The sequence below is a fragment of the Xanthobacter sp. 91 genome, assembly GCF_000702385.1.
GTDB classification, from domain to species: domain Bacteria; phylum Pseudomonadota; class Alphaproteobacteria; order Rhizobiales; family Xanthobacteraceae; genus Xanthobacter; species Xanthobacter aminoxidans.
The window spans coordinates 555,815-613,485 of the sequence record NZ_JNIB01000001.1 but is presented as its reverse complement, the minus strand read 5'-3'; the positions used below and the strand labels follow the sequence as shown (position 1 = coordinate 613,485).

At 66.8% G+C, this 57,671-nt stretch carries 43 protein-coding genes and 1 tRNA gene (2 of these 44 running past the window's edge); 25 read left to right on the top strand and 19 right to left on the bottom strand.

The window, feature by feature from the left end; translation table 11 throughout:
- Together ppdK and A37E_RS26295 are read right to left on the bottom strand one after the other, a co-directional pair.
- Nucleotides 1-342: the beginning of a pyruvate, phosphate dikinase gene (gene ppdK / locus A37E_RS0103035; RefSeq protein ID WP_029555266.1), read on the bottom strand. Its footprint begins 2,316 nt before the window's first position; the window shows 342 of its 2,658 coding nt (coding positions 1-342); the start codon lies at nt 340-342; the stop codon falls past the left edge of the window.
- A 121-nt stretch (nt 343-463) separates the two neighbouring features.
- On the bottom strand, nt 464-604 hold the full coding sequence (locus A37E_RS26295; protein WP_081762717.1) for a DUF3096 domain-containing protein: 141 nt from the start codon (nt 602-604) through the stop codon (nt 464-466).
- Nucleotides 605-890: 286 nt separating this feature from the next.
- Between A37E_RS26295 and A37E_RS0103025 the strand changes: the two genes are divergently transcribed.
- On the top strand, nt 891-1,760 hold the full coding sequence (locus A37E_RS0103025; protein WP_197022921.1) for an MBL fold metallo-hydrolase: 870 nt from the start codon (nt 891-893) through the stop codon (nt 1,758-1,760).
- 261 nt (nt 1,761-2,021) lie between these two features.
- Here the strand turns inward: A37E_RS0103025 and A37E_RS0103020 are convergent, their stop codons facing one another.
- From A37E_RS0103020 to A37E_RS0103010, 3 genes are all read right to left on the bottom strand, one after another.
- On the bottom strand, nt 2,022-2,960 hold the full coding sequence (locus A37E_RS0103020; RefSeq protein WP_029555264.1) for a TorF family putative porin: 939 nt from the start codon (nt 2,958-2,960) through the stop codon (nt 2,022-2,024).
- Nucleotides 2,961-3,337: 377 nt separating this feature from the next.
- Nucleotides 3,338-4,135 carry a protease inhibitor Inh/omp19 family protein gene (locus tag A37E_RS0103015; protein ID WP_051678745.1) on the bottom strand — a complete coding sequence of 266 codons (798 nt, stop codon included), beginning with the start codon at nt 4,133-4,135 and terminating at the stop codon, nt 3,338-3,340.
- 138 nt (nt 4,136-4,273) lie between these two features.
- Entirely contained in the window at nt 4,274-5,245 is a 972-nt protein-coding gene (locus A37E_RS0103010) for a 2-hydroxyacid dehydrogenase (protein WP_197022920.1), read from the bottom strand.
- A gap of 357 nt (nt 5,246-5,602) precedes the next feature.
- Between A37E_RS0103010 and ugpC the strand changes: the two genes are divergently transcribed.
- The 5 genes from ugpC to A37E_RS0102985 all read left to right on the top strand — a co-directional run bounded on the left by ugpC (nt 5,603) and on the right by A37E_RS0102985 (nt 10,903).
- A complete protein-coding gene (ugpC, locus tag A37E_RS0103005; RefSeq protein WP_029555261.1) occupies nt 5,603-6,676 on the top strand; it encodes a sn-glycerol-3-phosphate ABC transporter ATP-binding protein UgpC in 1,074 nt (357 codons plus the stop codon).
- 112 nt (nt 6,677-6,788) lie between these two features.
- Nucleotides 6,789-8,102, top strand: a complete 1,314-nt coding sequence (locus tag A37E_RS0103000) for an ABC transporter substrate-binding protein (RefSeq protein ID WP_029555260.1) — start codon at nt 6,789-6,791, stop codon at nt 8,100-8,102.
- A 292-nt stretch (nt 8,103-8,394) separates the two neighbouring features.
- Nucleotides 8,395-9,336, top strand: a complete 942-nt coding sequence (locus A37E_RS0102995; RefSeq protein ID WP_024280324.1) for a sugar ABC transporter permease — start codon at nt 8,395-8,397, stop codon at nt 9,334-9,336.
- Between the two features lie 49 nt (nt 9,337-9,385).
- Complete coding sequence (locus A37E_RS0102990; RefSeq protein ID WP_029555259.1) at nt 9,386-10,276, top strand: carbohydrate ABC transporter permease; 891 nt, start codon at nt 9,386-9,388, stop codon at nt 10,274-10,276.
- 123 nt (nt 10,277-10,399) lie between these two features.
- Nucleotides 10,400-10,903, top strand: a complete 504-nt coding sequence (locus A37E_RS0102985; protein ID WP_197022919.1) for a TIGR00645 family protein — start codon at nt 10,400-10,402, stop codon at nt 10,901-10,903.
- 65 nt (nt 10,904-10,968) lie between these two features.
- On the opposite strand, the gene A37E_RS0102980 is transcribed toward A37E_RS0102985, so the two are convergent.
- From A37E_RS0102980 to A37E_RS0102970, 3 genes are read right to left on the bottom strand one after another with little or no spacing between them, the layout of a single operon-like run.
- Nucleotides 10,969-12,447 carry a mannitol dehydrogenase family protein gene (locus A37E_RS0102980; RefSeq protein ID WP_029555257.1) on the bottom strand — a complete coding sequence of 493 codons (1,479 nt, stop codon included), beginning with the start codon at nt 12,445-12,447 and terminating at the stop codon, nt 10,969-10,971.
- Nucleotides 12,444-13,856, bottom strand: a complete 1,413-nt coding sequence (gene uxaC, locus A37E_RS0102975) for a glucuronate isomerase (protein WP_029555256.1) — start codon at nt 13,854-13,856, stop codon at nt 12,444-12,446. Before uxaC ends, A37E_RS0102980 begins: the two co-directional genes overlap by 4 nt.
- 5 nt (nt 13,857-13,861) lie before the next feature.
- Complete coding sequence (locus tag A37E_RS0102970; protein ID WP_280938439.1) at nt 13,862-14,626, bottom strand: GntR family transcriptional regulator; 765 nt, start codon at nt 14,624-14,626, stop codon at nt 13,862-13,864.
- Nucleotides 14,627-14,778: 152 nt separating this feature from the next.
- Between A37E_RS0102970 and A37E_RS0102965 the strand changes: the two genes are divergently transcribed.
- From A37E_RS0102965 to A37E_RS0102935, 7 genes are all read left to right on the top strand, one after another.
- Nucleotides 14,779-16,293 carry an altronate dehydratase family protein gene (locus tag A37E_RS0102965; protein WP_156026226.1) on the top strand — a complete coding sequence of 505 codons (1,515 nt, stop codon included), beginning with the start codon at nt 14,779-14,781 and terminating at the stop codon, nt 16,291-16,293.
- 80 nt (nt 16,294-16,373) lie between these two features.
- Nucleotides 16,374-17,363: a TRAP transporter substrate-binding protein gene (locus A37E_RS0102960; RefSeq protein ID WP_029555253.1), complete on the top strand. Its 990-nt coding sequence runs from the start codon at nt 16,374-16,376 to the stop codon at nt 17,361-17,363.
- A 55-nt stretch (nt 17,364-17,418) separates the two neighbouring features.
- Nucleotides 17,419-17,994, top strand: a complete 576-nt coding sequence (locus A37E_RS0102955) for a TRAP transporter small permease (RefSeq protein WP_051678744.1) — start codon at nt 17,419-17,421, stop codon at nt 17,992-17,994.
- A 15-nt stretch (nt 17,995-18,009) separates the two neighbouring features.
- Complete coding sequence (locus A37E_RS0102950) at nt 18,010-19,290, top strand: TRAP transporter large permease (RefSeq protein ID WP_024280315.1); 1,281 nt, start codon at nt 18,010-18,012, stop codon at nt 19,288-19,290.
- Nucleotides 19,291-19,349: 59 nt separating this feature from the next.
- Nucleotides 19,350-20,189, top strand: coding sequence for a 5-dehydro-4-deoxy-D-glucuronate isomerase (kduI, locus tag A37E_RS0102945; RefSeq protein WP_029555251.1), 840 nt, complete (start codon nt 19,350-19,352; stop codon nt 20,187-20,189).
- A complete protein-coding gene (gene kduD, locus A37E_RS0102940; protein WP_029555250.1) occupies nt 20,186-20,947 on the top strand; it encodes a 2-dehydro-3-deoxy-D-gluconate 5-dehydrogenase KduD in 762 nt (253 codons plus the stop codon). Before kduI ends, kduD begins: the two co-directional genes overlap by 4 nt.
- A 12-nt stretch (nt 20,948-20,959) precedes the next feature.
- On the top strand, nt 20,960-21,310 hold the full coding sequence (locus A37E_RS0102935; protein WP_024280312.1) for a cupin domain-containing protein: 351 nt from the start codon (nt 20,960-20,962) through the stop codon (nt 21,308-21,310).
- Nucleotides 21,311-21,313: 3 nt separating this feature from the next.
- Here the strand turns inward: A37E_RS0102935 and A37E_RS0102930 are convergent, their stop codons facing one another.
- The 3 genes from A37E_RS0102930 to A37E_RS0102920 form a co-directional block, all read right to left on the bottom strand.
- Entirely contained in the window at nt 21,314-21,637 is a 324-nt protein-coding gene (locus A37E_RS0102930) for a DUF167 family protein (RefSeq protein WP_245279257.1), read from the bottom strand.
- Nucleotides 21,638-21,647: 10 nt separating this feature from the next.
- Complete coding sequence (locus A37E_RS0102925; RefSeq protein WP_024280310.1) at nt 21,648-21,938, bottom strand: YggT family protein; 291 nt, start codon at nt 21,936-21,938, stop codon at nt 21,648-21,650.
- 97 nt (nt 21,939-22,035) lie between these two features.
- The gene (locus tag A37E_RS0102920) at nt 22,036-22,242 is read right to left on the bottom strand and encodes a hypothetical protein (RefSeq protein WP_051678743.1); all 207 of its coding nucleotides are present in this window, start codon (nt 22,240-22,242) and stop codon (nt 22,036-22,038) included.
- Nucleotides 22,243-22,453: 211 nt separating this feature from the next.
- On the opposite strand from A37E_RS0102920, the gene A37E_RS0102915 reads away from it, so the two are divergent.
- From A37E_RS0102915 to A37E_RS0102900, 4 genes are all read left to right on the top strand, one after another.
- The gene (locus A37E_RS0102915) at nt 22,454-23,407 is read left to right on the top strand and encodes an acetyl-CoA carboxylase carboxyltransferase subunit alpha (protein WP_024280308.1); all 954 of its coding nucleotides are present in this window, start codon (nt 22,454-22,456) and stop codon (nt 23,405-23,407) included.
- Between the two features lie 229 nt (nt 23,408-23,636).
- Nucleotides 23,637-24,833 (top strand): murein L,D-transpeptidase family protein, encoded by a 1,197-nt coding sequence (locus tag A37E_RS0102910; RefSeq protein WP_197022918.1) that lies wholly within the window; start codon nt 23,637-23,639, stop codon nt 24,831-24,833.
- Between the two features lie 16 nt (nt 24,834-24,849).
- Nucleotides 24,850-25,707 (top strand): FkbM family methyltransferase, encoded by an 858-nt coding sequence (locus tag A37E_RS0102905; RefSeq protein ID WP_051678742.1) that lies wholly within the window; start codon nt 24,850-24,852, stop codon nt 25,705-25,707.
- A gap of 89 nt (nt 25,708-25,796) precedes the next feature.
- Nucleotides 25,797-26,426: a Pr6Pr family membrane protein gene (locus tag A37E_RS0102900; protein ID WP_029555245.1), complete on the top strand. Its 630-nt coding sequence runs from the start codon at nt 25,797-25,799 to the stop codon at nt 26,424-26,426.
- A gap of 51 nt (nt 26,427-26,477) precedes the next feature.
- Here A37E_RS0102900 and secA read toward each other — a convergent pair whose 3' ends face one another.
- Nucleotides 26,478-29,258, bottom strand: coding sequence for a preprotein translocase subunit SecA (gene secA / locus A37E_RS0102895; RefSeq protein WP_029555244.1), 2,781 nt, complete (start codon nt 29,256-29,258; stop codon nt 26,478-26,480).
- Nucleotides 29,259-29,646: 388 nt separating this feature from the next.
- On the opposite strand from secA, the gene A37E_RS0102890 reads away from it, so the two are divergent.
- The 5 genes from A37E_RS0102890 to A37E_RS0102870 all read left to right on the top strand — a co-directional run bounded on the left by A37E_RS0102890 (nt 29,647) and on the right by A37E_RS0102870 (nt 41,457).
- A complete protein-coding gene (locus tag A37E_RS0102890; protein ID WP_051678740.1) occupies nt 29,647-30,963 on the top strand; it encodes an efflux RND transporter periplasmic adaptor subunit in 1,317 nt (438 codons plus the stop codon).
- A 27-nt stretch (nt 30,964-30,990) separates the two neighbouring features.
- Nucleotides 30,991-34,212 (top strand): efflux RND transporter permease subunit, encoded by a 3,222-nt coding sequence (locus tag A37E_RS0102885; protein ID WP_029555242.1) that lies wholly within the window; start codon nt 30,991-30,993, stop codon nt 34,210-34,212.
- Nucleotides 34,213-34,406: 194 nt separating this feature from the next.
- The gene (locus tag A37E_RS0102880; RefSeq protein ID WP_029555241.1) at nt 34,407-37,832 is read left to right on the top strand and encodes a transglutaminase family protein; all 3,426 of its coding nucleotides are present in this window, start codon (nt 34,407-34,409) and stop codon (nt 37,830-37,832) included.
- A gap of 170 nt (nt 37,833-38,002) precedes the next feature.
- Nucleotides 38,003-40,510: a circularly permuted type 2 ATP-grasp protein gene (locus A37E_RS0102875; protein ID WP_029555240.1), complete on the top strand. Its 2,508-nt coding sequence runs from the start codon at nt 38,003-38,005 to the stop codon at nt 40,508-40,510.
- A gap of 59 nt (nt 40,511-40,569) precedes the next feature.
- A complete protein-coding gene (locus A37E_RS0102870; RefSeq protein ID WP_024280300.1) occupies nt 40,570-41,457 on the top strand; it encodes a transglutaminase family protein in 888 nt (295 codons plus the stop codon).
- 7 nt (nt 41,458-41,464) lie between these two features.
- Here the strand turns inward: A37E_RS0102870 and A37E_RS0102865 are convergent, their stop codons facing one another.
- The 5 genes from A37E_RS0102865 to A37E_RS0102845 all read right to left on the bottom strand — a co-directional run bounded on the left by A37E_RS0102865 (nt 41,465) and on the right by A37E_RS0102845 (nt 47,589).
- Nucleotides 41,465-42,817, bottom strand: a complete 1,353-nt coding sequence (locus A37E_RS0102865; protein ID WP_029555239.1) for a TRAP transporter large permease — start codon at nt 42,815-42,817, stop codon at nt 41,465-41,467.
- Nucleotides 42,814-43,374: a TRAP transporter small permease gene (locus A37E_RS0102860; protein WP_024280298.1), complete on the bottom strand. Its 561-nt coding sequence runs from the start codon at nt 43,372-43,374 to the stop codon at nt 42,814-42,816. Before A37E_RS0102860 ends, A37E_RS0102865 begins: the two co-directional genes overlap by 4 nt.
- On the bottom strand, nt 43,371-44,420 hold the full coding sequence (gene dctP / locus A37E_RS0102855) for a TRAP transporter substrate-binding protein DctP (RefSeq protein ID WP_029555238.1): 1,050 nt from the start codon (nt 44,418-44,420) through the stop codon (nt 43,371-43,373). Before dctP ends, A37E_RS0102860 begins: the two co-directional genes overlap by 4 nt.
- Nucleotides 44,421-44,596: 176 nt before the next feature.
- Nucleotides 44,597-46,126, bottom strand: a complete 1,530-nt coding sequence (locus A37E_RS0102850) for a malonyl-CoA synthase (RefSeq protein ID WP_029555237.1) — start codon at nt 46,124-46,126, stop codon at nt 44,597-44,599.
- 92 nt (nt 46,127-46,218) lie between these two features.
- A complete protein-coding gene (locus A37E_RS0102845; RefSeq protein WP_029555236.1) occupies nt 46,219-47,589 on the bottom strand; it encodes a malonyl-CoA decarboxylase in 1,371 nt (456 codons plus the stop codon).
- A 304-nt stretch (nt 47,590-47,893) separates the two neighbouring features.
- Here A37E_RS0102845 and A37E_RS0102840 point away from each other — a divergent pair, with 304 nt between their 5' ends.
- Nucleotides 47,894-48,568: a GntR family transcriptional regulator gene (locus tag A37E_RS0102840; RefSeq protein ID WP_029555235.1), complete on the top strand. Its 675-nt coding sequence runs from the start codon at nt 47,894-47,896 to the stop codon at nt 48,566-48,568.
- A 355-nt stretch (nt 48,569-48,923) separates the two neighbouring features.
- A tRNA-Arg gene (locus A37E_RS0102835) sits at nt 48,924-49,000 on the top strand.
- Nucleotides 49,001-49,707: 707 nt separating this feature from the next.
- On the opposite strand, the gene A37E_RS0102830 is transcribed toward A37E_RS0102835, so the two are convergent.
- Entirely contained in the window at nt 49,708-53,226 is a 3,519-nt protein-coding gene (locus A37E_RS0102830; RefSeq protein WP_156026224.1) for an NACHT domain-containing protein, read from the bottom strand.
- A 355-nt stretch (nt 53,227-53,581) separates the two neighbouring features.
- Between A37E_RS0102830 and A37E_RS0102820 the strand changes: the two genes are divergently transcribed.
- Entirely contained in the window at nt 53,582-55,948 is a 2,367-nt protein-coding gene (locus A37E_RS0102820) for a type I restriction enzyme HsdR N-terminal domain-containing protein (RefSeq protein ID WP_197022917.1), read from the top strand.
- Between the two features lie 384 nt (nt 55,949-56,332).
- Here the strand turns inward: A37E_RS0102820 and A37E_RS0102815 are convergent, their stop codons facing one another.
- Nucleotides 56,333-57,671 carry the final stretch of an AAA family ATPase gene (locus tag A37E_RS0102815; protein ID WP_029555232.1) on the bottom strand. The gene runs 2,579 nt beyond the window's last position, so only the last 1,339 of its 3,918 coding nucleotides appear in the window; its start codon lies off the right edge, out of view; it ends in the stop codon at nt 56,333-56,335.

Here is a 57,671-nt window from a genome sequence, read left to right as displayed (position 1 = left end):
GCCGAGGTTCAGCACCGTGTCCATCATGCCGGGCATGGAGGCGCGGGCGCCCGAGCGCACCGAGACGAGCAGCGGGTTCGACGCATCGCCGAACGACTTGCCGGTGAGCTGGCCCACCTGGGCGAGCGCGGCTTCCACCTCGCCCTTCAGCTCGGCCGGATAGGTCTGGCCATGGGCGTAATAATAGGTGCACACCTCGGTGGTGATGGTGAAGCCGGGAGGGACGGGCAGGCCGAGGTTCGACATCTCGGCGAGGTTCGCGCCCTTGCCGCCGAGAAGGTTCTTCATGTCGGCTTTGCCCTCGGCCTTGCCGTCGCCGAAGGTGTAGACCCATTTCGTCATGTGGGTTGGCCCCGTTTGGGATTATGCAGAGTGGCGGGATGCTTTAACGTGCAGCGCACAAAGCATCAACTGGGCAATCGGACGGCCGTTCCTGCGCGGCCCCTTCTGAAGCCGTCGCGGATCAGTGCCCCATGAGGCCGGTGACACCCACGATGATGAGGTAAATGGCGACCAGCACGTTCAGAAGTCGCGGGAAGGCGAGGATCAGGACGCCTGCAATCAGCGCGACCGCCGGCTGAACGATGACCATGTTGAAAGACATTGTGAAGCCTCCCCTTTCGTCCGGGCGGCCCGAACAGCCTCCGTCGCCGCCGCGGCGCACGATTGCCGATCCGGGGCGCAAGGTCCATGGGGGGCGTCGCGCGGGGTGATCGCATGGCCGGCGCGGGGCTGGCAGGGCGGCTCACGCTGGCGTTACGTGCGACGACATTGCGCGGGCGGCGCAACACGGCACAATCGTGTCATCCGCATTTCGCCGGAACATCCGAGCACCCCTCGCCGCCGCCCATGCCCGCGGAGCGGGGCGGGCGCGACCGATGGGAGCCGCCATGTCGTCCCCTGCCTTCGCCGCAATGCCGAATGCCGTGGCTGCCAACTGCCGCAGGGGAAGTCTGCGCGCGCTCCTCGCCGCGTCTGCCTTCGGGGTGCTGGCGCTGTCGGCAGGGACCGCGCTGGCGCAGCCGGAAAAGTGCCCGCGCATGGTGGCCGAGCGGCCCAAGGTGCGGCTTGCGGCGCTGGATGCGGCCATGCTGCGGCTCGCGGAGGCCACGGGGCCGGTGCACCTGACCTTCATCGGCCATGCGAGCTTCCTCATCGAGAGCCCGGCCGGGGTCAGCATCGTCACCGATTACAACGATTATGTGCGGGCGAATCTGGTGCCGCGCATCGTCACCATGAACCATGCCCACGACACCCACTACACGGACGCGCCCGACCCCGGCATCGAATATGTGCTGAAGGGCTGGGGGCGGGACGGGGCGCCGGCGCACCATGAGGTGACGGTAGAGGACGTGTGGATCCGCAACGTCCCCACCAACATCCGCCGTGGGGCGGGGACGGAATATGACGGCAATTCCATGTTCGTGTTCGAGGTGGCGGGCGTGTGCATCGCCCATCTCGGCCACCTGCACCACCTTCTGACCAAGGACCACCTGGAGGCGCTGGGCCGCATCGACGTGGTGCTCGCGCCGGTGGACGGCTCCTACACGCTCGATCTCGAAGGCATGGTGGAGGTGCTGAAATCCATCAACGCGCCGCTGGTCATCCCCATGCACTACTTCAGCCAGTACGGGCTGGAGCGCTTCCTCGCGCGGCTGGGGCAGGAATGGACGGTTCAGCGCTCCGCCGAGCCGTTCGTGCTGCTCAGTCGTGAGACCCTGCCCAAGACCCGCACCGTGCTGGTGCTGCCGGGGCGGTAGGGGCGGCGAGGGCAGGGGAGCGCCGGGAGGATATTCGGGACCGTCATCGCCCGCCTCGTGTGGGCGATCCACGGCGCGGCCGGGCTGCCACGTCGAGACCCGGCACCGCCCTTGCGGGCCGGTGGATGCCCCGGACGCGCCGGGGCATGACGGCGTGTGGCTGCAGAGCCCATCTTGAGCCCTTGTGCCAAAAGAAAAAGGCGTCGCGCAGAGCGCGACGCCTTTTTCTGTCTCGACCCGGGTCAGGCGACCCGGCCGACCTCACTTAAGGGCGAGGAAGGATGTGTCGAAGGAGAGGCTGGCCACGTAGCGGTCGCCGCAGACGTTCTTCAGGCCCGAGATCACGCCGCAGGTGCCCATGGAGGCGAAGCCGACGCCGGACACGTAGGACGGGCTGGAGGTGAGGGTGCTGCCGTAGTAGCGCAGGTCGAGGGTGGCGGCCTTGTAGGTGAAGGCGGCGCCCACGTTCCAGGTGGTGTAGGAGGGCAGCTCGTAGTTGGCGACGAAGATGTTGCCGAGGTCGGTCTGACCGAGCCACTGATAGCCGAGCTCACCCGAGATGTAGAAGCCCACGTCCTTGACCGGGCTCCACTTGGTGAAGTCGATCTTGGCAGTGCCCGACAGGTAGGTGCCGGTGGAGCCGGAGCCCGCGTAGCTGTTGGTGTAGTAGAGGTTGGCGCCGACGGTGAACACGTCGTTGAAGACGTAGGTCGGCTTGAAGTAGACTTCCCAGTAGTCGATGTTGACCGACGGAATGCCCGCGCCGAGCGAGTTCACGGCGATCTCGCCGGGATAGTAGTAGTAGACGAAGCCGACGTCAGCGGTGAAGGCGCCCCAGGTGTGGCGCAGGCCGCCGTACAGGTCGATCTCAGCCGAGGCGTCGGTCAGGCCGGTGAAGCCGCCGAACTGGTTGATCGGGGGGAAGTCCACGTTCGAGGCGAAGATGCCGGCGTAGACCCAGTCGAACAGGCGCAGCTCGGCATAACCCTGAACGGTGGGGTTGCCGTCGGTCTGCGAGATGCCGCGGAACACGTAGTCGGTGCCGAGCTTCACGCCGAACGCCACGTCCCACAGGGGGGTCTCAGGCGCCGGAGCGGCCTTCACGGGCATGGGAGAGCTCAGGTCCGCGGCGCCGGCGGCACCCACGGAAGCGGCTCCGGCCAGGAGCATGGAAGCGGCCACGACTGCAATCTTGTTCATAACGGTTTTCCCCGCAGCGATCTGGAATGATAAAAATCAGGTCGCGGCTTCAAGTCCAATGCGAAATTTGAGGCAGCGATTGCATCCGCTTTAGGCAAACCGTTGCAGTTGCTGGATTCTGCTGTTGCATGGTTGCAACGCACTGTCCCGAAACGGTACGGCGGCCCGTTCCTGCCAGGAAAATGATGTGCCGGGAAAGGGGTCGGGCGCCTCAAAAAGGCGATGGAAATGGTATTATGATCCGGCGAGGTGACGCTTTCCGATCACAGGGCCCGTCACACGGGTGACTCATGGGCGTGACTCGGAGCACGCGCGGGCCGACGCGGGGCCGACCGCGGAGGCTGCCCCGGCGCGAGGTCGGGGCCGATGCCCGAGTGTCAGGGGCGCGTCATCAGCAGCGGGCGTCCGCGTTCCGGCGTGCGGGCCCAGCCGCCGTCTTCCTGCCGGGCGAAGCGGATGACCGAGGCGCCGCCCTCGCCGCGCACGAGGATGTTGCCGCCCTCGATGTCCCACGCGGTGGGGCCGAAGCGCAGCAGGGCCGCATCGCAGCCGCTAGCGATGCTCAGGCGGAAACCGCCGTTCTTGGCCGGCGAATCGAGGAGCGTCACCCGGCACACGGGCGTTCCCGCCTGTCGGGCGAGGTCCCAGTCGCCGACCACCTCCTCGGGTTTCAGCTCGGTGCCCTCGGCCACGGCGGGGTTGGCGAGGAAATAGACACCGTCGCCTTCGCGCAGCGCCTCGTAGCTGCCTTCGGTGCCCTCGGTGAACTCGGCGACGGTGCGGCCCTGCGCATTGAGAAGGCGGATGGAGCCGGAGGGATCGGGCAGCCAGGCGACGACCTGCGCGGAAAAGCCGATGTCGGCGCAGGCGGGCCGGTCGAACTCCACCGCGAGGCCCGGGCCGGCGGCGTCGGGTTTCAGGGCGAAGGCGCAGCCGCGTGCGCCGTCGGCGCTGGAGAGCCGGAGCGGCGCGGCCATGCGGGCCGCCGCCTCACGCACGGCGGGATCGAGCTTCGGCGCAGCGGTGGCGGAGGCCGGCGGCTTTGCGGCCGGATCGGCCTTCTGGGCGAAAGCAGGCGCGATGGCGATCAGGCCGGCAAGAAGCGGGGCAGCAACCACACGGCACAGCGCGCCGCGGCGCGTTTGAATCCGCGGAAAATCGTTCAGATGCGCCATGCTGCCCTCCACGACGACCCGCGCCCCGGTCGCCCCGCCGCGTCGCGTTGCGAGTTTAGCACCGCGCGGGCAGGGGATCATCAGGTACGCGCGCCGGCGCGAGGGCCGGCGCGTCGCAGCCCGGGGGGCGTCCGTGGATCAGCCCCGCGGCCAGGGCGTCTCGGCGACGGGGGTCAGCGGCCCCTTGCCGTCGAAGAAGGAGAGGATGTTGTCCACCACCAATTGTCCCATGGCGGCGCGGGTGAAGTGGGTGGCGGAGCCCACGTGCGGCAGCAGCACCACGTTGTCGAGGGCGAAGAAGGCCTCCGGCACGTTGGGCTCGTCCTCGAACACGTCGAGGCCGGCGGCGAGGATGGTCTTCGACTGGAGCGCCGAGAGCAGCGCCGCCTCGTCCACCACGGTGCCGCGCGCCACGTTGATGAGGATACCGTTGGCGCCCAGCGCCGCCAGCACCTCGGCATTGATGATGTGGCGCGTGGCCGGCCCGCCGGGAAGAATCGCCACCAGCACGTCCACCGTCCGCGCCATCTCCACGAGGTCCGGATAATGGCGATAGGCCACGTCCGCCTGCGGACGGCGGCTGTGATAGACGACGGGCACGGAGAAGGCCTCAAGCCGCTTGGCGATGGCCTTGCCGATGCGGCCCATGCCGAGGATGCCCACGGTGCGGTCGCGCAGGGTGGGGCCGAGGGGAAAGGCGCTCTTGGTCCACTGTCCCGAGCGCACGAAGCGGTCGCCCTGGGGGATCTGCCGCACGGTGGCGAGCAGCAGGCCGAGGGTGAGGTCGGCCACCTCCTCGTTCAGCACGTCCGGCGTGTTGGTGACGATGACGCCGCGCTTCGCCGCCGCCGCGGCATCCACGGTGTCGTAGCCGACGCCGAAATTGCCGACGATCTTCAGGTTGGGCAGGCGCGCCATGAGCGCGTCGTCCACCTTCACCTTGCCGCGGGTGGCGATGGCTTCGACCGCGCCGGCATTGCTGTCGTTCAGGGCGTCCAGCGGCACGAGGGTGAAGCGGCCGGAAAGCTGGCGCTCGACGACCTCCTCCATCACGGAGCCGGTGAGGAGAAGGGCCGGGCGGGCGGCATCGGTCATGGCAGATCCGGTCATCGCAAGTCTCCGCTATGGCGGCTGGGCAGGAAAAACGGATGGAAATGTCACCGGCGGGCCGGCGGGAGCGCCGCCCCCCGAACCCGCGCCGGAGCCCGCAGAGCACGGCCGGAAGCGGCCATCCCCTCGGCGGGAGGGGTATCTCTAGCCCCATATCAGACCTTCGTCCAATGGAGCTTCAATCGTTTTAAATTTCCACTTGATCCCGTTCTCGCCTCGCACCATGATCGCGCCGCGTTCCGGAAGGGGCGCCCGGCCGGAGGTCTGTTCCGGCCCAAGAATGGTGCGGCTGCATCGGGCAAGGTCCTCAAGGGCCCCCGCGCGGCACGAGGAAACGGCGAGGGGAGAGGACGCTGCATGGCGACCGTGGACATTCGCGGTGTGAAGAAGGCCTATGGGTCGACGCAGGTCATCCATGGCGTGGACGTGGACATCCGCGACGGTGAGTTCGTGGTTCTGGTCGGCCCCTCGGGCTGCGGCAAGTCCACGCTGCTGCGCATGATCGCCGGCCTCGAAAACATCTCCGGTGGCGAAATCCTGATCGGCAATCGCGTCATCAACGAGATGCCGCCGAAGGAACGGGACATCGCCATGGTGTTCCAGAACTACGCGCTCTATCCGCACATGACTGTCGCGGACAACATGGGCTTCTCGCTGAAGCTGCGCAAAGCCCCGAAGCCCGAGATCGAAAGCCGGGTCCAGCGGGCCGCCGAGATCCTCAACCTCACCAAGCTGCTCGACCGCTATCCCCGCCAGCTCTCCGGCGGCCAGCGCCAGCGCGTCGCCATGGGCCGCGCCATCGTGCGTGATCCGCAGGTGTTCCTGTTCGACGAGCCGCTCTCCAATCTCGACGCCCAGCTGCGCGTGCAGATGCGCACCGAGATCAAGGAACTGCACCAGCGGCTGAAGACCACCACGGTCTACGTCACCCACGACCAGATCGAGGCCATGACCATGGCCGACAAGATCGTGGTGATGCACGACGGCATCGTGGAGCAGATCGGCGCCCCGCTCGACCTTTACGACCGGCCCGCCAACCAGTTCGTCGCCGGCTTCATCGGCTCGCCCTCCATGAACTTCGTCAAGGGCAAGGTGCGGCTCGGCGCCAATCCCATGCTGGTGACGGACAGCGGCGTCGAGGTGCCCCTGCCGGACGCGCAGGGCCTCGCCGACGGCCAGAAGGTGGTCTACGGCCTGCGCCCCGAGCACATCCGCCTCGATCCCGCGGGCGTGCCGGCCCAGGTCGTCGTCACCGAGCCCACCGGCTCGGAGATCCTGGTCGTCGCCCGTCTGGGCGATGGGGCCGCGGCGCAGGAGATCACCTGCCTGTTCCGCGAGCGGCTGAGCTTCAGCCCCGGCGAGACCATCCGCATCGCGCCGCAGCCGGGCCTCACACATCTTTTTGACGAGGCGACCGGCAGTCGCCTCTGACAAGGTCCGGTACCGTGCCGGGCTTCGGTACGATCAGGGGGAAAGAAGACCGTTCGAGACTGTCGTCCGAAACGGCCCGTCCTCGAGGAAACGCTTCACGGGAGGAAGACCAATGACCATTTCCAGACGTGACCTTCTCATGAGCGGCGCGGGCCTTGCGGCCGGCGCCATGGCCCTGCCCATGCTCTCCACCAAGGAGGCCATCGCCCAGGCTGTCGCCAAGTTCGAGCCGGAGGCCGGCGCCTCGCTGCGCCTGCTGCGCTGGTCGCCGTTCGTGAAGGGCGAGGAAGACGCCTGGATCGCCAACACCAAGAAGTTCACCGAGGCCACCGGCATCGAGGTGCGCATCGACAAGGAGAGCTGGGAGGACATCCGTCCCAAGGCCGCCGTCGCCGCCAACGTGGGCTCCGGCCCTGATATCGTGTGGGTGTGGTTCGACGACGCCCAGCAGTATCCCGACAAGCTGCTCGACGTGACCGACCTCGCCGACAGCCTCGCCAAGCAGTATGGCGGCTATTATCCGGCCTGCGCGGCCTATGCGACGGTCAAGGGCCGCTTCGTCGGCCTGCCGCTCGCCACCATCGGCAACGCGGTGGTCTATCGCGACAGCTGGGTGAAGCAGGCGGGCTTCTCCGAATTCCCGAAGGACACCAAGGGCCTTCTCGAACTCGGCAAGGCGCTCAAGGCCAACAACCACCCCATGGGCTTCACGCTGGGCCATGGCGTGGGTGACGGCAACAACTTCTGCCACTGGGTGCTGTGGAGCCACGGCGGCAAGATGGTGGACGAGAGCGGCAAGGTGGTCATCAACTCGCCCGAGACCGTCGCCGGCCTGAAATACGTGGCCGAGCTGTACAAGACCTTCATCCCCGGCACCGAGAGCTGGCTCGACGTCAACAACAACCGCGCCTTCATCGCCGGCGACCTGTCGGTGACGGCGAACGGCGTGTCGGTCTATTACGCGGCGGCCAACGACCCCAAGCTCGCCGAGATGGCGGCGGACATGAAGTCCACCAACTTCCCGGTCGGTCCCGTCGGCAAGAAGGTGGAGCTGCACCAGACCACCACCGCCTGCATCTTCAAGTATTCGAAGTTCCCCAAGGCGGCGCAGGCCTATCTCGCCTTCATGTTCCAGGCTGACCAGTACAATGCCTGGCTGACCGGCGCGAGCGCCTATTGCTGCCAGACGCTGAAGAGCTTCTCCAACAATCCGGTGTGGACCTCCAAGCCCATCCACGCCGCCTATGCGCTCGCCTCCGAGACGCTGCAGCCCAACGGCTACGCCGGTCCGCTCGGGCCGAAGTCGGCCGCGGCCATGGCCGACTGGATCGTCGTGGACATGGTGGCGGAAGCCGCCACCGGCCAGCGCACGCCGGAAGAAGCCGCCAAGCGCGCCCAGCAGCGCGCCGAGCGCATCTACCGCTGAGGCACACAAGGGGCCGGGGTTTCCGGCCCCTTCGATACCGCCGTCATGCCCGGCCTTGTGCCGCAAGTCGGCTGTTGCCGACTTGCGCACCTAAATGCGGAACCCGCAAAAATGCGGGTTCCGGGCATCCACGCCGCGCCGCTTTAGCGAGGGCGCGACCGTGGCACTGGCGGAACCACGTGGATGGCCGGCACAAGGCCGGCCATGACGCCCCGGACAAAGCGCGACGGGAAGTCCCTCTCCAGCGGAGAGGTCAACAAGACAGCAAGACAGCGATACCGGAGACCCATTCATGGCCAACGTCGCAGCGGCTGAGCCGACCCACAAGCGGTCCTTCTGGGCCGGCATCGGTCAGGGCCGGCACGTGCTCGGCATCGCCTTCATGGTGCCGGCGGCCGTCTTCCTGCTGTTCTTCCTCACCTATCCCCTCGGCCTCGGCGTGTGGCTCGGCTTCACCGACACGCGCATCGGCCGCGAGGGCGTGTTCATCGGCCTCGAGAACTACGAATCGCTCTGGGGCGACAGCCTGTTCTGGCTGGTGGTGTTCAACACGCTCCTCTACACCATCGCCGCCTCGATCCTGAAGTTCGGCCTCGGCCTGTGGCTGGCGCTGCTGCTCAACGAGAACCTGCCGTTCAAGGCCTTCTTCCGCGCCGTGGTGCTGCTGCCGTGGGTGGTGCCCACCGTGCTCTCGGCCATCGCCTTCTGGTGGATCTTCGACAGCCAGTATTCGATCATCTCCTGGGCGCTCATCAAGATGGGGCTCATCTCCGCGCCCATCAACTTCCTCGGCGACGTCACCAATGCCCGCGCCTCGGTCATCGCGGCCAATGTCTGGCGCGGCATTCCCTTCGTCGCCATCTCGCTGCTGGCGGGGCTCCAGACCATCTCGCCCTCGCTGCACGAGGCGGCTACGCTGGACGGCGCCACCAACTGGCAGCGCTTCCGCTACATCACGCTGCCCATGCTCTCGCCGATCATCGCGGTGGTGATGACCTTCTCGGTGCTGTTCACCTTCACCGACTTCCAGCTGATCTACGTGCTGACCCGCGGCGGACCGCTGAATTCCACCCATCTCATGGCGACGCTCTCCTTCCAGCGCGCCATTCCCGGCGGCTCGCTGGGCGAGGGCGCGGCCATCGCCGTGGCCATGATCCCCTTCCTGCTGGCGGCGATCTTGTTCAGCTATTTCGGCCTGCAGCGCCGCAAGTGGCAGCAGGGCGGGGCCGACTGAGCCCGCCCTTCAAGCCCGCGCGCCGCCCCCCAATTCTGCGAGGACCCCCATGGCCCAGCCCCAACCCGTTGAGATGACCGACAATTCCACGGGCATGAGCTATCTCGACAGCCTGCCCCGGCGGGTCGTCACCGTCTTCCTGCCGCTCATCGTCTTTGTCTTCGTGCTGCTGTTCCCGTTCTACTGGATGGCGATCACCGCCATCAAACCGAACTTCCAGCTCACCGATTACAACAACTACTCCCCGCTGTGGGTGGTCGAGCCGACGCTGGAGCACATCAAGTATCTCCTGTTCGAGACCTCCTATCCGCACTGGCTGTGGAACACGGTCTACATCTCGGTGGCGGCCACCGTCATCTCGCTGGTGACGAGCGTGTTCGCGGCCTATGCCATCGAGCGCCTGCGCTTCAACGGCTCGCGCTGGGTCGGGCTCGGCATCTTCCTCGCCTATCTGGTGCCGCCCTCCATCCTGTTCATCCCGCTCGCCATCATGGTGTTCGGCCTCGGCATCTATGACACCAAGCTGGCGCTGATCCTCACCTATCCCACCTTCCTCGTGCCCTTCTCCACCTGGCTGCTGATGGGCTATTTCCGCTCCATCCCGTTCGAGCTGGAGGAATGCGCGCTGGTGGACGGTGCCTCGCGCTGGCAGATCCTCATCAAGGTGCTGCTGCCGCTCTCGGTGCCGGGGCTGATCTCGGCGGGCATCTTCTCCTTCACCCTGTCGTGGAACGAGTTCATCTACGCGCTCACCTTCATCCAGTCTTCGGAGAACAAGACCGTGCCGGTGGGCGTGCTCACCGAGCTGGTGCGCTCGGACGTGTATGAATGGGGATCGCTGATGGCCGGCGCCCTCATCGGCTCGCTGCCGGTGGTGATCCTCTATTCCTTCTTCGTGGACTATTACGTCTCGTCCATGACCGGAGCGGTGAAGGAGTAAGGCACACCCTTCCGGGGGCCGCGCCTGCCGAATTTGCCCGCTTGCCCTCGCGCGCGCGCCGTGGCACCCCTTGCCGCGGCTCGTTGCGGTGCATCATGCGCCGGGGGAAAGCGGGGGTGAGGGATGATCGAGCGGGTGATCGAAGGGATTTTGTTCCGCAGCCGCTGGATTCTCGCGCCCTTCTATGTCGGCCTCGTCGTGGGCATGCTGGTGCTGCTGTTCAAGTTCGGCCACGAGCTGCTGCACTTCGTGCTGCACGCGGTCTCGGCCACCGAGAGCGACATCATCCTCGGCATCCTCGCTCTGGTAGACCTGACGCTCACCTGCAACCTCGTGGTGATCGTCATCTTCTCCGGCTACGAGAACTTCGTGTCGAAGATCGATCCCGACGGCCACCCCGACTGGCCGGACTGGATGACGCGGGTGGACTTCACCGGCCTGAAGCAGAAGCTGCTGGCCTCCATCGTCGCCATCTCCGCCATCCAGCTGCTCAAGGCGTTCATGAACCTCGACAAGGGGAACATGAGCGAGAACACGCTCATGTGGCTGGTCATCATCCACATGGTGTTCGTGGGATCGAGCCTGGTGCTGGCCTGGTCGGACAAGCTCTCCAACAACAAGCACTGAGCGGCGCGGGCGCCTCGTGTGCCCTCGGCCCCGGTCTCTGACCGTCGCCGAGGGGCGCTTTGCTGTCAAAGGCCCGCCATCTCCTCCACCGTCGCCGCAGCTCCGCGCGCCATGAGGCGGGCCAGCGCCTCGCGCACCGGGGCGGCGAAGCGCGGGTCGGTGCCGAGATCGCCGAACACCTCGCGCACCGAGAGCAGAGCCGGGGCGAGCCGCGCCGCATCGGGGCCGGCCTCGTCCGCCAGCGCCTTCAGCCGGGCGGCGAGGGGGTCGCGCACGTCGATGGCCTTGCCCTGTTCGTCCCGCCCGGTCACGTAGCGCATCCATCCCGCGATACCGAGGGCGAGGAGCGGAATGGGCGCACCCTTTGCCAGCCGGTCGCGCGCGGTGGCGACGAGGCGCTGGGGTAGCTTCTGCGAGCCGTCCATGGCGATCTGCCACGTGCGGTGCCGGAGCGCCGGATTGGCGAACCGCTCCCGAAGCGCGCGCTTGTAGGCGGCCACATCCACGCCCGCGGGCAGATGCAGCGTGGGCGTCACCTCCTCATCCTGAAGGCGCGCCACCAACCGGGCGAAGGCGGGCACCGCCATGGTGTCGGCGATGGTGGCGTGGCCCGCGAGATAGCCGAGATAGGCGAGGGTGGAATGGGCGCCGTTCAGCAGGCGCAGCTTCATGTGCTCGAACGGCGCCACGTCCGACACCAGCTCCACGCCCACCTCCTCCAGAGGCGGCCGGCCGAGGGGGAAATGGTCCTCCACCACCCATTGGGTGAAGGGCTCGGCCATCACCGGCCACGCATCTCCCATCCCCAGCCCGGCGGCCACCAGCGCGCGGTCGTCGTCCGTGGTGGCGGGCACGATGCGGTCCACCATGGTGGAAGGGAAAGCGACCTCACCCGCGACGAAGCGGCCGAGATCATCGTCGCGCAGGGCCGCGAGGCGGGCCGTCACCCGCGCCACGGTCTTGCCGTTGGCCGGGAGGTTGTCGCAGGTGAGCACGGTGAAGGGGGCGATGCCGGCGGCGCGGCGGCGGGCGAGGGCCTCCACCAGAAAGCCGGGCGCGCTCACCGGCCGGTGCGGGTTCGCCAGATCGGCGCGGATGTCCGGGTGCGCCTCGTCCAGCGTGCCCGAGGCGGGATCGTGGCAATAGCCCTTTTCGGTGACGGTGAGGGTGACGATGCGCACGCGCGGATCGGACATGGCCGACAGCAGCGCCTCGGGATCGCGCGGCGCCACCAGCAGCCGGCGGAGCGATCCGATGACGCGCAGCTTGTCCCCCGCGCCCGAGCGTTCGGCGAGCGTGTAGAGGCCATCCTGCGGATCGAGCGCGTCCGAGGTGTCGGGCGAGCGCAGGCTGGCGCCGCAGATGGCCCAGCCCGTGTGCCCGCGCGCGAGGATGGCGTCGAGATAGGCCGCCTGATGGGCGCGGTGGAAGGCGCCGACGCCCAGATGCACCACCCCCACCTCCGCCGCCGCAATGTCATACGCCGGGCGGGCGACGGCGGCGGGCAGGTCGGCGAGGGTCGAAAGCGAGAGCCGGGGGCTCAAAGCCTGTAGGCCTTCTTGGCGAGCCCATAGGCCAGATCGCGCGCCACCTCTACCGCCTCGTCCTCGTCCAGCCGGTGCTCGCACACGAGCTCGGCGAGGAAGCCGCAATCGATGCGCCGCGCCACGTCATGCCGGGCGGGGATGGAGGGGAAGGCGCGGGTGTCGTCGTTGAAGCCCACGGTGTTGTAGAAGCCGGCGGTCTCGGTGGTCATGGCGCGGAAGCGCTTCATGCCCTCCGGGCTGTCATGGAACCACCACGCCGGGCCGAGCCGCAGCGCCGGGTAGTGGCCCGCCAGCGGCGCCAGCTCGCGGGCATAGCTCGTCTCATCCAGCGTGAAGAGGATGAGGGTGAGGCCGGCTTCGTTGCCGAAACGGTCCAGCAGCGGCTTCAGCGCGCGCACATATTCGGTGGGGGAGGGGATGTCCGCCCCCTTGTCCCGGCCGAAGCGGGCGAAGATCTGGCCGTTGTGGTTGCGCATGGCGCCGGGATGGATCTGCATCACCAGCCCGTCCTCAAGGCTCATGCGCGCCATCTCGGTGAGCATCTGGCCGCGGAACAGCTCGGCATCCTGCACGCTCACGGGTGCATTGCCGGTGACACGGCGGAACAGCGCCTCCGCCTCCTGCGGCGGCAGGTCGAAGGTCGCGGCGGTGGGGTGGCCGTGGTCGCTGGAGGTGGCGCCGAAGGTCTTGAAGAAGGCGCGCCGCTTGCGGTGGGCGGCGAGATAGCCCGGCCAGGAAAAGGTGTCCTCCCCGGTGATCTCGCCGAACCGGCGCAGGTTCGTGGTGAAGCCCTCGAACTCCGGGTCCACCACCGGATCGGGCCGATAGGCCGTCACCACCCGTCCGCCCCAGCCGCTGGCGCGAATTTCCGCATGGGCGGAAAGGTCGTCCAGCGGGCTTTCGGTGGTGGCGATCACCTCGATGTTGAAGCGCTCGAACAGGGCGCGGGGCTTGAACGCCTCCTGTTGCAGCTTATCGGCGATGAGGTCGTAGGCGGCATCTGCGGTCTTCTCGCTGAGACGCTCCTCAAGGCCGAACAGGGTGGCGAAGGCGTGGTCCAGCCATGCCCGCGTGGGGGTGCCACGGAAGAGGTGGTAGTTGGCCGCGAACAGGCGCCAGATGGCCCGGCCGTCCTGCTCGGTCTCGCCGCCGTCCGCACGGGGAACGCCGAGCTTTTCCAGCGGGATGCCCTGAGAGTAGAGCATCCGGAACACATAATGGTCCGGCACCACGAACAGCCGCGCGGGATCGGGGAAGTTCTCGTTGAAGGCATACCAGCGCGGGTCGGTGTGGCCGTGGGGCGAGACGATGGGCAGCGCCTCCACCTCCCCATAGAGCCGGCGCGCCACCGCGCGAACGGACGGATCGGCGGGCAGCAGGCGATCGGGATGGAGGAGGCTGGACACGGAACTCACCTCGCGTTCACGGCATCGGCGGGCGCACCTTCCGCCTCGAAATAATCGGGGTGGGCGGCGCCCAGATCCTCGACGCTGGGGATGACCCGGCCGAGATGGGCCGCCATGGCCTTTTCCGCCCCGTCCGCATCGCCCTCGCCGATGGCATCGGCCACCATCTGGTGCTCGGCGATGACGCTGGCGCGGCGCTGGGGGGAGGGCAAAGTGAGGAGGCGGCAGCGGTCCACGTGCGCCTTTTCCTGCCGGATGACCCGCCAGATGTTCGGGTGGCCGGCAAGCTCCGCGATGATCTGGTGGAAGGCCTCGTCGGCGGCGTGGAACTCCGCCAGCGCCCCGGCGCGGTGGGCGGCGCGTTGCTGGCGCAGGGTGCCGAGGAGCGGCGCCATCGCCACCCGCCGCGCCTTCTCCGGCAGCGTCGCCACATGGGCCGCCGCCTCGCGCACGCTGGTGCGCTCCAGCGCGTTGCGGATGATCATGGCGTCGCGCACCGCCGGCACCGAGATGCGCGAGACGAAGGTGCCGTACTGGGGAAAGATGTCCACCAGCCGCTCGTCGGCGAGCTTCAGGATGGCCTCGCGCACCGGCGTACGGCTGACGCCGTAGGCGAGGGCGATCTGCTTTTCTTGCAGCGGCGCGCCGGGCGGAAGGGTCATGGCCACGATGTCGTCGCGCAGGGCGGCGTGGATGCGTGAGGATGCCGGCGCCGCACGGACATTCTCGCTGCGAAGCGCCGGCCTGCGCCTGAGATCCGCCCCCGTCACCACCACCGTTCCAGCCTCCCCGGCAGCCTGCCCGCTCTTGCGAGGTCTTCCATACTAATATATTAGCATATCAAGAGCGTCAACGAAGGCGCGGGTCCGAGAGTGGCCGTGAAACAGGTCGGGGAGACGTGCTCATGGGGATGGAGGCGGGCATGGCGCCACGCACCCTTCGGCTTTCTGCGAAGGACAATCTGGCGGTGGCGCTGGACGAGGTTGCGCCCGGCGGTTCGGTCGCGGGCATCGTCGCCACCCAGCGCATCCCGCGCGGCCACAAGGTGGCCATCGAGCCCATTCCCGCCGGCGCATCGGTGGTGAAGTTCGGCCAGGTCATCGGCTTTGCCAGCGAGGACATCGCCCCCGGTGCCCACATCCACACCCACAATGTGGTGCTGCACGATTTCGCCCGCGACTACGCCTTCGCCGCCGACGCCCGCGACGATGTGCTGGTGCCGGAGGCCGAGCGCGCCCACTTCATGGGCTTCCGCCGCTCCAACGGGCGCACCGGCACGCGCAACTATCTCGGCATCCTCACCAGCGTGAACTGCTCGGCCTCAGTGGCGCGGTTCGCGGCGCAGGCGGCGGAGCGCTCCGGCATCCTCGCGGACTTTCCAGGCATCGACGGCATCGTGCCCATCATCCACGGCACCGGCTGCGGCATGGCCTCCAAGGGCGAGGGCTATGACGTGCTCTCGCGCACCCTCTGGGGCTATGCCACCCACCCCAACTTCGCCGCCGTGGTGATGGTGGGGCTCGGCTGCGAGATGTTCCAGATCGCCCGCTTCAAGCAGGAATATGGGGTGGAGGAGGCGGACGGCTTTCGCACCCTCACCATCCAGGACGAGGGCGGCACGCGCCGCACGGTGGAGCACATCCTCGGCACGCTGAAGGAGATGGCGCCCCGCGCCGCCGCCGCCCAGCGGGAGGCCCGGCCGGCGTCCGAGATCGTGCTGGCGCTCCAGTGCGGCGGCTCGGATGGCTATTCGGCGCTCACGGCGAACCCCGCGCTGGGGGTGGCTTCCGACCTGCTGGTGGCGCAGGGCGGTACCTCCATTCTCTCCGAGACGCCGGAGATCTACGGGGCCGAGCACCTGCTGACCCGCCGTGCCGCGACCCGCGAGGTCGGCGAGAAGCTGGTCGCCCGCATCAAGTGGTGGGAGGAGTACACCGCCCGCAATGCGGGGGAGATGAACAACAATCCCTCGCCCGGCAACAAGGCGGGCGGGCTCACGACCATTCTGGAGAAGTCGCTGGGCGCCGCCGCCAAGGGCGGTTCCTCCACCCTGCGCGCGGTCTATGAATATGCCGAGCCGGTGACGGATGCCGGCTTCGTCTTCATGGACACCCCCGGCTACGATCCGGTGGCCGCCACCGGGCAGGTGGCGGGCGGGGCGAACGTCATCTGCTTCACCACCGGTCGCGGCTCCGCCTTCGGCGCCAAGCCCACCCCCTCCATCAAGCTCGCCACCAATTCCGACATCTATCGCCGGATGGAAGAGGACATGGACATCAATTGCGGCGACGTGCTCGATGGCGTGTCGCTGGAGGAGAAGGGCCGCGAGATCTTCGACAAGGTGCTGGCGGTTGCCTCCGGCGCCCACACCAAGTCCGAGGAACTGGGCTACGGCGATGCCGAGTTCGTGCCCTGGCAGATCGGCGCGGTGATGTAGGCCGCCGCGCCCGTGGGAAGTGAACGGCCGCAAAGGCCGCAATAAAGCGGAAAAATATCCGACACACAGGGAGAACGCCCATGCTGACCCGACGCCGACTGACCTCCCGCGCCGTCGCCCTTGCGCTCTCCGGCCTTGCGCTCTCGGCGCTGCCGGCGATGGCCCAGACCACGCTGCGGTCCGCCGACATCCACCCGGACGGCTACCCCACCGTCGAATCCGTGAAGTATTTCGGCGAGATCATCGAGAAGAAGTCGAACGGCAAGTACAAGGTGCAGGTCTTCTCCTCCGGCCAGCTCGGCGGCGAGAAGGACACCATCGAGCAGACCCGCTTCGGCGTGATCGATCTCAACCGCGTCAACACCGCGCCGTTCAACAATCTGATCCCCGAGACGGCGGTGCTCGGCATGCCGTTCCTGTTCCGCTCCACCGACCACATGTACAAGGTGGTGGACGGGCCCATCGGCGCGGAGATCGCGAAAGCCTTCGAGCCGCATGGCCTCGTGGTGCTGGGCTTCTTCGATAGCGGCGCCCGCTCCATGTACAATTCCAAGAAGCCCATAAAGACCCTCGACGACATGAAGGGCATGAAGATCCGCGTGCAGCAGTCGGACCTGTTCATCGCGATGATCAACGCGCTCGGCGCCAACGCGACGCCCATGCCGTTCGGCGAGCTTTACTCCGGCCTCCAGACCGGCCTCGTGGACGGCGCGGAGAACAACTATCCCTCCTATGACTCGGTGAAGCACTACGAGGTGGCAAAATACTATTCGCTCACCGAGCACTCGCTGGCGCCGGAGGTGTTCGTGATGTCGAAGCGCGCCTTCGACAAACTGAGCCCGGACGAGCAGAAGATGTTCAAGGAGGCCGGGCTCGAGGCGACCAAGAAGATGCGCGAGCTGTGGGCCAAGCGCGATGTCGAGGCCAAGGACCACGTGGTCAAGGGCGGCGCCATCATCAACGAGGTGGACAAGAAGCCCTTCATCGACGCCATGAAGCCGGTCTACGACAAGTTCGTCACCACCGACAAGATGAAGGACCTCGTCGCCCGCATCCGGGCGGTGAACTGAAGGCGCGGCACCGGCCGGGCCTGCGCGCCCGGCCATCCCCGGGAGGCGCAGCGGCATGAACATCAAGTCCAGCGAGCGTTCCAGCGGGAGCGGAGAGGCTGCAAGGCCGGCTCCGCTGCTCGCGCTGAGGCGCGTGGTGCGTGCCCTGTCGGCGGTGGCGCTGTGGATCTCCGGTGCCGGCCTCGTCGCCATGACGGCGGCGGTGTTCTGGCAGGTCATCGGCCGCTACGTGCTGAATGCCTCGCCGAGCTGGACCGAGCCGCTGTCCTTGCTGCTCATGAGCTGGTTCATCCTGCTCGGCGCGGCGGTGGGCGTGCGCGAGAACATGCATCTCGGCTTCGAGATCGGCCTGCATTTCGCCTCCCCACCGGTGCGGCGCGTGATGGAGATCGCCACCCACGTGCTTGTCATGGGCTTCGGCGGCGCCATGGCCTGGTACGGCTGGGATCTCGCCATGGGCACCTGGAGCGCCAAGATGGCGGGCGTGGACCTGCCGCAGGGCGTGGACTACCTGCCGCTGGTGGGCGGCGGCGCGCTCATCTGCCTGTTCTCGTTCGAGCGGCTCCTCACCGACCTCACCGAGGGACGGGTGCCGGAAGTGCCGCTCGCCCATGTCCACACCGTGGAATGACGCCGGACCAGACCCATGGCCATCACCATCCTCTTCGGCGTCTTCGCGCTGCTCCTCGTCATCGGCACGCCGGTGGCCTTCTGCCTCGGCCTCGCCTCGCTGGCGACCGTGCTTTATCTCGATCTGCCGCCGGTGGTGGTGTTCCAGCAGCTGAATTCCGGCATGAACGCCTTCTCCATGCTGGCCATCCCCTTCTTCATCTTCGCCGGCGACCTGATGATGCGCGGCGGCATCGCCGACCGGCTCATCGGCATGGCGGCGAGCCTCGTCGGGCATCTGCGGGGGGGGCTGGGGCAGGTGAACGTGGTGGCCTCCACCCTGTTCGGCGGCATCTCCGGCTCGGCGGTGGCGGACGCCTCGGCCATCGGCGGCATCATGATCCCGCAGATGGCGCGCCACGGCTATGCCAAGGACTATGCGGTCAACGTGACGGTGAACTCGGCCATCATCGCGCTGATGATCCCGCCGTCGCACAACATGATCATCTATTCCCTGTCGGCGGGCGGCACGATCTCGATTGCCGACCTGTTCACCGCCGGCATCATGCCCGGCCTCCTGCTCGCCGCGGCGATGATGATCACGGCCTACATGGTGGCCCGCAATCGCGGCTACCCCGCCGGCACCTTTCCCGGCTGGTATGCGGTGCTGCGCTCGGTGGTGGCGGCCATCCCCGGCATCATGCTCATCGGCATCATCTTCGGCGGGGTGCGGTCGGGCATCTTCACCGCGACGGAGAGTTCCTGCATCGCCGTCATCTATGCGCTGCTGGTGACGACCTTCGTCTACCGGGAGATGGACTGGGCGGGCTTCGTGGAGGCGACGCTGGGCGCGGTGCGCACCACGGCCATGGTGCTGCTCGTCATAGGCACGGCGGCGTCCTTCGGCTGGCTCATGGCCTTCCTCCAGGTGCCCAAGGCCACCATCGAGCTGATGCAGGCGGTCTCGTCCAACCCCTACGTCATCCTGCTGCTCATCAACATCATCCTGCTCATCCTCGGCACCTTCATGGACATGGCGCCGATGATCATCATCTGCACGCCCATCTTCCTGCCGCTGGTGAAGGCCTTCGGCATCGATCCCGTGCATTTCGGGGTGATCCTGATCCTCAACGCCGGCATCGGGCTGAACACGCCGCCCGTGGGCTCGGTGCTGTTCGTGGGCTGCGCGGTGGGCAAGATCACCATCGGCGAGGCGATGAAGACCATCTGGCCCTTCTTCGGCGCCTCCGTCGCGGTGCTGATGATCGTCACCTACGTGCCGGCCGTGTCGCTCTGGCTACCGGCGGTGTTCCGCTAGCCCCCGTTCCGCTAGCCGCCGTTCCGCTCGTCCCTGCTCTCCTGCCCCGAGACTGCCCCATGATGATCGACGTGCGCCACGTGCACCACCAGGACGCCACACGCGGCTTCGACACCGAGGCGCTCAGACGCAACTATCTGGTGGAGCGCCTGTTCGAGCCGGGCATGGTGCTGCTCACCTACAGCCATGTGGAGCGCTTCGTCATCGGCGGGGCCACGCCGGTCACGGTGCCGCTGGCGCTGGAGAGCGACAAGGCCACCATCGGCTCGCCCAATTTCCTCGACCGGCGGGAGCTGGGCGTCTTCAACATCGGCGGCGCCGGCAAGGTGCGCGTGGACGGCGTTGTCCATGCGCTGGGGAACCGGGACGCCATCTATGTGCCCATGGGCACGAAGGAGGTGCTGTTCACCTCCGACAGCGCCGATGTGCCGGCCCGTTTCTATCTGCTCTCCACGCCCGCCCATGCGCGATACGAGACCAAGGTGGTGCGGATCGCACAAGCCAGGAAGATGCTGCTGGGCGAGGCCGCCACGGCCAATCGGCGCACCATCTACCAGATGATCCACCCGGACGTGGTGACCTCCTGCCAGCTGGTGATGGGCATGACCCAGCTGGACGAGGGCAATGTGTGGAACACCATGCCCTGCCACGTCCACGACCGGCGCTCGGAGGTCTATCTCTATTTCGACCTCATGGCGGACGCCCGCGTCATCCACCTGATGGGCCAGCCGACCCAGACGCGCCATATCGTGGTGGCGGACGGGCAGGCGGTGATCTCGCCGCCCTGGTCCATCCATTCCGGCTGCGGCACGCGCGCCTACACCTTCATCTGGGGCATGGGCGGCGACAATATCGACTATACGGACATGGACATGGTTGCCATGGACCAACTGAAGTGAGTGTCGTGATTCCGTTTGATCTGTCCGGCCGCAGGGCCGTCGTCACCGGCGCCAATACCGGCCTCGGCCAGGCCATCGCCGTCGCGCTCGCGCGGGCCGGCGCGGGGGTGGTGGGGGTGGGCCGCTCCGCCATGGACGAAACCGCCGCTTTGGTGGCAGCCGCCGGCGGCAGCTTCACCGCCGTCCGCGCCGACCTTGCCACCCTCAAGCCCATCGACCGCATCGTCGCCGAGGCGGAGATCGGCGGGCGCGTCGATATCCTCGTCAACAATGCCGGCATCATCCGCCGCGCGGACGCCATCGACTTCACGGAAGAAGACTGGGACGAGGTGATGGACGTGAACCTCAAGTCCACCTTCTTCCTCACCCAGGCCTTCGCCCGGCGCATGCTGGCGGACGGGAAGGGCGGCAAGGTCGTCAACATCGCCTCCCTGCTCTCCTTCCAGGGGGGCATCCGCATTCCGTCCTACACGGCGAGCAAGAGCGGGCTGGCCGGCCTCACGCGCCTCCTCGCCTGCGAATGGGCGGCGAAGGGCATCAATGTGAACGCCATCGCCCCCGGCTATTTCGTCACCAACAACACCGAGGCCCTGCGCGCCGACGCGGATCGCAACGCGGCCATCCTCGGCCGCATCCCGGCCGGCCGCTGGGGCGACCCGACCGATATCGGCGGCGCCGCGGTGTTCCTGTCCTCGCGGGCGGCCGACTATGTGCATGGTATCGTGCTGCCGGTGGACGGCGGCTGGCTGGCGCGCTGAAAGGATCAAGAGATGAGCGAGAAGGGCAACGTCTTCGCCTTCGCCGAGACCACACCGGTGGAGGTGCTGGACGAGGTGGTGAGCCGGCAGATTCTCACCTTCAACGACGAGATCATGCTGGTCCGCGTCATCGCCCGCGCGCCGGGGCAGATGGGGGTGCCGCACAGCCATCCCCACACGCAGATCACCAGCGTGGAGAGCGGCCTGTTCGAGCTGACCATTGGCGGGCGGACAGAGCGGCTGAAGGCGGGGGACAGCTTCTATGTGCCGTCCGGCGTCCACCACGGGGCGGTGTGCATCGAGCCCGGCGTGCTGGTGGACGTGTTCACGCCCATGCGCGAGGATTTCGTGAAGCCCGCCTGAGGCTCATTTCCCCGCGGCAGCGGCAAGCTTCGCCGCGAGGGCCGGGCCATCGCCGGCAATGCGGAAGGTCTTCACCCGCGCTGTCGCGCCCGAGGTGAGCCGGACCTGGGAGGCGGCGACACCGGCCGCGCCGGCCACCACCTTGGCGACGGCAGCGGTGGCGGCGCCATCTTCCGGCGCCACCCGTACCCGCACCTTCAACACCTCGCGCCCGTCCGAGAGGGCAGCGACGCCGTCCACGGCATCGCGCCCGCCGCGTGGCGTCGCGCGCACCGTCACCTCCACGCCGTCCGGCAGGACGCGCAGGAAGGACGGGTCGGTCGCCACGGCAGCCGGCTCAGAACACGTAGGGGTAGATGTAGTAGGCGATGACCTGCTGCAGGAAGAAGATCAAGAGAATCAGCACCATCGGCGACAGGTCGATGCCGCCGAGATTGGGCAGCACGTTGCGGATGGGCGCGAGCAGGGGTTCCGTCACCCGGAACAGGAACTCGCCCACGTTCCGCACGAAAGAGTTGTACGGATTGACGACGTTGAATGCGACCAGCCAGGACAGCACGGCCGCGGCAATGAGAATCCAGACATAGAGCTGGAGAACGACAAGGATAACGTCGAGCAGCGCGCGCATCGTCGGAAGGGTCCCCGGGAAGTGGCGTGCCAGCAATAGCCCCAGCAGCCCCCCGGGAACAAGGCCGGCCGCCGGCCCCCGGCGCCGGCCGGCTGCGTCAGCCGGTCGCGTCCGGGTCCTGCGGCTTGTCGGGATCGGCCAGGGCGCCGGCCCCCGGCGTCTTCTCGGGATCGGTCAATTGCGGCTTGGCATGGGGGCCGGCGGCCGGCTTCTGGCGCTGCGCCTCCGGAGGGCGCTCCTCGGCGGCAGGGGCGGGCGGGTGGCCTTCCTTGGCCTTCTGCGGCGTTGCGTCTTGCGGTTTCATGACAGCCTCCATGATGTCACCATGATTTGGGGACAACGCTCCCCGCTCGGTTCCGTTGCAGCGTCGCCTTGCCCCACGGCAGGGCCGCGCGACGGGCCTTTTGTTCGCGCCGCGCGCCGACTTGATCTGGCGACCTTGACTTGACCGCGTGGCAAAGGCAGCTTCCCGCCGCTTTAGGGGGCGCCGACCTCCTCAAACCTCACGGACCCTCATGCGCAGCTATCTGGACTTCGAGAAGCCGGTTGCCGAACTCGAGGCCAAGGTGGAAGAGCTGCGTGCGCTCTCCTCTTCCGGCGACGGCGTGGCCATCACCGACGAGGTGCTGAAGCTGGAGGGCAAGGCGCGGGACGCCCTGGTCGCGCTCTATGCGAATCTGACGCCCTGGCAGAAGACGCTGGTGGCCCGCCATCCGCAGCGGCCGCATTTCGCCGACTTCGCCCGCGGCCTGTTCGAGGACTTCACCCCGCTCGCCGGCGACCGCAAGTTCGGCGAGGACGAGGCCATCATCGGCGGCTTCGCCCGCTTCCGTGGCGAGGCGGTGTGCGTGCTGGGCCACGAGAAGGGCTCCAGCACCGAGACCCGCATCCGGCACAATTTCGGCATGGCCCGCCCCGAGGGCTACCGCAAGGCCGCGCGCATCATGGAGCTGGCCGACCGCTTCGGTGTGCCCATGATCTCGCTGGTGGATACGGCCGGCGCCTATCCCGGCATCGGCGCGGAGGAGCGCGGGCAGGCCGAGGCCATCGCCCGCTCCACCGACGCCTGCCTCGCGCTTTCCGCGCCCAACGTCGCCCTCATCATCGGTGAGGGCGGCTCCGGCGGCGCCATAGCCATCGCCACCGCCAACAAGGTGCTGATGATGGAGCACGCCATCTACAGCGTGATCTCGCCGGAAGGCGCGGCCTCCATCCTGTGGCGCGACACCGCCAAGGCGCAGGACGCGGCGACCAACATGAAGATCACCGCGCAGGACCTGCTGCGGTTCGGCGTCATCGACGGCATCGTGAAGGAGCCGGCCGGCGGCGCCCATCGTGACGCGGACGCGGCCATCGCGGCGGCGGGCGACGCCATCGCCGATGCGCTGTCCTCCCTCGCCGGCCTCGACGGCGCGCAGGTGCGCAAGGCGCGCCGCGACAAGTTCCTCGCCATCGGCCGCTCCCTGTGAGGGGCGCGGTTTCGCGGCCACAGCGGTAAGGAATCCTTAACCATGGCGCTGCGGCATGGGGGATCGGCGACGGACCTTCCCCATCTTGGCCGCATTTGCCTTATTTTCTCCATCGAGTCGGAGCGGCGTTGATAACGTCGCGTCAAGGGGGACCGGTTAGCCTTCTCGGCCTGATTGGCCGGTCCGGACCCGGGAGTTTGCGTTGAGCCGCTTCGCCATGAGCCGTCCGATGACGACCCCTTCCTCGCGCTTCGCCTCGCGCCTGCGCATGGCTGGCCTTGCCGCCTGCGCGGCCCTTGCCCTCGCGGGCTGCAACGCCACCGATTCCGAGGTCGCGCGCAAGGCCAACAAGCCGCTGTCGCCGGAGATGGTGTCGCTGCTGGCCAAGAAGGACATGGCGCCGTCAACGCCTATCCTCGTCCGCATCTTCAAGCAGGAATCCGAGCTGGAGGTCTGGAAGGTCACGTCCGAGGGCAATTATGCCCTGCTCAAGACCTATCCCATCTGCCGCTGGTCCGGCGAGCTCGGCCCCAAGGTGGGCACCGGCGACCGCCAGGCGCCGGAGGGCTTCTACACCATCACCCCCGGCCAGATGAATCCGAACTCCAGCTATTATCTGGCGTTCAACCTCGGCTTCCCCAACGCCTATGACAAGGCCTACGGCCGCACCGGCGACTTCCTGATGGTGCATGGCGATTGCTCGTCCTCGGGCTGCTACGCCATGACCGACGACCAGATTTCCGAGATCTTCTCCCTCGCCCGCGAGAGCTTCGCCGGCGGGCAGCGCGCCTTCCAGGTGCAGGCCTATCCCTTCCGGATGACGGCGAAGAACCTCGCCCGCTACCGCAACAACCCCAACATGGCCTTCTGGCGGAACCTGAAGCAGGGCTCCGACCATTTCGAGGTGACGAAGCAGGAGCCGAAGGTGTCGGTCTGCAACCGCACCTACGTGTTCGACGCCACGCCCGCGCCGGGCCGCGCCTTCGATGCCGCCCAGGCCTGCCCGCCCTATCAGGTGGCGCCGCAGATCGCCTCCGCCGTGGCCGCCAAGCAGCGGGCCGACGATGCGCAGTTCGCCGCGCTCTCCACCTCCGCGCCCGTTGCCCCGGTGAAGACCGGTGCCGATGGGGGCATGCATCCGATCTTCCTCGCCAAGCTCAAGGAGCGCGAGACCGGCCAGCTCTCCTACACCCAGGCGCCCGGCCGGCTGCCGGAATACGTGAACCCGCCCAAGGAAACCGCCGCCAAGCTCCAGGCCGACGCGCTTCTGCGCGCCGACGAAGGCGACGGCGCCCCGGCCAGCACGGGCTCGGTGGCCGCTCCGGCCGATCCCGCCAATTCGGGCGCCAAGACCCAGCCAGTGGTCACAGCAGCGGCAAGGCCCGTCGCCGCCTCGGCGTCCACCGCCACCAGCGCCGCGCGGTGACAGGAAAGGGACCGGAGTGACAGACGCCACGCCGTCCCAGCTCGCGCTGCTGCTCCGCCCGGAGCACCTCACCCGGGTGGTGGATATTGGCGCGAATCCCATCGACGGCGATCCGCCCTACAAGCCCCTTCTCGCCCGGCGCCTGTGCCGTGTCGTCGGCTTCGAGCCCCAGCCGGAGGCGTTGGCCCGGCTGAACGCGGCCAAGAGCGATCTGGAGACCTATCTGCCCCACGCGATCGCCGACGGGCAGCGCCGGACGCTCCACGTCTGCGCCGCGTCCGGCATGACGAGCCTGCTGGAGCCCGATCCGCACGTCCTCTCCCATTTCCCCGGTCTCGGTGATTGGGGCCGCGTGCTGGATCGTCGGCAGATCGATACGGTTGCCCTCTCGTCCGTGCCGGAGATCGACGGCATCGAGATGCTGAAGATGGACCTCCAAGGCGGCGAGCGCGCGGTGCTCGACGGCGCGGGCGATACCCTCGCCGAGGCGGTGTGCATTCAGCTCGAGGTCTCGTTCGTGCCGCTCTACAAGGGCCAGGCGACGTATGGGGAGATGGATCTCGCGCTGCGGGCAAAGGGCTTCATCCCGCACATGATGGCATCCACCAGCCGACGGATGATCCTGCCCATGCGCGGACCCGACGTTTACGCCGCCCTGAACCAGCTGGTGGAGGGCGATGCGGTCTATGTGCACAACTTCCTTGAGCCGGACGCCATGACGTCCGAGCAGCTCAAGCACCTCGTGCTCGTCGCCCACTATTGCTACCGCTCGTTCGATCTGGCGCTGAACGGCCTGCACCACCTCGGGCGCCGTGGCGTGGTTCCGGCCGATGCGGCGGGGCAGTACATGCGCATCGTCCAGACCGGCGGCTGATTGCGGCCCGGCCATGGCCTTGCCCATGGCCGATGCTTCGGCCTACCCTTTTTCCACGCCCGGGGGGGCGCGGCCGGGGGAGGCGGGGCATGGGGCATGATGTGTGGTGCCGGCGGATGGCCGCGCTCACGGCCGTGGTCGGCTGGGCGGCCCTGATCCTCCAGCTCGTCATCGTGGTCCAGAAGATGGCGGCGGTCGGCCAGGGGTTCGGCCCCGCGCTGTGGCGCTTCCTCGGCTTCTTTACCGTGCTCACCAATCTGGGCGTCGCCATCGTCGCCACGGAGATCGCGCTGGGCGGGCTGCACGCCCTCACCGGGGCGCGGGCGCGGCTGACGACGGTGGTCTCCATCGTGCTGGTGGGCATCATCTATGCCCTGCTGCTGCGCCATGTGTGGAACCCGCAAGGCGCGCAGCTGGTCGCCGACCGCCTGCTGCATCAGGCGGTGCCGGTGCTGTTCCTGATCGTCTGGCTGGTGGGCCCCCACGGGCGGCTGCGGCTGGCCGATACGGTGTGGGCCATGGCGCCGCCGCTGGCCTATCTCGTCTACGCGGTGGCGCGGGGCGAGGCGGATGGCTGGTATGCCTACTGGTTCCTCGATCCGGCCAAGCTCGGCCCGGAGAAGATGGCGCAGAACGCCGTGGTGCTGGCGGTCGTGTTCTTCACCACCGCGCTGATCTTCGTCGGTGTCGACCGGGCGATCGGCCACCGGCGCGGCTGAACCTGAAGTCTCAAAGCCCGGCGCGGTGGGGCCGCGCCGGGGAAGGCCGCCTCAGGCGAAGCGGCCGTGGCAGTGCTTGTACTTCTTGCCCGAGCCGCAGGGGCAGGCCTCGTTGCGGCCCACCTTGCCCCAGGTGGAGGGGTCGTTCGGGTCGCGCTCCATCACCGCCACGTCACCGGACAGCAGCGGCTCCGGCCGCGCGCCGAGGGCGGCACCGATGCTCGGCATCTCGTCCTCGCCGGTGAAGGGATCGAGATGGTGCGCCTCCATGGGGGGCAACTCCTCCTCCATGGGCTGCTGGGTGACGATCTCCACCCGCATCAGCTGGGCGGTGACCACCTCGCGCAGGCGGTTCAGCAGCGCGGAGAAGAGGTTGAACGCCTCGGACTTGTACTCGTTCAGCGGATCGCGCTGGGCATAGCCGCGCAGGCCCACCACCTGGCGCAGGTGGTCGAGCATGGCGATATGCTCGCGCCAGAGATGGTCGAGGGTCTGGAGAAGGATGGACTTCTCCACATAGCGCATGATGTCCGGCCCGTACTGGGCGGTCTTGGCGGCCATCCATTCGTCGGCGCGGCGGGTGATGCGCTCGGTGACCTCGGGGCCGGCGATGCCTTCTTCCTTGGCCCAGTCCTTCACCGGCAGCTCGATGCCGAGCACTTCCTTGATGGCGGTGTCGAGCCCGTCCACGTCCCACTGCTCGGGATAGGCGTTCTCGGGGATGAACTTGGCCACCGTCTCGGTGATGAGGGCATGGCGCATGTCCTCCACGGTCTCGGCCACGTCCTCGTCGTTCATCAGCTCGAGGCGCTGCTCGAACACCACCTTGCGCTGGTCGTTGAGCACGTCGTCATACTTGAGGACGTTCTTGCGCATGTCGTAGTTGCGCGCCTCGACCTTCTGCTGCGCCTTCTCTAGGGCCTTGTTGATCCAGGGATGGATGATCGCCTCGCCTTCCTTCAGGCCGAGGCGCTGCAGCATGCCGTCGAGCCGGTCCGACCCGAAGATGCGCATCAAATCGTCGTCCAGCGACAGGAAGAACTTGGAGTGGCCGGGGTCGCCCTGGCGGCCGGAGCGGCCGCGCAGCTGGTTGTCGATGCGCCGGCTCTCGTGGCGCTCGGTGCCGAGCACGAAGAGGCCGCCGGCGGCGAGCGCCTTCTGCTTCAGCTCTTCCACCTCGGCGCGGATGCGCGTCTCGGCGGCGGTGCGCTCCTCGCCCTCGGGGAGGTCCTTCAGCTCGGCCGCGATGCGCATGTCGGCGGCGCCGCCCAGCTTGATGTCGGTGCCGCGGCCGGCCATGTTCGTGGCGATGGTGATCGCGCCCGGCACGCCGGCCTGGGAGACGATGTACGCCTCCTGCTCGTGATAGCGCGCGTTCAGCACCGCGAAGGCCTTGCCCGAGCGGTCATGGGCGAAGGCGGCGGGATCGGAGAAGTCGATCTGGTGGAAGCCGGCCTGCTTCAGCAGCTCGGCCAGCAGCTCGGACTTCTCGATGGAGGTGGTGCCCACGAGCACGGGCTGGCCGCGCGCGCTGCACTCCTTGATCAGCTCGATGATGGCGGCGTACTTCTCGCCGGCCGACCGGTACACCTCGTCATCGTCGTCGATGCGCGAGACGGGGACGTTGGTGGGCACTTCCACCACTTCGAGCTTGTAGATGTCCTGGAACTCGGCCGCCTCGGTGGCCGCCGTGCCGGTCATGCCGGCGAGCTTCTCGTAGAGGCGGAAATAGTTCTGGAAGGTGATGGAGGCGAGCGTCTGGTTCTCCGGCTGGACCTGGACGCGCTCCTTGGCCTCCAGCGCCTGGTGCAGGCCTTCCGAATAGCGCCGGCCCGGCATCATGCGGCCGGTGAACTCGTCGATGATGACGACCTCGTCGTTGCGCACGATGTAGTCCTTGTCCCGCTGGAACAGGGAGTGCGCGCGCAGCGCCTGGTTCACGTGGTGCACCACCGAGACGTTCTCGATGTCGTAGAGGCTCTCGGACTTCAGCAGCCCGGCCTCGGTGAGCATCTGCTCCATCTTCTCCATGCCCGCTTCCGTCATGGAGACGGAGCGCTGCTTCTCATCCACCTCGAAATCCTCCTTGGAGAGGCGGGGGATGTACTGGTCGATGGTGTTGTAGAAGTCCGAGCGGTCGTCGAGCGGGCCGGAGATGATGAGGGGCGTGCGCGCCTCGTCGATGAGGATGGAGTCCACCTCGTCGACGATGGCGTAGAAGTGCGGACGCTGCACCATGTGGGCGCGCTCGTACTTCATGTTGTCGCGCAGGTAGTCGAACCCGAGCTCGTTGTTGGTGGCGTAGGTGACGTCGCTGGCGTAGGCGGCGCGGCGCTCGTCGTCGTCGAGGCCGTGCACGATGATGCCGGTGGACAGGCCGAGGAAGCGGTAGAGCTTGCCCATCCACTCGGCGTCGCGCTTGGCAAGGTAGTCGTTGACCGTCACCACGTGCACGCCCTTGCCGGCCAGCGCGTTGAGGTAGACGGGGAGGGTGGCGACCAGCGTCTTGCCTTCGCCGGTCTTCATCTCGGCGATGGAGCTTTCGTGCAGCACCATGCCGCCGATGAGCTGCACGTCGAAGTGGCGCATGCCAAGCGCGCGCTTGGCGCCCTCGCGCACGGTGGCGAAGGCGGGCACCAGCAGGTCGTCGAGGGTGGTCTTGCCCTCGGCCAGCTGGCGGCGGAAATCCTCCGTGCGGGCCCGCAGCTGGTCGTCGGAGAGGGATTCCAGCTCCTTCTCCAGCGCATTGATGGCCTGTACGCGGGGACGATAACCCTTCACCCGGCGATCATTCGCGGAGCCGAAGAGCTTGCGGGCAAGTCCACCAAACATGGGTTTCTCTATTCCGTTCCGTCAGGTCTGAAGGAGGGCGGAGACGGACCGCCGGACCTCCGGGCAACGATGCGCGCCGTTGGACACCCGCAATGGGGCGTCAGCAAGTCCGAAGGCGAGGCAGGCGGGCGCAGCGAACGAACGCGCAGCCGCAACCGCCCCGCTTCCGCGGGCAGCACACCATGCGGACACTTATGAACGGGTCGGTGCAATGTCAATGCGAGGAGGGTGCGGCCGCGCGTGCCGAAGGCCGATCTGCCGGAGCGTTGCCGCGCTGCACAGGTGCGGGGGCAATCTGCACGGAAGGGCTTTGCGGACAATTCCTTTCATGGACACGCAATAACCCGCTGCTTAGTATCCGCCGCATCTGCACAGTGGGGGTATGGGTATGGTGGGGGGTATCCGGGTGTCGGGTCGGCTGGGCTACGCGAGCGTGGCCCTCGGGGCTGCCTTCCTCCTGTCCGCGTGCGAGGAAAAGAATACCTACGTACCCCCGCCGCCGCCCAAGGTGACGGTCGCGACCGTGCTGGAACAGCCGGTCACGCGCTTCCTCGAGCTGACCGGCAATACCGCCGCCATCAATTCGGTGGACCTGAACGCCCGCGTCCAGGGCTTCCTCACCAACATCAATTACAAGGACGGCGCCTTCGCCAAGAAGGGCACCACCCTGTTCGTGATCGAGCAGGACACCTACATCGCCCAGGTCGACCAGGCGAAGGCGCAGCTCGCCGCCAACCAGGCGTCGCAGGTGCAGGCCGAGGCCGAATACAATCGGCAGGCCCAGCTCGCCAAGCAGGACTTCGCCTCTCAGGCGACCCTCGACCAGGCCCGCGCCAAGCGCGATTCCGCCGTGGCCGAGGTGGCCAACGCCCAGGCCTCCCTGCAGCTCGCGCAGATCAATCTCGGCTATACCCAGGTCAACGCGCCCTTCGACGGTGCGGTGACGGCCCATCTTCAGGATGTCGGCGCCCTCGTGGGCTACAGCGGCCCCACCAAGCTCGCCACCATCGTCCAGCTCAACCCGATCTGGGTGTGGTTCACGCTCAGCGAGCAGGAGGTGCTGCGAATCAAGGAGCAGCTGGCCAAGCAGGGCCGCTCACTCACCAGCCTCACCCGCGACCTGCCGGACATCCCGATCGAGATCGGCCTGCAGACCGAGACCGGTTATCCCCATGCCGGCCGCATCGACTATATCGCGCCGCAGGTGGACCCCAACCTCGGCACGCTCACCGTGCGCGGTATCTTCCAGAACGACGACTTCGTGCTGCTGCCCGGCCTGTTCGCCCGCGTGCGGGTGCCGCTCGGCCACCCGGCGCCGACCGTGCTCGTTCCGGATTCGTCGATCAGCTACAACCAGCTCGGCCCCTATGTGCTCACGGTCAGCTCGGACAATGTGGTGGGGCAGACGCAGATCACCCTTGGCCAGCTTCAGGCGGACGGCCTGCGCGCCGTGCTCAGCGGCCTGAAGACCACGGACCGCGTCATCATCAACGGCATGCAGCGCGCCGTGCCCGGCTCCAAGATCGACGTGGAGGTGGGCAAGATCGTCGCCATCGCCCCGCCGGTGGACGACGGCACCAAGCCCCTGCCGAAGCCGGCGGGTGTCGCTCCGGCCAATGCTCCGGCCCGCGCCGTTCCCTCGGTGCCGCCCACTCCCACTGCTCCGGCGACGCCGGGTGCCACCCCTGCGACGCCGAAGAACTGACCCGCGCTCGAACCTGAGGCAGCGCCCATGATTTCGCGCTTTTTCATCGAGCGGCCGGTCCTCTCGAACGTCCTCGCACTGGTCTTCGTGCTGATCGGCCTCGTCTCGCTGATCCGCCTGCCGGTGTCGCAGTATCCGAACATCGTGCCGCCCACGGTGTCGGTCTCCACCTCCTATCCGGGCGCGTCCGCCAAGACGATGATCGATACCGTGGCCCTGCCCATCGAGCAGCAGGTCAACGGCGTCGAAGGCATGATCTACATGCAGTCGTGGTCGGCCTCGGACGGCACCTACACGCTGGTCGTGTCCTTCGCCATCGGCACCGATCCGAACATGGCGCAGGTGCTGGTGCAGAACCGCGTCAACATCGCCCTCGCCTCGCTGCCCACGGCGGTGCAGGCGCAGGGCGTGACCATCCTGCAGAAGGGCACCTCGATCCTCGAGTTCGTGACCCTGATCTCGCCGGACGGGCGCTATGACGGCCTGTTCCTGAACAACTACGCCATCATCAACATCCAGAACGAGCTGGAGCGCGTGGCGGGCGTCGCCAACGTCGCGGTGTTCGGCACCGGCACCTACGCCATGCGCGTGTGGATGGACCCGGACCGCATGCAGGCGTTCGGCCTGACCCCCACCGATGTCTCGAACGCCATCCAGAAGCAGAGCCAGCTCGTCACGCCCGGCCAGCTCGGCCTGCCGCCCGCGCCGTCCAATGCGTCGTTCCAGTACACGGTGAACGTCTCCGGCCGTCTCGACGACGTGAAGGACTACGAGAACATCATCGTCAAGGTGGACAATTCCGACGGCGGCCGGATCGTGCGCATCCGCGACATCGGCCGCGTCGAGCTCGGCGCGCAGAGCTATTCCAAGGACTTCATGCAGGACAACAAGCCTGCGGCCGGCATCGGCATCTTCCAGCTTCCCGCGGCCAACGCGCTCGACGTGGCCAAGCGCGTGGCGGCGAAGATGGAAGACCTGAAGAAGAACTTCCCCGAAGGGCTCGACTACGCCATCCCCTTCGACACGACCCTGTTCGTGACCGCCTCCATCGACGAGGTGTGGAAGACCCTGTTCGAGGCGGCGGTCCTCGTCCTCGTCGTCATCCTGCTGTTCCTGCAGGATTGGCGCGCGACGCTGGTGCCCGCGACGACCGTGCCCGTGACCATCATCGGCGCCTTCGCCGCCATGGACGCCATGGGCTTCACCATCAACCTCTCGACCCTGTTCGCCATCATCCTCGCCATCGGCATCGTGGTGGACGACGCCATCGTCATCGTGGAAGGCGTGGCGCGGCACATCGAGGAGGGCATGGCGGGACAGCCGGCGGCCGAAAAGGCCATGGACGAGCTGTTCGGTCCCGTGGTGGGCATCACCCTCGTGCTGATGTCGGTGTTCCTGCCGGCCTCGTTCATTCCCGGCCTGTCAGGCCAGATGTTCAAGCAGTTCGCCCTCGTCATCGCGGCGACCGCCTTCATCTCGGCCATCAACGCGGCGACCCTGAAGCCGACCCAGTGCGCCCTCTGGCTGCGCCAGCCGGTGCCGCCGGAGCAGCGCAACTTCATCTATCGCGGCTTCAACGCCATCTATGCCAAGGCCGAGCACTGGTATGCCGGCCTCATCAGCCGCATGGTGCACCATTCCAAGCTGATGGTGCTCATCGCCATCGCGCTCATGAGCGTCGCCGGCTACGGCCTCACCCGCATCCCCACGGCCTTCCTGCCCATCGAGGATCAGGGCTACTTCCTCGCCCACGTCCAGCTGCCGGACGCCTCGAATCTCAACCGCACCAAGAAGGTGATGGCGGACGTCTCCGAGCGCATCCGCAAGGTGCCGGGCGTGCAGACCGTGCTCGCCATCTCCGGCATCTCGGTGCTCGACAACTCGTCCACCCTCGCCAATGCGGGTGTCACCTACATCACCCTGACCCCCTGGGATGTGCGCTACGCCACCAAGGGGCAGGATCTGCTCTCCATGTATCAGAACCTGAACGCGGCGGTGGCGGGCGTCGAGGAGGCGGAGGTGGTCATCCTCGTGCCGCCGGCCATCCAGGGCATCGGCAACGCCGCCGGCTTCACCATGCAGCCGCAGATCCGCAACGGCAATTTCGACTACCAGCTTCTGGAGCAGATCACCGCCTCCATGGTGGACAAGGCGCGGGCGCAGTCGGCGCTTTCCCACGTGTCCTCCTCGTTCCGCGCCGGGGCGCCGCAGATCCAGGTGGACGTGAACCGGATCAAGGCGGAGACCCTGGGCATCACGGTGGGCCAGGTGTTCAGCACCATCTCGTCCTATCTGGGCTCCACCTACGTCAACCAGATCAACAAGTTCGGCAACGTCTTCCAGGTCTACATCCAGGCTGACGCGGGCTTCCGCGTGACCCCGGCCGACCTGATGCAGCTGAAGGTGCGCTCGCCCACCCAGAACGCGATGATCCCCCTCGGCACCGTGGTGGATGTCAAGACCGCCCTGGGTCCGCCGCTGATCTCGCTCTACAATCTCTATCCCTCCTCCACCATCGTCGGCTCTAACGCCGCGGGCTTCTCGTCGGGCCAGGCGCTGTCGCTGATGGAGCAGATTGCCGCCTCGACCCTGCCCCCGGGCACCGGATTCGAGTGGACTGCCATGTCCTACCAGGAGAAGGCGGTCGGCAATCAGATCTACTACGTGTTCGGGCTCGCCATCCTGCTCGTCTACTTCGTGCTGGCCGGCCAGTATGAGAGCTGGATCCAGCCCATGTCGGTGATCCTCGCGGTGCCGCTGGCGCTGCTCGGCACCGTTAGCGCGCTGCTGGGCCTCGGGGTGGCGAACAACCTCTACACCCAGATCGGCCTCGTGCTGCTGATCGCGCTCGCCTCCAAGAACGCGATCCTCATCGTCGAATATGCCCGCGAGAAACGGGCGGAGGGCATGGAGATCATGGATGCGGCGGTAGAGGCCTCGCGCCTCCGGTTCCGCCCCATCCTGATGACCTCCTTCGCCTTCATCCTCGGCGTGCTGCCGCTGGTGTTCGCCACCGGCGCCGGCGCCAACTCGCGCAAGTCCATCGGCATCGCGGTGGTGTCGGGCATGCTTGCCTCCACCTGCCTCGCCGTGCTGTTCGTGCCGTCCTTCTACACGGTGCTCCAGCGCTTCGAGGAAGGCCGCAAGGGCAAGAAGAAGTCCAGCGCCGGCCATGGCGCGGGAAATGCCCCGCCCGCGCCGCCGCCGGCCCCGGACGCCGGCGTGCCCCCGGCGCCCGCATCTGCCTGATCCGGACGCGTGTGCATTGCCTCTTCCTTCGGCAACTGCCCTCGATCGGGGCGGTTGCCGCCGCAAAGTCGCGCTTCCGCCTCCTGCCGGGCTTGTCTAACCTTGGCGGGACACGCGCCCCACCCTCGGCCGAACGGCCGATCCCACCATTGACTCTATCCCTGGGCTGTCGCCCGCAGGACCTGGTGACCTAAATGTCGATCCTCGCGAGCCTGCATCACGTCACGAGCTACACCTACGACCACCCGGTCTCCATGGGGCCGCAGGTGATCCGGCTGCGGCCGGCGCCGCACAGCCGCACCGACATCCCCGCCTATGCGCTGAAGATCTCGCCGGCGGACCATTTCATCAACTGGCAGCAGGATCCGTTCGGCAACTGGCTCGCCCGCATCGTGTTCCCGGAGCGGGTCAAGGAGTTCAAGGTCGAGGTGGACCTCCTCGCCAAGCTCGACGTCATCAACCCCTTCGACTTCTTCGTCGAGGAATATGCCGAGAACTTCCCCTTCGAATATGCGCCCGCGCTCAAGGCGGAGCTCGCGCCCTATCTCGAGCTGGAGGATGAGGGCACCCTGTTCGCGGACTATCTCGCCTCCGTCCCGCGCGAGAAGACCCGCATCGTCGACTTCCTGGTCCACCTCAACCAGCGCCTCCAGAGCGAGGTCGGCTATGTGATCCGCATGGAGCCGGGCGTGCAGACGCCCGACGAGACGCTGACGCGCAAGCTCGGCTCGTGCCGCGACACCGGCTGGCTGCTGGTGCAGATCCTGCGCCATCTCGGCCTCGCCGCCCGCTTCGTCTCCGGCTACCTGATCCAGCTCAAGCCCGACGTGGCAGCCCTCGACGGCCCCTCCGGCACCGACGTGGACTTCACCGACCTGCACGCCTGGTGTGAGGTGTTCGTGCCCGGCGCCGGCTGGATCGGCCTCGACCCGACCTCGGGCCTGCTCTGCGGCGAAGGCCACATCCCGCTGGCGGCCACCCCGCACTACAGCTCCGCCGCGCCCATCACCGGCTATGTGAACGAGAAGGCCGAGGTCGAGTTCGGCTTCGAGATGAACGTGGTCCGCGTCGCCGAGGCGCCGCGCGTCACGCTGCCCTTCTCGGACGAGACCTGGGCCGCCCTCGACCAGCTCGGCCACAAGGTGGACGAGGACCTCAAGGCCGGCGACGTGCGCCTCACCATGGGTGGCGAGCCCACCTTCGTCTCCATCGACGACTACCAGTCGCCCGAGTGGAACACCGAGGCGCTCGGCCCGCACAAGCGCGAGCGCGCCGACGACCTCATCCGCCGCCTGCGCCGCCGCTTCGAGACCGAGGGCGTGCTGCATTACGGCCAGGGCAAGTGGTATCCCGGCGAGACGCTGCCGCGCTGGTCCTTCGACCTGTTCTGGCGCAAGGACGGCCAGCCCATCTGGCAGCGCGAGGACCTGATCGCCGACGAGAAGGTCAATTACGGCGTCACGCCGGCCGATGCCGAGCGCTTCTGCAAGGCGGTGGCCGAGAAGCTTGCCGTGGGCAGCGAGTTCGTCCAGCAGGCGTTCGAGGACAACATCTATTACATGTGGAAGGAACAGAACCTTCCCGAGAACATCGCCCCCGGCGATCCGCGCATGGCGGACGAGGTGCAGCGGCGCATGCTGGCGCGCACCTTCAACCAGGGCCTCGGCACGGCCACCGGCTCGGTGCTGCCGCTGCGCCGCGTCTGGACCCCCGCCGGCCCGGCGTGGCGCTCGGAGGAATGGACCTACCGCCGCCAGTTCCTGTTCCTGATCCCCGGCGAAAGCCCCATGGGCTACCGCCTGCCGCTGGAATCGCTGCAGTATCTGGCGCCGACGCGCTACCCCTACATCGTCGAGGCCGACCCCTTCGAGCCGCGCGACCCGTTGCCGGACGCCGCCGATTTCGCCGCCCGCTACGCGTCAGGGCAGGGCGGCCCCGGCGCGGGTTCGGAAGGCACCGATGCCGGCACTCCCGGCGGGCCGGGCGGTATGCCGCGCCATTCCATCGCCCCGCGCACCGAGGCGTACGGCGTCGGCGAGCGGGCGCAGGAGCTGGCGCGCGAATACCTCGCCAAGTACGACACCCAGATCTTCACCGCCGACACCCGCACCGCGCTCTGCGTCGAGCCGCGCAACGGCCGCCTGTGCGTGTTCCTGCCGCCGGTGGAGATCCTGGAGGACTATCTCGATCTCGTCGCCGCCCTCGAGCAGGTGGCCATCGAGCTGAACACGCCCATCCACATGGAGGGCTATCCGCCGCCCTTCGACTACCGCCTCAACCTCATCCGCATCGCGCCCGATCCGGGCGTGCTGGAGGTGAACGTCCATCCGTCCGCCACCTGGGCCGGCTGCGTGGAGATCACCCGCATCCTCTATGAGGAAGCGCGGCTCGCCCGTCTCGGCACCGAGAAGTTCATGGTGGACGGGCGGCACACCGGCACCGGAGGCGGCAACCATGTGGTGGTGGGCGGCTCCACCCCCGCCGACAGCCCCTTCCTGCGCCGGCCGGATCTGCTGAAGAGCCTGCTGCTCTACTGGCAGCGGCATCCCTGCCTGTCCTACTTTTTCTCCGGCCTGTTCATCGGCCCCACCTCGCAGCATCCGCGGGTGGACGAGGCGCGCCACGACAGCCTCTATGAGCTGGAGATCGCCTTCTCCAAGTTCCCGGCGCCCGGGCAGGGCGAGCCTCCGGCCCCGTGGCTGGTGGACCGGCTGCTGCGCAACCTGCTGGTGGACGTCACCGGCAACACCCACCGCACCGAAATCTCCATCGACAAGCTCTATTCGCCGGACGGTCCCACCGGCCGGCTGGGCCTCGTGGAGTTCCGCTGCTTCGAGATGCCGCCGGACTGGCGCATGAGCCTTGCTCAGCAGCTGATGCTGCGGGCCCTCATCGCGCGGCTGTGGAACAAGCCGGTGCACGGCCACTGCACCCGCTGGGGCACCATCCTCAACGACCGCTTCATGCTGCCGCATTATGTCTGGCAGGACTTCCTCGACGTGGTGGAAGACCTCTCCGACGCCGGCTACCAGATCGATCCCGAGTGGTTCCGGGCCCAGTTCGAGTTCCGCTTCCCCGCTTTCGGCAAGGTCCAGCAGGCGGGCGTGGACATCGAGGTGCGGCAGGCGCTGGAATGCTGGCACGTGCTGGGCGAGGAAGGCGTGGTGGGCGGCACCGCCCGCTACGTGGACTCCTCCGTGGAGCGCCTGCAGGTGAAGGTGGAGGGCTTCAACCCCTCGCGCCACATCCTCACCTGCAACGGCCGCAAGATGCCGCTGGCCCCCACCGGCCGAAACGGCACCTATGTCGCGGGCGTGCGCTACAAGGCATGGCAGCCGTGGTCGGGCCTGCACCCGACCATCCCGGTGCACACGCCGCTCACCTTCGACCTCGTGGACACCTGGAGCGAGCGTTCGCGGGGCGGTTGCCTCTATTACGTCTCCCATCCGGGCGGGCGGAATTACGATACCTTCCCGGTGAACTCCTACGAGGCGGAGGCGCGGCGCCTCGCCCGCTTCCAGACCTTCGGCCACACCCCCGGCACCCTCGACGTGGTGCTGGAGACGGCGCCGGACGAGTTCCCGACCACCCTCGACCTCAGGCGCCCGGCAAGCGCCTGATCGACAACCATCCCCGAGGCGCCGTCGCGGACCAGTCCCGCGGCGGGCGCAGGCTGGAAGCGCTCGGAAGAGGGGTGCATCTGGCGCCGCCACGGTCATAATGGAGAACCCGGACCCACCGGGCGCAGGAAGATGACACGCGGGCAGGGGTGCCCGCGGAAGGGGTGATCGTGTCGGGGGCGGAGCAGCGGAGCGAGGTATTCGAGCGGGCCGCGGCGGAAAGCCTGATCGGCGGCTACCGCACCCTTCCGGCCACCCGCGACGAGATGATGGATGCGGACGGCCAGCCGCGCCGTCACTGGCAGCCCTTCCTCGCCGCGCTGGCCGAGCTTGGCCCCGAGGAATTGCGCCGGCGATTCTCCGCCGCGGACCGTTATCTCCGGGACAGCGGCGTCTTCTATCGCGTCTATGATGACGCGGGGGGCGGCGAGCGACCGTGGTCGCTCAGCCACATGCCCCTCATCATCGGCAATTCGGACTGGGAAGCCCTCTCCGCCGGCCTCATCGAGCGCGCCGAGCTGCTGGAAGAGGTGCTTCAGGACCTCTATGGCGACGCCCATCTGGTCGCCGATGGCGATCTACCGGCGGCGGCCGTGGCCGGCAGCCCGGAATTCCTGCGTCCGCTGGTGGGCGTGCGGCCCGAGGGCGGGCGCTTCCTGCGGGTCTACGCCGCCGACGTGGGCCGTGGCCCGGACGGGCGCTGGTGGGTGCTCGCCGACCGCACCCAGGCGCCATCCGGCGCCGGCTATGCGCTGGAGAACCGCCTCGCCTCCACCCGCGCGCTGCCGGACGTCTCGCGCAACCTGAACATGAAGCGCGTCGCGGCCTTCTTCCAGGCGCTGCGCACCTCACTGATGAAGCTCGACCGGTCGGGGGAGGGCCGCATCGGCCTCCTCACCCCCGGGCCGCTGAACGAGACCTATTTCGAGCACGCGCTGCTCGCCCGCTATCTCGGCTTCCTGCTGGTGGAGGGCGAGGATCTCACCGTGCGGGGCGATACGCTGCATGTGCGCACCGTGGCGGGCCTCCGGCGCATCGACGTGCTGCTGCGCCGCCTCGATTCCGATTTCGCCGATCCGCTGGAATTGAACGCCGGCTCACGCCTCGGCGTGCCGGGCCTCGTCCAGTCGGTCCGCATGGGCGGCGTGGCGATGGCCAATGCGCTGGGCACCGGCATCATCGAGGCGCCGGCGCTGCTCGCCTTCCTGCCGCGCATCGCCACCCGGCTCACCGGGCGGCCGCTGAGCCTGCCGCATGTGGCCACCTGGTGGTGCGGCCAGCCGGCCGAGCGGGCGCAGGTGATGGAGCATCTGGACGAGCTGGTCATCTCCTCCGCCTTCGGCCGGGCGCTGCCGGGCCTGCCGGATGGCGGCTCGGTGCTCGGCGCGGACCTGACCCAGGCCGACCGGCGGCGTCTCTCCACCCTGCTCGCCCGGCGTGGGGCGGACGTGGTGGGGCAGGACATCGCCCGCCTCTCCACCACGCCGGTGTGGACCGGGGAAAAGCTGACCCCCCGCCCGTTCATGCTGCGGGTGTTCCTCACCGCAACCGAAAAGGGCTGGTCGGTGATGCCGGGCGGCTTCTGCCGCATCTCTTCGGCCGCCGATGCCCGCGCCGTCTCCATGCAGAAGGGCGACCGCTCGGCGGACGTGTGGGTGCTGGCGGACGGCGAGGTGGCCGATACCACGCTTCTGCCGAGCCCGGACAATGTGAAGGTCCGCCGCTCATCCGGCACCCTGCCGAGCCGCGCCGCCGACAACCTCTTTTGGCTCGGCCGCTATGTGGAACGGGCCGAGGCGACGCTGCGCCTGTCGCGTGTGCTGGTGGGGCGCCTCGCCGAGAGCGGCGACACCGGCACCAGCCCGCTGGTGTCACGCCTGCTTGGCCTGCTCGGGGCGTGGGGCGCCATGCCGCGCGATCTCGCCCGCGCCACGCCCACCCGCTATGCCGTGGCTGTGCTCACCCGCCGCGACGTGCCCGGCGCGCTGCCGCAGCTGGTGCAGGCGGCGCGTTCGGCGGCTTCCGTCATCCGCGACCGCTTCTCGCCGGATGCGTGGCGCGCGCTGGTGGATCTCGAGACCTGCGTCTCCCAGCCGGTCCCCGCCGCCCCCTCCGAAGCCGATGTGGCGGAGCGGGCGGACGCGGCATTGCGCATCATCGCGGCCTTCTCGGGCCTCGCCTCGGAGAACATGAACCGGCTCACCGGCTGGCGCTTCCTGGAGATCGGCCGGCGCACGGAGCGCGCCATCGGCACCCTGCGCTTCGCCCGCACCTTCGGCGAGATCGGCGCTCCGCAGGGGTCGCTGGACGCGCTGCTGCAGGTGGCGGACAGCCTCATCACCTACCGCACGCGCTATGTGATGATGGAAGCGCGCGGGCCGGTGCTGGACCTCGTGCTGCTGGACCCCGACAATCCGCGCTCGGTGGCGTTCCAGGTGCACCGCATGGCGAACCATCTGAAGGTCCTCCCCGGCCGCGACCAGGATGCGCCGCCGCCCTTGTGGGAGCGCATCGTCGCCCGCATGCAGGCGGAGCTTGCCGCCAGCACGGCCGAGAGCTTCGAGCCCCAATGGTTCGACGCCATGGAGAAGATGCTGATGCAGCTCTCCGACGAGGTGTCGTCGCACTATTTCCTCCAGGGACATTCCCCGGAGATGACGCTGACCTTCGGTATGTGAGCGAGCCCCCGCGAGCCCCCAAGCCCGCGCGGCGCCTGAGCGAAAGCAACGAGACTCCAATGCTCTACGATATTCGCCAGACCACCACATACAGCTATCAGGTGCCGGTGCGCGTGGTGCGGCAGGTGCTGCGGATGACGCCGGTAGATCGTTTCGGCCATCAGCATGTCATCGCCCACATCCTCGATGTGGACCCCGAGCCGGCGGAGCTGGAGCAGGGCACCGATTTCTTCGGCAACGGCCTGACCTGGCTCACCATCGACCAGCCGCACGGCCATCTCTCCATCACCACCCGCAGCCGGGTGGACGTGACCTCGACGCCCCTGCCGGACCCGGCGACGACCCCGCTGGTGGACGAGGTGCGCGCCGCCGCGCTGGAGGAGATGGACCTCGGGCCGGACGCGGCCGCCCACGGCCTGTTCCCGAGCCGTGCGGTGCCCATCGACAACGAGATCACCGACTGGACGGCGACGAGCTTCCGCGGCGACCGCCCGGTTCTGGAGGCCGCGCTGGAGCTGATGCACCGGGTGCATGACGAATTCACCTACGAGCCCGGCGCCACCATCGTCACCACCTCGCCCCACGAGGCCTTCGCGGCGAAGGCGGGCGTGTGTCAGGACTTCGCCCAGGTGATGATCGCCGGCCTGCGCGGACTCGGCCTGCCGGCGCGCTACGTCTCCGGCTATCTGCGCACCATCCCGCCCGAGGGCCAGCCGCGGCTGGAGGGGGCGGACGCGACCCACGCCTGGGCCGAGGTGTGGTGCGGGCCGGCCTTCGGCTGGATCGGGCTCGACCCCACCAATGCCATCCCGGCGGGGGACGACCACATCATCCTCGCCGTCGGCCGCGACTATGCGGATGTCTCGCCGGTGGACGGGGTGATCGTCTCGTCCGGCGACCACATCCTCGCCGTGGGCGTGGACGTGGTGCCGGTGCAGGGACGCTAGGGCCGCCTCAGCGGCCTTTGCCCATCACGAGGTCGGGGAAGCCGGTGGCGATCTGCGGGAACAGGCAGAGCAGGATCACCGCCAACAGCATCAGCAGCACGAAGGGCACCGTGCCCCAGATCACGTCCTTCAGCGGGATGTCGGGCGCGATGTTCTTGATGACGAAGATGTTGAGCCCCACCGGCGGGTGGATGAGCCCCATCTCCATCACGATGGTCATCACCACACCGAACCAGATCAGGTCGAAGCCGGCCGCCTTCAGCGGCGGCAGGATGATCGGCGCGGTCATCAGGATGATGGACACCGGCGGCAGGAAGAAGCCCAGTACCACCACCAGCACCAGGATGGTGGCCAGCAGCAGCCACTTGGACAGATTGAGCGCCACGATCGCCTGCGCCGCCGCCTGGCTGATGTGCAGGTAGCTCATGACGTAGGAATAGAGCAGGGACATGCCGATGATCATCATCAGCATGGTCGACTCGCGGATCGTCGAGGTGAGGATGGGCGAGAGGTCTTTCGGCGTCCACACGCCATAGATCAGGGCGATGAGCGCCAGCGCCAGCACGCCGCCGAGGCCTGCCGTCTCCGAGGGGGTCGCATAGCCGCCATAGAGGGCCACCATCACGCCGGTGAGCAGCACCACGAAGGGCAGCACGCGGGGCAGGGCGGCGAAGCGGTCGCGCAGCGTGAGGTTGTCTTCGTGAAGCAAGGCGGAGGGCGCCCCGGTCTCCGCATAGGCCTTCTTCGCCGCCGCATATTCCTGGCGGAAGCGCACCATGGCGTAGCCGGCGAACAGCGTCACCAGCAGCAGTCCCGGCCCGAGGCCGGCGAGGAACAGGCGGCCCAGGGACTGCTCGGCCGCCACCGCATAGAGGATCATGGTGATGGACGGGGGCAGCAGGATGCCGAGCGTGCCGCCCGCGGCGATCAGCCCGGCGGCGAAGGCGCCGGAATAGCCGCGCTTGCGCATCTCCGGAATGCCGGCCGAGCCGATGGCCGAGCAGGTGGCGGGCGAGGAGCCGGCCATGGCGGCGAACAGGGCGCAGGCGAACACGTTGGCGATGCCGAGGCCGCCGGGGATCTTGTGCATCCAGGCGTGCAGCGCCGAATAGAGATCCTGCCCCGCCCGCGACTTGCCGATGGCCGCGCCCTTCAGGATGAAGAGCGGGATCGACAGCAGGGTGATGGAAGCCATCTCCTCATAGACGTTCTGCGTCACCGTATCGAGGGAGGCGGCCGGCATGAAGCCGACCATGAACAGCACCGCAACCGCGCCCAGCGCAAACGCGATGGGCATGCCGAGAAACATGGTGCCGAGGGTGGCCCCGCCATAGAGGAGGCCGACGAGAGCCGTGCTCATCGTTCCACCCTTTCCAGAAGTCCGGCGAGAACCTGAATGAGGATCTGCAGCGAGAGCAGGCCCATGCCGGCGGTCATCACGCCGTAGGGGATGGAGAGGGGCGGCGCCCAGGTGGAGGAGGTCACCTGCCCGTCCACCCACGCCTCGTGCCACAGGGTGAAGGACTTCCAGGTGAAGAAGGCACAGAAGGCGAAGCTGAACAGATCCACCACGAACTGCCGCACCCGGTTCAGGCCCGGTGGCAGCATGTGGGCGAGGGCATCGATGGCCACATGGCCGCGCTGGCTCTGCACGAAGGCGGCGGTCATGAAGGTGACGCCCACCAGCAGGAAGACGGAAGCCTCGTCCTGCCAATAGGTGGGCGCGTGGAAGAAGAAGCGCGACACCACGCTGTAGGAGAGGATGAGGCTCGCCGCCACGAGGGCGATGGAGCCGAGGGCGAGGATGAGCCGGTTGGCCCGCCTGAGCAGCCCGTGCGCAGCAGCCAGCAGGGGAGGGGCGTGGGTCGCCTCCGCCCGCGCGCCCGCGCCGTGGCCGAGATCGAGCCCGTGGCTCATGCCGGCACCTCCTGCGCGAGCTTCATGAGATTGGCGCAGCCGGCGGACTTGGCGGAATAGTCCTTCCACGCGGTGTCGCGGGCGATGGCGCGCCACTTCTCCACGGTGGCGGCATCGAGATCATGGATCTTGGCACCGGCCTTGGCGAACACCTCGGCAACCTTGGTGTCGTCGGCCATGGCGCCGGCCTTGCCGAAGGCCTCCATCTCCAGTCCCACGGCGGTCATCACGTCCTGCTGCGCCTTGGGCAGCTTGTCGAACACCGCCTTGGAGATCAGCAGCGGCTCCAGCATGAACCAGTAGGACTTGCCGCGCCCGGTGGTGAGCTGCTTGGCCAGCTCTTCCAGACGGAAGGAGATGAGCGAGGTGGAGGAGGTGATGCCGGCGTCGCAGGCCCCCGTCTGCATGGCGACGTAAAGCTCGTTGGACGGCAGCGACAGCACGGCGGCGCCGGCGGCCTGCAGCACCATGTCCATCTCGCGCGAGCCGCCGCGGATCTTCATGCCCTTGGCATCCTCGGGCGCAATCAGCGGCTTCTCGCGGCTGGCGACGCCGCCCGCCTGCCAGACCCAGGTGAGGATCTTGACGCCCTTGCCTTCGAGATATTCCGAGAACGCCTGCCCCACCGGCTTGGTGCGCCAGGCGAGGCCCTGGTCGTAGGACACGACGAGGCCGGGCATGAGGCCGATGTTGCATTCCGGCGCCTCGCCGCCCGCATAGGAGATGGGATAGAGCGAGAGGTCGAGCGCGCCCTTGCGCAGGGCTGAGAACTGGGCGTTCGTCTTCATCAGGGACGAGCCGGGATAGACCTCGAAGGCCAGCTCTCCGTTGGTGCGCTTCGTCACCTCCGCTGCGAAACGGCGCACGAGCCGGTCGCGGAAGTCGCCCTCCTCCCCGGAGGAGGAGGGGAACTGGTGGGAGATCTTGAGGGTCGTCGCCGCATGAGCGGTGCCGGTGAAGCGCAGCACGGCAGGCGCGGCCAGAGCGCCGGCGAGCACGAGGCGGCGGGAAACCGGGCGATGGATGAGGGAATGGTCGTTGGACATGCGTTTCCTCCCTTGGCCCGGTGGCTGTGGGCCTGTGGCGTTTCTTCCCGTTTCATTTGGCCGGCCCCGGTTGATCCGGGGTCCGGCAGGTCGATTTCATAACTCTTGCGGGACCAGATACTTGGCGGGAACCGGCCGGCGGCTGATTGGCGTTGCCGGCGGCACGGTCCCTTCGGTCAGGCGACGTTACGATAGATGTCCTTGTAGGTGTCCCGAAGGATATTCTTCTGCACCTTGCCCATGGTGTTGCGCGGCAGCTCGGAGACGAAGAAGACGCGCTTCGGCTGCTTGAACTTGGCAAGACGATTTTCGAGGGCGCGGTGGATGGCATCCTCCGTCAGCGTCGCGTCCTTCTGGGCGACGACGACGGCGGTGACGCCCTCGCCGAAATCCGGGTGCGGCACGCCGATGACCGCGCTTTCGACGACGCCGGGGATGGCGTCGATCTCGCCTTCCACTTCCTTGGGATAGACGTTGAAGCCGCCGGTGATGACGAGATCCTTGCCGCGGCCGACGATGTGGACGTAGCCCTTCTCGTCGATCTTGCCGAGGTCGCCGGTGATGAAGAAGCCGTCGCGGAATTCGGAGGCGGTCTTCTCCGGCATCCGCCAGTAGCCCTTGAACACGTTCGGCCCCTGAACCTCGATCATGCCGATCTCACCGGTGGGCAGCACCGCGCCGGTCTCGGGATCGGTGACGCGCACGCTGATGCCGGGCAGGGGATAGCCCACCGTGCCGGCGATGCGCGCGCCGTCATAGGGGTTGGAGGTGTTCATCCCCGTCTCGGTCATGCCGTAGCGCTCGAGGATGGCGTGGCCTGTGCGCTCCTCGAAGGCGCGATGCGTCTCCGCCAGCAGCGGTGCGGAGCCGGAGACGAACAGGCGCATGCCCTTCGTCGCCTCGCGGGTGAGGCCCGGCTGGTCGAGGAGGCGCGTGTAGAAGGTGGGCACGCCCATGAGCGTCGTCACCTTGCCCGCCGCCATCAGCGCGATGGCCTCCTTCGGGTCGAATTTGGAACGGAACTCCATGCTCGCGCCCGCCAGGAGCACGATGTTCGTGGCCACGAACAGGCCATGGGTGTGGAAGATGGGCAGCGCATGCAGCAGCACGTCGTCCGCTGTGAAGCGCCAGTAGTCCTTCAGCGCACTGGTGTTGGAGAGCAGGTTGTCGTGGGTGAGCATCGCTCCCTTGGCGCGGCCCGTGGTGCCCGAGGTATAGAGGATGCCGCCGAGATCGTCCGGCCCGCGCGCCACATCGGCGAACGTGTCGGGGAAGCCCGCGGCGGCCCCGGTCAGCGACCCCTTGCCGTCGGTGCCCAGCGTCTCCACCGCGCCGACGCCGAGCCGGGCGGCCAGCGCCCGCGCGTCCTGTTCGATCTCCGGCCGGCACACGAACACGGTGGGCTCGGCGTCGGAGAGGAAATACTCGACTTCGTTCAGCGTATAGGCCGTGTTGAGCGGCAGGTAGACCGCGCCTGCGCGGATCGCACCGAGATAGAGCGCGAGCGCGGGCCAGGATTTCTCCACCTGCACCGCCACCCGGTCGCCGGGTTTCACGCCGCGCGCGACCAGAAGGTTGGCGAGGCGGGCGGAAAGGGCGAGGGCGTCGCCATAGGTCTCCACCGTCCCGTCGATGAGGCGGGCGAGGGGCTTGTCCATCGCCGGGATGGCGGCGCGGATGGCGCTGAAGAGGTGGTTCTCGCTCATGTCTTCGTCTCGTTGGCGACAGTGCCTGTGGCGCGGCGGGCAGCTCAGGACACGGGCAGTTCAGGAAAGCGGCAGTTCAGGACACCCGCAGGTCAGGACACTGGAACAAGCGCACGGGCGCCCGCATCCGCCCGCAGCAGCTTCTTCACTGCCGGGCTCGCGACCACCTCGCCCTTGCCGGCGAAGGCCTCGTGGTTCTTCTCGATATCGGTGAGGACATAGCGGTAGTTCACCATGAGCCCCGCCGCCTGGGCGATGCCCTTGGGCGAGAGGTCGCCCATGGGGTTGATCTTCTCCAGCCGCGCGCCGTTGCCGAGGTGGAAGCGGGCCACCGGGTCCACCGGCTTGCCCTTTGAGGTGCGGGCGACGAGGAAGTAATAGGCCGCGGCGGCGTTCAGCACCGGTGTCAGTGCCTCGCGCACCTCCGCCTTCTCGGCCCAGTCCGGCGTGTCGAGCGCCTTCAGGGTTTCCTTGTCGGCGGCGGTGAGGGCGGCCGCCGTCTCGGCCTTGCGCTCGCCGTCCAGCCAGGCGCGGAAGCCGGGGACGGGGGAGAGGGTGACGAAGGTGGTGAGCGAGGGGATCTCGCGGGAAATCTCCTCCACCACCTGCTTGATGAGGAAATTGCCGAAGGAGACGCCACCGAGCCCGCGCTGGCAGTTGGAGATGGAATAGAAGACGGCCGTGGTGGCCTTCTCCGGCTCCAGCAGCTCGCGCGACTGGTCCAGCACCGGAGCGATGGCGCCGGGAATGTCCTTGGTGAGCGCCACTTCCACGAAGATCAGCGGCTCGTCCACCAGCGCCGGATGGAAGAAGGCGTAGCAACGCCGGTCCGGGCTGTCGACGCGGGCGCGCAGGTCGTTCCAGTCGCGGATGGCGTGCACCGCCTCGTAGCGGATGATCTTCTCCAGCACGTTGGCGGGCGTCGACCAGTCGATGCGTCGCAGCACGAGGAACCCCCGGTTGAACCAGGACGAGAACAGGTGGCCGAAATCGCGGTCCACGGCGGCGAGGTCGCGCCGGTGCACCATGGCGTCCATCAGATGCTCGCGCATGCGGACGAGGGAGAGCGTCGCGCCGGCGGCCATGTTGAAGCGGCGGAACAGCTCCTGCCGGCGCGGCTCGCTGGCGAGGTGGAGTTCGGCCATAGCCGCATCCGACCCTGTGCGGCCATAGCTGGCGATGGCGGCATCAAGACGGGCGCGGTCCGGCCCGAAGGTCTCGGCCAGCGCCTCGAAGAAGGCGATGCGCTCGCCGGTCTTCATGCGGGCGTAGCGATCGAGAATGTCGGTGGCGAGGGCCACGCCCGAGGCCTCGCCGCGACCGGAGAGAAGCTGCTCGCACCGCTCCACCAGCGTCGCCGCCTTGGTGGCGCCGGACGTGCGTGTGTTGCGGTCGAGCAGGGCGCGGCCGCGATCCGCGATGGTGGTGAGAAGATCGCCGAAGAAGGACGTATTCGAACTCATCGCCGCACTCCACCAGCCCCGCTGCCGGATGTCCCTGCCGTCATGGGACGGCGCCCGGTCCGCGAAGGCAAGCCCATGGGGACGGGTCGGGGCGTTCTCTTTCGGGTGATCCTGCCTTCAGTCTGGGGCGAAAATGGCGCTTCGGTATCGAGATATGGCATCTTTCAGGATCCCCGCGGCGTCTGTGGCCAATAGAGATCGGCCTGCATTTTTTGTCAACAATCATGTATGCAAGATTTTCTCTCTTGCATTGAATGATCGGACTCGGCTTTCTGATGACGGGGAGATTGCAAGGAGCGCCGTCGTGCGGGGAGAGCAGACGCCGAGGCTCAGGGAGGCGCTGGAGGACGATATCGTCGCCGGCCGGCTGAAGCCCGGGCAGCGGCTCGACGAGGTGGGCCTCGCCGAGCGGTTCGGCGTTTCGCGCACGCCCATCCGCGAGGCGCTGATCCAGCTCTCGTCATCGGGCCTGGTGGAAATCCGACCCCGCCGCGGCGCCTTCGTGGTGTTGCTCGGCCCGCGCGAACTGATCGAATCCTTCGAGCTGATGGCCGAGATCGAGGCCTCCTGCGGCCGGCTCGCCGTGCAGCGCATGGGGCCCTCCGACCGGGAGGCGATCTCGGAGGCACACGAGACCTGCCGCATCGCCGCTGCTGCCGGTGACGAGGAGGCCTATTATCCCGCCAATGCCCGTTTCCACGGCGCCATCTATGCCGCCACCGGCAATCGGGTTCTGGCGGGGGAGGCGCTGAGATTGCAGCGCGCCCTCCAGCCCTATCGCCGCCTTCAGCTGAAAGTGCCGCGGCGGGTCGAGGCGTCCTTCGCCGAGCACCAGGGCATCGTTGATGCGCTCTTCGCCGGCAACGGCCCCCTCGCTGCCGAGCGCCTCAGGGCTCACGTGCTGGTGCAGGGCGAGCGCTTCATGACCCTCCTCGCCGCGCTCCAGGCCGAATCGGAGGCGCTGGAGGACGCGGGCTGACGGCTCCGGCGTGCGCCCCTCCGCAGCAGCCTGAGGCGCCCCGGGGGCCCGCCCCACACCCCCGCCGAACCGGACCACCCGTTCTCCCGCAAGGCACGGGTATTCACCGCAAGCCGCCGTGGACACGGCTCCATCCCCTGTTGCCGCGCCGCAAGCCTTCCGTTAAAAGGAACCCGCTCCTGCGCTACGCACCCGTAGCTCAGCTGGATAGAGCGTTGCCCTCCGAAGGCACGTGTCAAGCTGGCCGATGCGAAAAGTGTGAAGAAAAGCGTTTTTGAGTTCAATGGCTTGCGAGGGTTGGCTCATGGAGCTTAACTTTCGCAGGAAATCCGAGTAAGCACTGCGTAAGCAGCAGGCACCCGTAGCTCAGCTGGATAGAGCGCCGCCCTCCGAAGGCGGAGGCCACACGTTCGAATCGTGTCGGGTGCGCCATTTCAACTAACGGTTGTCCTGGCGTGTGGGTGGCAGACGCCCGTTTTGTCCTTGCGCCGAAAGCTGATTGGCCGCCTTGGCAGGGTCGTAAAGCGGCTCCTACCTGCATCCAAATCCCGTCTGCTCTAAAATTCAACGGTGTATGAGATGCTCGGTTTGGCGGCCCGTGCTGCCACGGCCTCTGGGGTGTCATGAGGTCGGTAGACGCCCGATGTCATCCCTCCGCCACGATCAGGTCTTCGTTTAAAAGCACTAGGATAGCCTCCGTCTTTCATCATGCGGCCCAGCCCTCGCCCTCACTTCTCGCTGCTTGGTCGCCGATCTGAGCACTCTCCGAGACGGATGCGTCGTGCGAGAGAGGGCGCCATCCTGCCGATCTGAATGATGGGGCACAGCAACCGCAACCGCCGTCCCTGCTGCCGCTTTTAACGGGACTGCGCTTCAGGATTTGTCGTGCCCTAACGATCGGGCCGAAGAGGGTAGCGCTGTTTGCAAGGGTCAAAGGTGACCCCATACCTGCCGCTCGACTGCCCATTCAGCAAGGTCCGCTTTAGCGCCCCCTCATCGGTCGTCCCACGGGCGAGCGGGCGATCCCGAAAGCCGTCGTTCGTGCATTTCGCCAAGCAGATCGTCCCGAACGGGTGACTCGGGGCAAAGCCGGTTGCTTATGTTGCAGGCTGAACGGCAGTTACGGCAGAAGCTGACGTTTAGCGTTCCTCGCTCGCGATAACGAGCGATCGACCGCGTTTCACGATGACAATCGAGAGGCGGGCCGCGAGCCTTTCGACTGCGTTGGCGATCCTGTCGCGTTCAAACCATTCGGAAATCTCGGCATGTAATTTCAGGAGCAAGTCGAGCGCCTCGCGGTTGGCATGCGCTTCGATCGCGGCGACTCCGTTCATCGGTACGTTCATCCGCTTCGATCGCGTGAAGCGCTCGCCAACGGCGAGCGGGAGCAGTATCTTCCGCCGCCGCACCTCGCGGATCGCGGCAGTGATCGTGTGCCCGTCTTGGTCGTCGTCGTAGAGCGCGGAATCGGGGTCCAGCGCCGTGACCAGCACCTGCAACCGGCCGGCGGAGCGATCGGATCCGAGCCGCGAGGCATTGGCGAGAACAGAAAGACGCTGCATCTCGGTAAGATCGTTTCTGTCGGCAACCTCCTCCGCGAAGTGAAGAAATTCGGACATCCCGGCGTGCGGTGGTGCGGTCTTAAGCGTCCCACCGAACAAGGAATCCATCTCATAGATGTAGAGCATGCCGGTCGTGGCGCCATGAAGGAGCCCAACCAGATCCGCAGCTTTCCATGATCTGGCACGCAGTTTCTCGACAGCGCGTATCGCGAGCTCGCGACCGGGATAATGTCCGAACAGGGCGATGACCTGATGGACAAACTTCTCGGGCATCTCGTCGAAGCGCTCGATCAGGTCGGTGAACGCCGCTCGATCGCCGTGACGCGCGGCGTAGATTTGCAAGATTAGCCGAATTTCATCCGGAAGGTTGGAGTCCGCTCGGCATTTGGCAGTGAAGGCACTGCGATCGTCTGGCCGCGGAAAGATGGTGATAACGCTGCCGGCGAGGTCCTGGCGACGTTTATCCTGTAGCTTGTCATCGCGAAGGGCCCTGAGCATCACTTCCTCGCGGTCCGGCGACAGGGCCAGCGCGCATTCGGCGTGATAGAGGCCTGACGCATCGGTATCGAAGATCACAGCTTCGACCAGCGGGAGAAGTCGCGCATCCAGTGGGGCGCCGGCGATCTGGGCAGCGACGATCCGAAACTCTACCGAGAGCGCATCGTCCAGCGCCGTCGCCTGCGCGAGCTCGCGCGTGACGCTTCCGGTGTTGAAGTGCCAGAGCAGCTGGGCGCAACCCTTGATATTCTCATCGCTGAGACCCGGTTTCCGGACGTGAGCTAGGATCATTCGGAAGGCCTGGTCGCCGGCCGCGCTGATCGCTGGCTTCAGGTCGAAATAGAAGGAGTGTTCTTTGGGCCCTCGGTCGAGGAGATGCTGCATCACGCTGAGCGTCAAAGATCGATCGCCCAGGGCCGCAAGAATGTCACCTGCGCCGTCGTTCAACAGCCAGACATGATGCAGGGCGGCAGAAAGCTCGGCAGTTGGTGGCGTGATGAGGCTGTCGGTTAACAGGCGGCCAACCTTCGTCCGAGCATCGGTCGAAGCGCTGGTCCAAAACGCAACAAGTTTTCGTTCGATATCGCGGCGAAGATCGTCCTCCACCACAACGCCATTCGCGATGCAACGCCCAACGAGCCTCAGTCCGGTGGCGAACGCGTCTGCGGGGCGTTCGAGCATCGTGCGGATGATCGATGTCGGCTCCGGATGCAGTTCGATCGCGAACTGGATGACCTGTGCCCAGGGTCGCTGAACCGCGTCATCGATCCGACTGGCGAGCGTGTCGCGGCGTTCGCGCACCAAATAGCAGGCGGCCAGATATTCCTGGACGATCGGGAATGGGAACTGGAACCGGATCGAACTCTGCGGGCGCAGAACACCATTGGATCGAAGCCTGTCAAGAATCTGGTCGGCATCGCGATCAGACGCGGCACGGTGGATGACGTCGAGGATTTCGCGCTCGCTTGCGCCGACTTCCTGCTTCTCCAGTCGCTCGAACGCGAGCTGTTCGGCGATCGTCCTGAGGGTTGAATCGCTTTGCGCGGCGAGGCCGGAGGGCTTGTGTTCGTGCGGCGCAAACAGGGTCTTGAGATAGGCTTCGATCAGATCGGCGCGCGTCGTCGGCACGCTGACGAGTCGATCGGCCATCGCGATCAGCATCGTTAGAAAAAGAGGGATGCGGGCCAGTTTGGCAAGCTCGGGATACGCACTGACCCGTTCGAGGAACTGGTGATCGTCGAACTTGGTCAACCGGGCCTTAAGCGTCGCTGCGAAGCGAAGGATGTCGCCATCGTCGAGCGGTGACAGTTCGATCAGTTCGGCCTGGATCGCTCCGGTCAGTACAGAGGGATCGCGGACACTCAGAAGCCACGGCACGCGCGGATAGCGGGCCGAGAAGGTCGCAAGGCGCGCCAGGAGCGTCGGCCGCGCGGCGGCGGGTATCTCGTCGAGGCCATCGAGGAGCAATGTCAACAGCCCCTCCTCAGCGAGCCGCGACCAATCTGGCCGGACGCTCAGTTCGCGATTGGTGTGCGCCGCTAGGAACTCGAGGATGACGAGGTCGCTCGCGGCCAGCGAGGCCAGCGGAATGACCACCGGAACCTGCGGCGTCTCGGCGAGGCGATCGGCGATGGCCCACATCAACGCCGACTTTCCGTGTCCTGGGCCTGCCACGACGACGCAGTGGTGTAGCGTCTCGGACGGAAAAGCGCGCAAATCGACGATGGCTTCGTCGCCGGGCTCATGCCAGCCAGGTTGCTCGTCCTCGAAATCCGCGACGCGCGAGCGGTCGTAGCTTCGGGCTCGCGGCCAAACGAACAAGTCTCCAGTTGAGCCGGATATGCCGGTGCCGGGGATCTCGATCCGGGCGAGGCGGGATATGGCGGCGCGGTAGGCGGGAAGCCCCCATTCCGCGGGCTCCCTCAAATCGATGCCGGCTTCTTCGAGCAATCTGCGCCGCAGGGGCGTCGCAAGGAACATGGCTCGCGTGCCACTACCTGAAGCCGCAATATCGCGCAGCCCGCCAAGCAGGTTGGTCGGCAGGGTAAAGTCGGAACCGAGCCGCCGGCGGTCGAAGGCACTTTCGATCTGGCGGAGCGACATGACCGTCACGTCAGTAAGGCGAAGCAGCTCGAGTGGCGTTGTCGAAGAGAGGCAGCCTTCGACCGACGTGAGTAGGCGTCGCTGGGATTGGCTGAGTCGGGATCTCCATTCGGTATCGTCGAGCGAGGACCGACCGCGTTCACTCAGTTCGATCAGATCGTCCGAAGTGCGGTTCGCTTCGCCGAGAACGATGGCTAGGCGGTCGCCGCTGCGAAATTCGTCTGCGCCGAGCTGGCTCTCGAGGCTCTTCCACATCCGCTGCCACGCGTCGGATCCGGGGTCGACCTTCAGTTTGACGTTCTGAAAGAGACGGTGGTCGTCGGCATAGCGGATGACGATGTCATCAACGGATTCCGGCGCTTCAACGCGGACTTCTATCACGCGTTCACGTGGCGACTGCGGACCAAGATCCAGCAGGTCCGCAAGCGCTACTGCGGCGACACTGTTCTGGTAGAATAGTCCAGCCTGTGTGGTGGGCCCCCCTGCTTCAGTCATCGTTATGTATCACCGTTTCCATTATCGATTCCGATCTAGGTCGTTGCCACTCGACGACAATGTCTGACAGCGGCGCCACAGACAATCGGCCCCGATTGGGCCGTTACGCTGGTGATGGGGACCTCCCGCAGAGATGACCGACTTTGGGGTGGGAAGCGGAGAGGCGGCTTTGGGCAGGCAGACGCGGCAAGCGGACATCGGCTGGACCGATGCTCGCGGAAGGAATGGGGCATCCTCGCAGTCGCAAATTACGATTTTCCTCCCGTGGGAAAGCAGACATTCTTGCTTTTCGCTCTCTTGGCGTCGAAGTAGACCTTCCGATCCAGATCGAGCCGACTCAATGCCGACGAAACAAGTGACTGAGAAGAAGACCGAGACTGATCTTGAAGCTGCGATTCGCGGCGCCGTGATGCGGGTCTTCCCGTGGCTCGACCCCGCCGACGTGAAACACCAGATCAAGTTCTCGTTCACCTTCGGACGCTCGAGGATCGACGTCGACAGCAGCGGCAACTACGACAAGCAGGCGCGAGCGGACATCATTCTTGAGAAAGGTGGCGTTCCGCTGGCCGTCCTCGAGCTAAAGCGGGAGGGCAACGCCTTGTCCGCCGAGGACGAAGCGCAGGGTCTCTCCTACGCGCGGGTGCTCGATCCGATGGCGCCCATCGTCATCGTGACCAATGGCGATGAAACCCGCATCTTCGACAGCTACACCGGACAGTCCCTCGGAATCGACACGCTCGCGGAAACCCAATTTGTCGCGACAATAAATGCCGCCGCGCGGCTCGCGGCCGGGAATCTGAAGCAGGCGATCCAGACATTGATGGGGAACGAACCCTCGATCTGGCGGCAGGCGGTAGAGCAGCTCAGCGACGCTACCATCGAGGACCTCACCGCCTCTCCAGACAATCCCGGCCTCCCGTTCGTCAAAGACTTCCTGATCCAACGCGAGGCGACTAGGGAAGCGATCGACCTGCTTGAGGAGGGAAAGCGCCTCATCCTGATCGAAGGTCCGCCGCTCATTGGCAAAAGCAACATTCTGTGCGACCTGGCGGGACGAACCCGGAAGGCCGACCGGTTCGCTACCCTTTTGATCGAAGTCGGACGCAGCGGCATCGTTCAGGCCGTCGCCGATGGGTTGGCCAATCGACTGAACTGGCCCGTGACAAGAGAGGAAGCCCGGGCTTGGTTGATGCAGCTTTCGCGAGGCGACCAGAATCTTCAACTGGTTCTGGCACTGGACGGTATCGACCCCAGGGACAAGAACACCATTGCCGAGATGGAGGATCTCAGCTCCGGCCGCTTCGGTGACGGCCTGCGAGTGGTTGTGTCGTTCGACGACTCCGCAGTCCATCGCATCCTCGAGAGCAAAGGCGGTCGCGATCAATCACAGATCGGGCGTCGTGCCGCTCGGATTGCCGTGGACCGGTTGAGCGACGCCGAGTTCCGCGCGGCGGTCAACATGATGTCGGACATGCGCATATGGTTGATGCGCGGCGCGCAATCGGCCCGTGAATTGCGCTTTCCGTGGGCGTTGCGAATGCGCGCCTGGAGCGTCATGCAGAACGCCAAATTCGGTGATCCCAACTGGGGCGTGACACTCGCGCCCTTGATGGGCCTTGAGATGATCGCCCACGCTCGAGAAGCGTTTCCCGGTCAAGAATTGCGCTATCAGTTTCATGAAATAGCAAGGGCCGTACTTGACGACGCCCGCAGTGGTAAGCGTCCAATCGCACTTGTCCTGCAATCCATGGGCGTCTTCATGGTCCGCAAAAAGAAGCTGGCCAAAAGGCTTTCGGATGCCGCAATCAACAGTCTGGTCAAGGACGGCTACCTGAAACCAACGATGAAGCCGTCGGGAGAGCCGGTCTTGATCGTGCGGCTCCCCGAATTGTTGGCCAGCGAACTGGCGGCCGTGATCGCCCATGAACTGACCCAATCTGAACTGTCGGACCCGGCCAGGGCGGCTGGATGGCTCACAGGCGCATCTTCGAATCTGCCGCTGGGCGATGTGGTGACCGCCCAGGCGATCCTGGACGCCGCAAGGAGCGGGTTCGGGCTATCCCTCGATTTCGTGTTCGCGCTCGCGAAAACACGACCCACCCTGCAAACCGTGCAGCCCGGGGCCCGTTTCGCAACTTACCAACCGGGGATCGGCCTTGTCGACTTCACGGTAACCGAAGATGGTTCACTGCTCGTCGAAGCGAACGGCAGACATGGCCGCATCGAATTGGACCCCGAAGAAACACCGGGCAAGATGTACCAAGACTTCCACAGTTGGATGATCCTGTCCCATCTTGCGATGGTGCCCTCGGTGGCCAGGATCGACGGCGTCGACGAGCGCATCGACACAGCGATCCTCTTGGAGGTCGCCTCGGTGCCCGTGGTGCTGCGATCGGTCGGCCCTGAATTGGAATTCAATGCCGTGCGCGTCCATGATGTTCCGGGTGCAGGTTCGATCGTGTGCCACCTCGAAGGCATCGTCGAGCCCATCACTTTCGCTCTCTTCGAATTTTTCTATCGTGAGTTTCGGGATGCCGCCGACTGGATCAGTGAAGCCTGTCGACGGAACTCGTTGCCTCTAGTGGCCCGAGTGCAAATCGCGCTGCAATGCCTCGCGGACATCGAGGACGGTGACAGATCCGACTTCGCTCGAGAAATGCTGGACGGCCCGGTCAAGGCAGCTTTCAAAGCTCTGCCGGAGCTTCATCCTGAACGCGGATGATCTCGACGTAGAGCGTTCTGCCAGCCGAGTTGCATCGCCGCTGTCCATTTGAAGATATGCCTCAGTGCACATCTGTGTGCACTTCAATGATTATCCGATGAAGCCGCCAGCCCTCTCACAGCCCCGAACCTCCCAATGCTGTATGGCAGAGAATTGTCGGCCTTCAGGAAGTCATACTTAATCGGCGAACGTCAGTCTTGGGGTCGGGTGCAGAAGGGCAGCTTCACGGCATTCGCTACCCGATAGCTGACCGTCCGGAGACGGCCCCGGAGCCGCCTGTCAGCAAAGCGCCCCCATTTCGGACGCTTATGAAAACCCCGCTAATACGTGAAAGCGGACGTTGGGCAGTGACTGGCTGAGTGCGGAGGAGTGCGCCGATCAAGATCAGGCCGTATACAAAACACCCAACACTACGCGCGCGCTGGCGAAGGTGGGAAGATCCTGATGACCTTCCCCTGCCATGCAAACAATGAGGGAATCACCTAAGCCGCCAATACTTTCGAACTTTCGAAAGTTCGACAATGGCGATGCCAGCGCGGGACCAACTCGCTTAAATACGCCGGCTCCGTCGGCCAATGTCAGGGCGACTAACTGGCCTTCCATCGTGCTGATACGGTTGGCGGGAATAGCGTCACCGCCCAGCACGACTTGCCCCGGAAGAGCGAGCGGGATCGCGCTATCTTCCCGAACGCGGTACGCGGTGACAATCCGGTCGAGGCTTTGCGCCGAGACCAACTCACCGGCTTCGCCTTTTCCTGGAGGCGGCGGGGTTTGCTCGACAAGCATGCCGACGACCTTATAGAGCGTGGCACCGCCAGGCGCGAACATCAGCGTGGGCTTAGCACGGCGAGGGTCCGGCGCTTCCGCCGCCAGTGTGAAGTCGGCACTTCCGGGCGGACGAAGTAACCGCCGCGCCAGCATGTTGCCCTTATCGTTTGCGATCACGAGGTGATGGTCTTGGCCGTCGTAAGGGACGCTTTCGACGATTGCGATCCTCCCAGATGGAATTGCGAAGCCAAAGTTTTCGGTCTTGATGTGAAATAAGCTCTTGTCAGCGAACCACTCGCCGCTGAGAACATCGGTTGCTACATCCTGAGTGACGTCATGTCCCGACGATGCGGTGAACGCCGCGAGATCTGGGTGAATCAGCGCCTTGAACAAAGGTGGATGCAGACTAGAAAGGGCGACGACACTCCGCGGAACAGCATCCTCGAGCGGCTCCCGCCAGCGCCATTGGCGAAACGCGCTGTGCATCTGTTCCGCGAGCTTTGTCAGTTGCTGGATATCTTGCGCTACCCTGCCCACCGCGCCAGCACTCAACGACGACGAATTGTGGTGCGCGGTGTTCAATACACGGAGGCATTCGGACCCTTGCGTCATCCCTGAGTGATTACAGAACGCCTTCATCGCCGGATATTTGAAAAGAGCGACGGGTGGGGTGCGGACAAGTCCCCGGAGGCGGTCAGCTAAATCGCCAAGCGCTGGCCGGTGCACGGGCGAAGAATACGCGGGATACGCCGGATCGTCGAAGATATCGCGTAAGCGCGCCTCGATGAACTCACGCGCGGCACCCGCGTAGTCCTGCGCGGCGCGGGCGTTGTCCGTGTCACGCAAAAACGTTTGGCGCTTCTCGTCGAGCTCGTCGACCGCCACGGATAAGTTTATCCGCTCGCGGCTTACGTTAACAGGGTGCACGCTGAGATGTTCAACGGACGAATGTTGC

What these genes read in the sequence shown, in the direction of transcription:
- A37E_RS0102985 (WP_197022919.1), top strand. Translation starts at nt 10,400, where the DNA reads ATGATCGAGCGGGTGATCGAAGGGATTTTGTTCCGCAGCCGCTGGATT.
- A37E_RS0102995 (WP_024280324.1), top strand. Translation starts at nt 8,395, where the DNA reads ATGGCCAACGTCGCAGCGGCTGAGCCGACCCACAAGCGGTCCTTCTGG.
- A37E_RS0102890 (WP_051678740.1), top strand. Translation starts at nt 29,647, where the DNA reads ATGGTGGGGGGTATCCGGGTGTCGGGTCGGCTGGGCTACGCGAGCGTG.
- A37E_RS0102915 (WP_024280308.1), top strand. Translation starts at nt 22,454, where the DNA reads ATGCGCAGCTATCTGGACTTCGAGAAGCCGGTTGCCGAACTCGAGGCC.
- secA (WP_029555244.1), bottom strand. Translation starts at nt 29,258, where the DNA reads ATGTTTGGTGGACTTGCCCGCAAGCTCTTCGGCTCCGCGAATGATCGC.
- A37E_RS0102925 (WP_024280310.1), bottom strand. Translation starts at nt 21,938, where the DNA reads ATGCGCGCGCTGCTCGACGTTATCCTTGTCGTTCTCCAGCTCTATGTC.
- ugpC (WP_029555261.1), top strand. Translation starts at nt 5,603, where the DNA reads ATGGCGACCGTGGACATTCGCGGTGTGAAGAAGGCCTATGGGTCGACG.
- kduI (WP_029555251.1), top strand. Translation starts at nt 19,350, where the DNA reads ATGATGATCGACGTGCGCCACGTGCACCACCAGGACGCCACACGCGGC.
- A37E_RS0102950 (WP_024280315.1), top strand. Translation starts at nt 18,010, where the DNA reads ATGGCCATCACCATCCTCTTCGGCGTCTTCGCGCTGCTCCTCGTCATC.
- A37E_RS0102865 (WP_029555239.1), bottom strand. Translation starts at nt 42,817, where the DNA reads ATGAGCACGGCTCTCGTCGGCCTCCTCTATGGCGGGGCCACCCTCGGC.
- A37E_RS0102965 (WP_156026226.1), top strand. Translation starts at nt 14,779, where the DNA reads ATGGCGCCACGCACCCTTCGGCTTTCTGCGAAGGACAATCTGGCGGTG.
- A37E_RS0102910 (WP_197022918.1), top strand. Translation starts at nt 23,637, where the DNA reads ATGACGACCCCTTCCTCGCGCTTCGCCTCGCGCCTGCGCATGGCTGGC.
- A37E_RS0103010 (WP_197022920.1), bottom strand. Translation starts at nt 5,245, where the DNA reads ATGACCGGATCTGCCATGACCGATGCCGCCCGCCCGGCCCTTCTCCTC.
- A37E_RS0103015 (WP_051678745.1), bottom strand. Translation starts at nt 4,135, where the DNA reads ATGGCGCATCTGAACGATTTTCCGCGGATTCAAACGCGCCGCGGCGCG.
- A37E_RS0103000 (WP_029555260.1), top strand. Translation starts at nt 6,789, where the DNA reads ATGACCATTTCCAGACGTGACCTTCTCATGAGCGGCGCGGGCCTTGCG.
- A37E_RS0102960 (WP_029555253.1), top strand. Translation starts at nt 16,374, where the DNA reads ATGCTGACCCGACGCCGACTGACCTCCCGCGCCGTCGCCCTTGCGCTC.
- A37E_RS0102830 (WP_156026224.1), bottom strand. Translation starts at nt 53,226, where the DNA reads ATGACTGAAGCAGGGGGGCCCACCACACAGGCTGGACTATTCTACCAG.
- A37E_RS0102920 (WP_051678743.1), bottom strand. Translation starts at nt 22,242, where the DNA reads ATGAAACCGCAAGACGCAACGCCGCAGAAGGCCAAGGAAGGCCACCCG.
- A37E_RS0103025 (WP_197022921.1), top strand. Translation starts at nt 891, where the DNA reads ATGTCGTCCCCTGCCTTCGCCGCAATGCCGAATGCCGTGGCTGCCAAC.
- A37E_RS0102860 (WP_024280298.1), bottom strand. Translation starts at nt 43,374, where the DNA reads ATGAGCCACGGGCTCGATCTCGGCCACGGCGCGGGCGCGCGGGCGGAG.
- A37E_RS0102900 (WP_029555245.1), top strand. Translation starts at nt 25,797, where the DNA reads ATGGGGCATGATGTGTGGTGCCGGCGGATGGCCGCGCTCACGGCCGTG.
- A37E_RS0102845 (WP_029555236.1), bottom strand. Translation starts at nt 47,589, where the DNA reads ATGAGTTCGAATACGTCCTTCTTCGGCGATCTTCTCACCACCATCGCG.
- dctP (WP_029555238.1), bottom strand. Translation starts at nt 44,420, where the DNA reads ATGTCCAACGACCATTCCCTCATCCATCGCCCGGTTTCCCGCCGCCTC.
- A37E_RS0102885 (WP_029555242.1), top strand. Translation starts at nt 30,991, where the DNA reads ATGATTTCGCGCTTTTTCATCGAGCGGCCGGTCCTCTCGAACGTCCTC.
- A37E_RS0102870 (WP_024280300.1), top strand. Translation starts at nt 40,570, where the DNA reads ATGCTCTACGATATTCGCCAGACCACCACATACAGCTATCAGGTGCCG.
- A37E_RS0102990 (WP_029555259.1), top strand. Translation starts at nt 9,386, where the DNA reads ATGGCCCAGCCCCAACCCGTTGAGATGACCGACAATTCCACGGGCATG.
- A37E_RS26295 (WP_081762717.1), bottom strand. Translation starts at nt 604, where the DNA reads ATGTCTTTCAACATGGTCATCGTTCAGCCGGCGGTCGCGCTGATTGCA.
- A37E_RS0102880 (WP_029555241.1), top strand. Translation starts at nt 34,407, where the DNA reads ATGTCGATCCTCGCGAGCCTGCATCACGTCACGAGCTACACCTACGAC.
- A37E_RS0102935 (WP_024280312.1), top strand. Translation starts at nt 20,960, where the DNA reads ATGAGCGAGAAGGGCAACGTCTTCGCCTTCGCCGAGACCACACCGGTG.
- A37E_RS0103020 (WP_029555264.1), bottom strand. Translation starts at nt 2,960, where the DNA reads ATGAACAAGATTGCAGTCGTGGCCGCTTCCATGCTCCTGGCCGGAGCC.
- A37E_RS0102955 (WP_051678744.1), top strand. Translation starts at nt 17,419, where the DNA reads ATGAACATCAAGTCCAGCGAGCGTTCCAGCGGGAGCGGAGAGGCTGCA.
- A37E_RS0102850 (WP_029555237.1), bottom strand. Translation starts at nt 46,126, where the DNA reads ATGAGCGAGAACCACCTCTTCAGCGCCATCCGCGCCGCCATCCCGGCG.